The following is a 57671-nucleotide window of genomic DNA, read 5'->3' on the forward strand; positions in this document are numbered from 1 at the left end:
GGCATGAGCGCTGATGAGTACAAAGGACGAATCGAAGAAATCATGGGAGGAGCCGGATTCGAGCGGAAAGGAGACGGGTTTGTCGCGCTCGAAAAAGGAAAAGTTGGTCCGGCAAACGCGGGAGGACTTGAAGGAAGCGGGAGATCTGTGGAAAAAGACAGCGGAGGTTTACGACCAGATAGCGGAAATCGAAAAGAAGGACATCGAATATCTGGACAGCGCGATAGCGCGGCTGGACGCCCAGGACAAGAGGTTAGCCCAGATGTCGAAAGAGCTGCAAGAATCCGGAAGACAAGCCGACTTGAGAGCCAAGCAAGCCGACTCCTTGATAGCAAGATTCAAAGCGTTGGAGACACGAACGGCGTGCTTAGACAAGAGCTCGCCGAGCTACGAGCAGGAAAAGCAGATGTTATCAGCGGAGCACAAGAAGCTGGTCGCGGAGCTCGAAGCGCTCGAACAAAGCTCAGCTGGCGGGAGCGAGAGTTAGCGTATGTGGAAACCCGCACGCGGGTTGTGGCGAATCTTGAAGCCGCGGGGGCGGTGCGTGTGGAGGTGTCGGTGGATTTCGGGAAAGAAGGGATCGCGTTAGGGGAAGTTTTGCCTGCATTACGGCAAGAAGTCAAGGCCGCGGGGGTTTCGTATGGGAATAAGGCGAGCCTTGATCCCTTCATGGCGCACAGCGGCGTATTAAAGCCGGCGAAAGGGGCGGTTAAATCTTCAACCGCGGAACTGGGGGAAGAGGCGGGGGAGATCCTTATTTACAGCGCGCGCAGGTCGTTGGACGACGCCAACAACTACCGCGCGGTTAACCGCGCGAAACTTTGGAAGAATGCGGAAAACAATCGATTCTACGCTGGGCTCTATGGAGCGGAAGATCCTGTGACAGGGATTTTAGAGGTCGGGAAGGGGAGCACGCACTTTAACGTCTATCGTTTGAATATCAAAGAAGCGCGGGTATTGGATTTGACCAACCCTGATGTTGCGCAAACATTTAAATACGACGTCATCGCGAGTGCCGGCGATAAGGCAAAGGCGTATCCGGTGAGTCAAAGCATTGTGCAAAAGGCGCGAGCGATGGGCTATGACACGGTGAAGGTGCCGAGCGTAAAAGACGGCAAGACGAATTGGGTTGTGATCGACAATTTCGAGAACTTGGTAAAAGAAGTAACAACCCGGCCCGGCGTTATGGCTGTGACAGCGGCGCAGCAGGCCGAGGCGGTGGTCCGGACAGCCCGGCTGGGGCCGACTAATGCGGGGACGGCCAAATCGATTGTGATGGCGATGGGGGGCGGATTGCTGGTGGGCGGGATGGCGGGTGGTGCGCACGCGGCGACGGGAGAAAACAACAACGGGACGACCGCCGCGGAGCGCACGGCGCGAACGATGGGAACGTTGGGCATCGGTCCTATGATCGACCGGCTAAAAGGAGTGGATTGGGAAACCGCGACGGAAAAAACCTTGAACTTTGGCCGCGAAGTTGGGGCCATGGGCCAAAACGCGGCGATTGGCGTATGGCACTGGGGTGGGGACATGGTGGGTGACGTGGGGAAAATATCGCAGGCGCTATGGGAGGCCATCCGCCCCCAACCTGAACGGAGGTCAGCGGTTTCCCGTCTGGACGGGGCCAATGAACAAGTTAAAGCCGATCTAACCCCCTTGCCCATTTTGAATGTGGCGTCGAAGGTGGAACGAAAAGCGATTACGGCGGCGTCGGCCAATGTCCAACCCGCTGAGACTCTGGTGGGGACACCAGCCGTGAACCCGACGGCAAGCGTCGCACCCGCAAGCGTAGTGGAGAGTGATGTGGCGGCCACAGTCAAATCCGCCGCACCCATTGAAACCAAACCGTTAGACACCACACTAACGGCCGAAACACCGGAAAAGAAAGGATTCTTGGCGCGGATCAAGGAAACGGTTAGCTCGTATAAAGAAGATCTGAAAACGGTGATAGGTTTCGTAAAAGATGAAACCGTAGCGTTTTGCCAAGACACCGTCGGCGCGATGGTGGACACAAAAGAAAAAGTCGTCGACGTGGCGCAAAAGGTTGGGGACAAAGCCGAGGATGTTAAATTGAAAGTTTGGAACTTTGAATATGGTTTGACACAAGGGCTAACTGGCGACAGTCCGGTTAGCTTGATGTATGACGGTCAAAAGGGTGATTGGTTCCGAAATGACACAGCGGATTCACTCTATAAGGGTAATGAAGGGTTGAGGAATACAGGGAAAGCTGTAAGTGATTTAAGTGGAGCCAGCGCCAGCATTCTAAATGCCGGGTGGCAGTGGACGAAAAATATTAGTCTGAATACCACGGCCAACATCTACACGTCTGTTATGCATTACGGGGAAGATGTCTCCACGATAGCGGGTGCCACTGTTGGAGTGGTGAAAGATATCGGGGTTTATTCGGCTGATAAGGTTCGGGGCGGGGGAAACTGGTCGAAGGAGAAGGCGAGCATAGTTGCGGAGCCTTTCGCCAGGAACGTTTCGGCTTCCTTTAACGAAATGACCCGCGCTGATCCTGTGACGGCAAACAAGGTTGCTATTGGTATAGTGGCCAGCGTATTCAGTGGAGATATTTGGGATAAGCCACTTTCCTTCACTTTTGATGCAAGGGGGCCTGCCGTCGTAACAATCAATGGGATCCTTAATAGTTTCGATGATGCATCAAACCTGAACGGTGCTGTTAACGAAATGTTTGGGGTCAGATCATCTGCCATGATTTTCAATCAGTCACATACCAAGGGTCTCCAGGATGCACATCAAGTTGCATTCCATGAATTTTTCGGTGCGATTGATGCTCCTGCTGTTCAGGCCGCTATAGCAATCCGCCAAGGGATCAAAGAGAAGGGGGAAGTTTTTGTGGTGGCCCATAGCCAAGGCAGTGCCATTTTCGACGCTGCACTAGACCTGTTGGGGTCATCGGAGAAGGCTAGAATTCACTATTTGGGTTTAGGTTCAGAAAAGTATATCAGCGCCAAACAAGAAGGATTAGCCGATGCTAAGAACGTACGCAATGCGGGGGATATTGTCCCACTTCTTGGAAACACTGCGAGAGCATCGAATTGGTTGATTCCGACAGAATGGTCCCGGAAAATATTTACAGATTGGACAAACATTGATCGGAACGTTCCAGGGAATCGGCACGGGTTTGATCAGTTCTATAAGCAGGAAGTTAAACGATGGGCAAAGGAAATCTATCCGTGAAATACACATCCTTAAAGGTAGCCGCTTTAGCGTTAGGGATTCTCTCTGCGTGTTCGTCACATAAGTTTACAGATGTGAGTGGAGACCCCGCTTACGTATTAATGATGAATCGAGCTTTTGAAGTAAAGGTGGAGTTGGCAGTTTTTAAGACTGCCAAAGGTGACGATCAATTGCGTGTCAATATCCCTGGTTCGCCTGGGATACCGGCAACTCTCCCGAATGTATTTCCCTATGATGAAGGAGGGGTTTTTGTCGTCGGAAGTTTGCCCCAAGGGTCGGTTTTTAAGATCACCCGTGCTGTTCGGGTTCAATCTTTTGAAAATGATTATGTGGGTTATAAGGCAGTTGTGGTGAGCACGGGGCCTTTGCAGGGGAAGGAAGTAGATCCGACCGGGTTAACGGACCGAGGCGATATCCCCCACTTTAATCCGGCATATGTCAGCCCGGTAAATGGGGAATAAGGGGCCAACGATGAAATAGATTTTAATCATCCTATCCGGAATTCTGATCCTGCTATTTGCCTTGATGTGGGTAAATCGTAAATGGATAGCGAACTATTTTAGTCCAGAGAGCCGAGCAGAGGTCAATTTGGTAATGGCAGTTCGGTATCTTCAGGCAGGTAAAACCGACGATGCTCTGCGAAAGATCGGAGGCGCATTAAGCCTTAATCCAAATTCCGCTAAGGCCCATTACTATTTGGCAAAGGCCTACATGCAACAGGGCCAGCCCTTGGAAGCGGAAATCGGTGAATATAAGAAAACGATCGAATTGGATCCCACCTTTATGCGAGCACGTCATGATTTGACGGCGGCATATTTTGAACAAGGGAATTACGACGGGGCATTTCGTGAGGTTCAGAAGGTCTTGGAAATCGACCCAAACAATGCCGTAGGCCATAACAACATGGGTCGGGTCTATATGGCCAAAATGGATCGGAGTAAGGCGGAGGTCCACCTGAAGAAGGCTTTGGAGATTGAACCCGATTACGAATTCGCTCTTAATAATCTGGGGAACCTCTATTTCCTTGAAGGAAAATGGGAGCAAGCTAAAAATCATTTAACCAAGTCTTTATCGATTGACCCAAAGAATCCTGGGACCCACTTCTTCCTTGCACAGATCGCAGAGGAACAAATGGACACAGCAAAGGCAGTCGAGCACTGGCAAAGGGCAATCGAATACGGTCTAAAGGGTGTTGAATTGTCAAAGGCTAGGGAAAGAATAGAGGCTTTAAAGAAATAACCTAAATCTTTCGCGGTTGATTGCGCTAAAGGGGGCGTTCTGCCGGACGGAAACGATGAAAAGATTTTAAGCAAAACCGCCTACGAGCATTTGGTGGCGTTGGAATCCGTCGAGTTTGGGGGCTTAAGTCTACCCCACAATAAAGCAGTCAAAAAAGAGGAGAGGTGTATAAAATGAAACGATGGAAATTGTTGTCCGGTGCAGTTGTAGCAAGTTGTATTGCAATGGGTGTTCGTGCGGAAGACAAAATGGTCACGTAATTCGGCCAAGTAGAATTCTTCACATATTCGGATGCGTTTAAGAAGGCTGAGGAACATTGGGATAAAGTTATTGCCGCGGACACTGAGGATATTGATTCGTTTTTTGGTGGGTCAATTGCGAGCGATCAAAAGACCCAAGGTGGAGTTGCGGTGCGTGTTGGCGCGTTACTTGCGACACCAGTCAAGGGGGTCAGGGTGGGGGGAAGCCTGTAAACCGGGACGTCTTTAACTAATTAACTATTGACTGTCGGATTCGCGATTAGTATCTTAGGGGCATGCCCCGACAATCCCGTGTTAATATCCCAGGCCTTCTGTATCACATCATGGCGCGAGGCATCGAACGCAGGCCAATTTTCTCAGATAAAATCGACTACGATGATTTTTTAGAACGGTTGGAGAAGGGGCTGGAACAATGCCCTGGGCAATTATTGGGCTGGGCTCTGATGCCAAATCACTTTCACTTGCTTTTTCGGGCTGGGACTCGGGGGATTAGTGCGCTCATGCAACGGGTGATGACGGGGTATGCGGTTGCATTTAACCACAGACATGGGCGCGCTGGGCACCTTTTTCAGAATCGTTACAAGTCCATTGTCTGTGAAGAGGAAACATACCTCCTTGAGTTGGTCCGATACATCCACCTAAACCCCATCCGGGCAAAAATCGTTCGAAACATGGAAGAGTTAAAATCCTACCCTTACAGTGGCCATTCGGGACTTATGGGAACGCACAAGAGAAAATGGCAGGAAATAAATGAGGTCCTTCACCGTTTTTCAATGAAAGATTCCCCAGCTAAAAAACTTTATGAACGTTTTGTTGAGGATGGGATCAAGGCCGGGAGGCGCCCGGAATTAATGGGGGGAGGGTTACTAAGAAGTGCGGGGGGATTGGCGGGTCTACTGGGACGGTCTCGATCTGAGAGGGAAGCCTACGATGAGCGCGTTTTGGGAAGCGGTGGGTTTGTGGAAACCGTTCTTAAGGGGGTTGAGGGAGACGACAGGCGCCGGGCGGAATACCGGCGACAGGACCTTACTATAGAAACGTTGGCGGAAAGGGTGGCAAGCGAAGAAGGCATTAATGCCACAAGCCTGTTTGAGCGAGGGCGTCAGGACGCCGTCTCACGGGGAAAGGCTTTGTTAATTTATCTGGGAGTTGAATATTTAGGAATGGCCTCACGCGAAATGGCCAAACTGACCCAAATGTCAGACCCCGCTGCTAGCAAAGCCCGGGCGCGTGGGGCTTTGCTTTGGGAAACAAGTGGCCTTAAAGAACAACCTAAAGTTAATTAGTTAAAGACGTCCCGTTATGAGGTTTATGCTCCCTTCAGGGCCGGTCCCTTTGGGGTACAGCACCCTCGCTTTCCCTTGTGACCCCATCCTCTCCCGCGAGCGAGAGAGGGAACTCTTCTTTGTTCCCCATCAGGGTCCCGCTAAAAATCCCACAAAATCCTGGATGCAAGATTTCCTTCATGGGGGAAAATAGCTTGCGTGAAAACCGCGGCTAATTTCATCAAACAAAAGATTGAGCCATTAAGTAAAATAGTGCCACTTCGTTTTAAAATGGAGGAAAGACAATGATTCAGATGGAATTCACGGAAGAAGAGTATCGGAAACTCTGCGAGGTGGTGTATGTGGCGGATTGGGTGGCCACGTCGTTAAAAGCGGATGCCCATGAAACGAGCCCGTATCATTCGCTCGACCAAAAGATTCTTGGGCGGGCGGCCGCGGCGAGGTGTGGGGATTTGGTGGATTACGATTCTGAATTGAAAACCTTTTTCCCTTCGCCTGAACTGGATGAAAAGTGTGAGCCCGTTATTCGGGAGTTCGAAAGTGACCTGTTTTGGGAAGAGCTAACGAATCGAATGGCCGAAAGGGACATAAAACAGGGGGGAGAGTGTTTGAGTGAGGGAGACGCCAATTTAGAAAAACGGTTTGATGCTCTTGATAAAAAAGAAGAATATTATAATCAAGAGTTTTCTCAACACGGAATTGAACGGTTAACAATCGCTAAACCTTAGGGCTTTTTATACGGATCGAAAAGGAGATCATTCTTCATGAAGATAGTGCGTTCGAGCGGAAAGGCTCCAAATGAGAAATTGTTTCATCACCTCGCTCAGAAAGATTTTTCTTCTGAAACGGAAATGAAGAAATATCTTAACACCCTCATTGGAAAAAACTTAGACGACTTGGGTGGGAATGAAGGGAAAACCCCTTTAGACGAAGCTCAATTTCTTATTTACGACGCCTGGGAAGAAGCGGAATCAAAAAAACGCCTGGCGTTGGCGAATAAAGCTCTCGAAATATCTCCTGATTGTTCGGACGCCTATAATCTTTTGGCGGAAGAATCAGCCTCCTCCCCGAAAGAAGCTCTTGACCTCTATCAAGAAGGGGTCGCGGCTGGGAAACGTGTTTTGGGAGAAAAGAATTTTCGAGAAAACAAAGGACGTTTTTGGGGAATGCACGAAACCCGGCCCTACATGCGGTCACTGGCCGGAAAAGCTAAAACGTATTTTGAAATTGGGGATCCCGACCAAGGCTTCGCAATTTATTACGAAATGTTGGACTTAAATCCGGGCGATAACCAAGGGATCCGTTATGAATTATTGGCCCGTCATGGGGACCGATTGGAATTTGATGCCATGGTGGCCCTATTAAATAGATACCCCAATGATTGTGAGGCAAATTGGGTTTTTACCATCCCTCTTTTGTCATTCCAAAAAGAAGGGGATTCCTTAAGATCCAAAGAACAGCTTCATTTCGCTATCAATCACAATCCTCGGGTGGCGGACTACTTGTTGGGACGAAAAGATCTTCCGGCCGATATTCCAGATCAAATCCAATTGGGTGGGGATTCCGAAGCCCAGGCCTATGGGGTAAAATTTCTTTCGCTATGGAACAAAGTCAATGGTGCGCTCGAGTGGCTGGAAGGCCAAGAAGAGATATTTCGCCAAAAAAAAGGTGCTGGCCGATTAAATCGGAACGATCCTTGTTTGTGCGGGTCCGGACGCAAACAAAAGAAATGTTGCGGGGTGTGAAATTCCTAATCAAAAATGAAACGGGGACAGGATTAGGCCCAATAATCCGTAAACGGCTCCTTGCATCACATTGATGACGGGGTTTAAAAGGCCCGTGAAGATGAGGAGAATCAAGACAAAAAAACCGTAACGTTCGAACTGAAAGAATTTCACCCGGGCTTCAATGGGGAGAAATTCAGCCAAGACCTTAGATCCATCCAGGGGGGGAATGGGGATCAAATTGAAGGCGGCCAAAATAACGTTGATTTTAACGGCCACGGTAAGGGCCAGGGCGATGGGGGGGATCCCTCGAATCATTGAGAACTCGAGCAGGAGGGCGGCGGCAAAGGCGATGATGAAATTGGCCGTGACCCCCGCCAAGGACACGGCAATCAGGCCGAACCGGGTTCGGCGCAGGTAACCGTAGTTGATCGGCACGGGGCGTGCCCAACCAAACCCCGCCACAAAAAGCATGAGGAGCCCAATCGGATCAATGTGAGGCATGGGGTTCGCCGTTAAACGACCCTCCTCCTCCGCCAGAGTGTCGCCGAAGAGTTTCGCCACCCATCCGTGGGCCACTTCGTGGGCAATAATGGAATAGAGAAGTAAAACCGCCAACACCACAAACGCCAAAGGGTCTCTGGTCAATAACGAGATCAATCCCATATGAGAATCCTCCCCGGTCTAAACCGGAATAATAACTATACCGCTTCCTGGTTCTGAGCGATCAGCCCTGAAATAAAAAATTCACGGGATCAAAGATTCAAGGTGTTCATTTCTTGGGCGCATTTTTCAACAAAAAGAATGCCATGGGGACTATCATTCCATGGAATTATCGTCGCGCTTCAACGGGGATCATAGGACATTGTTGCGTGAAGGGAAATAGAATCTCACCAGGGAAAAACGGCAATACTCCTTTTATGAAGAATGTTTAGGTGATCTCACTTTGGCAAGAGTCAGGTGTCATAAACGAGAGGGTTGTGAATTGCATAGTATTTATATGATATAAAAAATAAGATTGACTTATTTCGCAACTCTGATAGAATAACAGCGATTTCGTGGTGGCATTGCTTGTAACCCTTGCCTTTCATCGCCGTCTCGAATTCCAGCTCACACGAAATTCTTTCTCGTTTGATTCATCTCTGCGGTGATGAATCAGTATCCTTTGTGGGGCATAACCGTAAATATTAATTGTCAAATGAGAGGATTAACATGAAAAAGGTATTGTATTTCAATCGAAATTCAAAAGCATTTGTTTTGTGTGCCGCTTTATTTTTGACCCTCTTTTTTGTCTCTGCGGGTAGAACGGAGGAAATGCCTGTCGGAAAAAAAGTTAAATTTTACATGAAATCCGGGGCTCAACTTCAGGGTGTCATCAAATCATCTGACCAAAATGCTGCTGTATTTATGAACGGGAAAGAAGAAAAGGTCATCTCTTATTCTGATGTTGAAAGGGTGGTGGTCTTGTCGGACCAACGCCCAGTCCCGGTAGCAACGGAGAAACCTGGTGATAGAAGTCGGCGTTCCATTCATCGAATCACACCTCTTTCCGTTTTTATTGGAGCGGGCGGTGAATCCGGTGGAGTCGAGATCTGTGCCTATGAATTTATTGGTCAGAATGGGTTGGGTGTAAGGGTTACGCCCTTGAGTGTCTACGGGTTTTCAAAAGAAATACAGACTACCCGTATTTACTCCAGTTACTACGGATATTCCAGTTTTACCACCCAAGACACCGCTGAAGGATATTACTGGGCCCCCGTATAGTTCAGGGCCTATGGCCGGAACTTTTCGACTGGCGCTTGGCCGTACATCGGAGGAGCCTTGGCATATCATGGTTTTGACGATGTGTCTACCGGACAGTCCGCTGATGATGTTCAAACATCAGTTCGACCTGCCCTTGATTTTGGTCTGGATTTCGGAGGCCGAGTGGTTCGCGGGAACATTGGAGGAAAGGCCTTTTTCGGTCAGGGGGGAAATGATAAAACTCTTTTTCTATTCAGTTTGGGGTTAAGCATTGGTTGGAGAGGGTAGATCTTTGATGACGCATTACACATGCAGGAAGGGGGCAATATGAGAAAGGTATTCGGTGGAGTTTTGAGTATTATTGTTTTTTTGAATGGCGGAGTTGGGTCGACTGTATTTGGGGCGGAGGGTGGTGGGGCTTCGACCCCTGTTGTTGAATATGAGAATTCCGTGCAAAAAATAGCACCAATGAAAGATACTCAAGGTGAAATTGTTTGGCGAGAACGTCTTGATAATGTCAAGGGCCAAAGAAATGCTCTTTGGTTCTTTGGAGTAGGAACAACTGTTGCGGGTGTTGTCGTTATGGCAAGTGGAATCAAAGATGTCAATGACGCTGAGGAAATCCCCGGTTGCTATAAAAGTGGTACAACGATTATTTGTAATAACTCTGAGAGCACGTCCCAAGCTCAAGATAAGTTAGACAAGGGGGAAACCAAGACGGCTATCGGAGGAGTTGCCACTCTTGCCGGTGCTGGTCTTATCGTTTGGGGCGTCTTCCGCGGGGCCAAAGCCCGACGCTTAACGAGAGAGGGAGTGAACAAAGGGTATTCCGTTGATGTCCGACCAAATCGCGATGGAATGGCACTCGTTTTAAATCGGTCTTTTTAGCAATTGAAGGTTGCTTTCGTTTCCGCTAACAGGGAACATTTGCCCGACCCGGTCGTTCCTCTGGGGGTGCTTTCTATTATATCCGCAACCCCAGATTCTCATGAAAAGATATTTGTAGATCTGTGTTTTGTCGAAGATCCCGTCACTGAAATTCGGGAGAAACTATCCGGGTTTTCTCCCGATGTCGTGGCGGTGGGAATACGGAACCTCCAAAGCAACGAATATTCGGCGGAGGGGGTAAATAGTAACCAACGATATTATGAAAGCATTTTTAATGCAATAAAGAATTGCACCACCTGCCCCCTCGTTGTTGGAGGGGGTGGGTTCAGTGTGGCGCCGGAAAGGTTAATGCAGTTGTTGAAACCTGATTTCGGAATTTTGGGTGAAGGGGAAATCTCTTTTCCCACTTTGCTTAATTCCTTGGAACGCGGAGATCGACCCGAGAAAGATGTTCCGGGACTCTGGCATTTCACGGAACAGGGGCTGGAGTGTACGCATCCTTCGTCGGTCCCGGTAGATATCAACTCTGTCCCTTATCCCCAGCGCAACCAAATAGATCAGCGCTATTTCGCGAGCGGAATTGATTCGATTCAAACGAAGCGGGGATGTTCTCTTTCCTGCGATTATTGCACCTACCCATTAATTGAAGGTCGTTCTTATCGGTTAAAAGATCCTTCGACTGTGGTCAGTGAAATGATTTCTAGCCGAGAATCAAACCCATGGGTCAAACATTTTTTTATTGTGGACTCCGTCTTTAACATTCCAGCAAGTCATGCCAAAGAAATTTGTCGGGAAATGATTCGGCGAAGCCTAAAAACGCCTTGGACATGTTATGCCAACCCGTTGACCTTCGACGAGGAATTGGCTGATCTCATGGTGGCTGCGGGATGCGCTGGGATGGAAGTGGGATCCGATTCCGGATCCAATGTTATCCTGAAAAGATTACGAAAAGGATTCACAACCAGCCGTATTGAGAGTATGCAGGCGCTGAGCGAAAAGCGCGGTTTAAAAGATTGCCACACATTTATTCTAGGCACTCCAGGTGAAACACTCGAAGACGTTCGAGAAACACTCCGGTTTGTCGATCGGTTGGATCCCTATGCGGCGGTTTTCATGATTTGGAGTGATGACGGGGCTTTAGTTGCTTCCAATAAGATCAAAGATAAAGTCTTTTTACGCCAAGAAATTTTGAAGGAACTTCGAAATTCCGCAGAAAACCATCCAACCTGGGTGGTCCCGGAATTGGGAATTCATTTTGACCCTGTCCTCTTTACACGTTTAAGAAAAAGGGGTATTTCAGGCCCCCTCTGGCAATACATTCGTTTTTCGAAATAAATTTGGGTGAAATATTTACGAATTTTTATATGATAGGAATCGCTTTTAAATGGAATCATTGTTTAAATATACTCTGGAGGAAATTTCAATGCAAAAGATAACTTTTCCTGTTTTACTCATGGTGGGATTATTTTTGATGGGGTGCGCCTATCAACATCGTCCACTGTTGACCCCTGAAATTGAAATCAGTAATGCTACGTCCATGGATCATGTTAAAACTACGGTGAAGACTGTTTTGCGAAAAATCGGTTGGACTATTGAAAGTGAAACACCAGGAATTACAATCGCTTCTCTTCGAAAAACATCACTGTATGCCAAAATCGAAGTGGATTACAGCGGTTCTCAAATTAAAATTAAGCACTTGGAAAGCGAAAACCTTAATTACTCGAACAGAAAAAAAGGGGGAGAAACGATTCATTCCCGCTATTTGACCTGGGTAAGAAATATTGAAAAAAATCTCAATAGAGCGCTTAACCCTTTGCCAATACAATAAATTGGTCAAATAGAAAGAACATTTAAAATAGATTTATTTTCGTTGAAAGGATAACGTATGGGATCTCGTTTGGGGTATTTATTAAGTGTTACTGGATTGGCTTTTTTTCTTGGAGGATGTGCTGTTGGACGTGGAACATTACATGTTCAGGTTTCACTCCCTGAAAATCCAGCTAAGGGGATTTCTGTTCGCATTGCCGACGTTACAGATAGTCGGGTCTTTGAACATCGTCCGAAAAGGGCCTCAACTCCTTCCCTGATGAATGCATCTGATTATTCCAACGATGAAATTAAATCCCGAGCCATTGCCCGAAAGCGTGGAGGATATGGACAAGCGCTTGGAGACATCCTCCTGCCTGAAGGGGCAACGGTTCGAGCACTGGTTAAAGACATTATGACCCGGGCGCTTAGAGAGTCAGGCTATTCTGTCCTAAAAACTGGCGATCCCGGGGCTTCGGCGGCAATCCCCATTACTGTAGACATCAAAGAGTTTTGGGGTTGGTTTACCCCAGGGTTTGCTGTTGTCAGTGTTGAATTTAAATCCGATCTTAAAGTGACGGGCAATATTCCTGAATTTTCTGAAGGGAAGAATATTCACGGGAATGGTGTCGTAAAAGGGATGTCTGCAACGACACGGACTTGGAATGCGGCCATGAACAAGCACATTGAAGATATCGTTCAAAAGGTTCGGCAGAAATAATCTCATCCATTTTACGGGGATGGCGGGTCCTGGTTCAGGTCCTGTCTTTTATCGTTTTTGGGATTGGATCTTTAGGATTGGGGAGTGTCGTTTTTCCTCTCTTGTGGTTATTCCCAGCCTCATCAGGGGATTGCCAAGCCGATAGGGTTCAAAGGATTATTCATTATGCCTTTCGTTTTTTTCTGGGGTTGATTTCTGCCCTGGGGGGCATGCGTTTTGTGTTCTACAATCATGGGGCTCTTGATCAAACCAAGGGTTGTTTGTTGGTGGCGAATCACCCCACTTTGTTGGATGTCGTCCTGTTGATATCACGGCTTCCTCAGGCGGATTGCATCATTAAGAAGGAATTGATGTTTAATCCGTTTTTAAAAGCAGTGGTGCGGTGGGCGGGTTATATTCCAAACGATGGGGGGACTTCCGTTGTTCAGGAAGCAATTGATAAAGTCCGGCGGGGTCGAAAAGTTATTATTTTCCCGGAGGGAACACGCTCCACCCGGAGGGGTCTTAATTCTTTCACGGCTGGTTTTGCCCATATTGCTGTTCGAGCACATTGCCTCATCGTTCCGTTATTCATCCATTGCTTTCCATCTGCGTTGACCAAGGAAGATGGATGGTTTACCGTCCCGCGGCAGCGACCGGTTCTTGGGATTACAGTCGGAACAGTTGTGGATCCTGCTGTTTTATATAAAACGTCCGACCCGGTCCCGGTTGCTGTTCGGAAAACGACTGCAGCGGTGGAAAAATATTTTCAGGAGAAAGTAGATTATGAAACCCGAAATAGCTTTGGAATCTGAACTTAAACAGCTCATCGTGAAAACGTTGAACTTAGAGGATGTTAAGCCGGAAAGCATCGAAAGTGACCAACCACTCTTTGTTGAAGGTTTGGGATTAGACTCCATTGATGCTTTGGAACTATCGGTAGCGATCGGTAAAAAATTTGGGGTAAAAATTGAAGGAAAATCCATGGACTACCGGAAACATTTTTCTTCAGTAAACACTTTAGCAAAATTTATTGTTTCTCAAGATTCCGAAAAATATCGGAGTCTTCCATGACAATAAATGAAGATGTGGGGGATAAAATCCGCCAGGTTTTTGTTACCGAGTTCGGCATCAAACCGGACGTTCTCAAACCCGAATCGCGCCTTTACGCCGATTTAGGATTGGACAGCATTGACGCAATCGATTTGGTTGTTCGTCTCGAAATGGAAACCGGTTTGAAGCTCAATATTATGGAATTAAAATCTATTCGAACGTTACAAGACGTGATTGATATCGTTACTCGACGTCTCAGGGATAAAAAGTAGTCTTTGTTTGTTGATTTGATATGGGTCGCCCAGGTGCAACCAGTAATTTTCTTCCGTTAGATCAACTATTGTCTTTGGGTAGACCAGACGACTTTGTTGTCGCTTTAGATGGCTCGACCTCGCTTCAATGGAAAGGAATTTCGGGTCACATCTCTGGCCTGGCTCTAGAACTTCAAAACCAGGAGTCTGGACGCTGGCTTGTGAGTTGTGAATCCCCATTGTCTTTTCTCATTAGCCTCTTGGCCCTCTGGTCAACCGATCGAGTCGCCGTTCTTCCTCCGAGTCACCAACCACGCGTTTTAAGTGAAACCGCGTCTGACGTAAATGGGATGTTGACGGACCGATCTTTGCCCCCGTTTTCATTGCCAACTTTTTCTCCTCTTCAGTTTACGAAAACAGGGTTTTCATGGAAAACGTTGAATTCCAGTGACCCGCTGTTGGAAATATTTACGTCAGGATCGACAGGGAAACCTATCGCTGTTTCGAAAACATTGCACCAATTGGGTAAAGAGATTGATGTTTTGGAAAGTGTCTTTGGGAGCCAGCTGGGTCGGAGTGTTATCTTTTCAACCGTATCTCATCAACACATTTATGGGCTCCTTTTTCGGGTCCTTTGGCCGATCTGTTCCGGAAGAATCTTTGACACCCAGACGCATCTGTTCTGGAAAGACTTAATGAGCATTATTTCTCGCCATCCCGCTTCGGCCCTCATTACGTCTCCATCCCATTTAGAACGGATTGAAACCTGGGTGGGCCAAGATCCATCAGTTAAAAACGTGACAACTGTCTTTTCTTCTGGTGGTCCTTTATCTGAACCTCACGCCATTCGAACCCAATCGATTTTGGGTCAATTGCCCATTGAAGTGTTTGGGTCAACAGAAACGGGGGGCGTCGGGTGGAGGCAACAGTCACAAGGGATTGATCCTCAACTTTGGAATCCATTCCCCCAAGTCGTCGTTTCTCATCAGGACACAAAAGGAGACCTTTTGAACGTGCGCTCTCCTTTTGTAGGGAATAGCGATCTTGGGATAACCTTAGGAGACCGCGGAGTCGTTTTTGCGGATGGTAAATTTCGGGTTGACGGGCGGGCCGATCGAATCGTTAAAATCGCTGAAAAACGTGTGTCCCTTGACGACATTGAAAATCGATTTTCATTGCATCCCTATGTCAAGGATATAAAATCTTTTGTTCTTAAACCACAGCAGGAAAGAAACAGGTGTTTATTGTCCGCGGTCATTATCTTAACAGATGAAGGTAGAACCCATTTGTTCTCGCACGGGAAGTTCCGTCTCATCCAGGTTTTTAAGAAATATATGCTCGATCATTTTGAAGGGACAGTGATTCCTCGTCTTTTTCGATTCGTGGAAAAGTTTCCTCAGAATTTTCAAGGGAAAGTTACACTAGATGAACTAAGCCAGTTGTTCCTCCCCATTTTCGATAAAAATGTAACGGCGCCAATTCTCATTCAAAAAGAATTTAATTCGAGAGGCCTCCTTTTGAAAGCTTCCGTTCCTCCTAACTTAGGTTATTTCGATGGACATTTTCCGGGATACCCCATTGTTCCTGGTATTGTTCAAATCCAATGGGCCATCGATTTAATTAAATCCTGGAATGATAAAAACATTAATCTGGGCCGACTTGAACAAGTTAAATTCAAAACACCCATGAGACCCGGGCAGTATTTTTCACTTCAAGTGACCCTTTGTTCAACACCCGATACGGATGCGATGGATTTCTTGTTCACTCACGAGGAAACTGTATTTAGTTCGGGACGATTTATCCTGTCATGAACGTTCATAAGAGCGTATCAGAAGTCGTTCGATTCTGCGTCGTGATTCCTGTTTTTCGACACGCTGAGCCTCTTCGGAAAATCTTAGTCTCCCTGGATTTATTTGAACTTCCTGTTTTATTGGTTGATGATGGAAACGATCCCCCCTTGTTGGATACACTTTCCAATGACATTTCCAATCGCCCCTGGGTTCGGATTGAAAGGATTTCAACAAATTCCGGGAAAGGGGCGGCCTCGATGGTCGGTTTACGGTGGGCATTCCGTCAAGGATTTTCTAACGCAATCTTTTTGGATGCCGATGGGCAACACGATGTGGGGGAGATTCCACGGCTTATGGAAATAGCGCTTTCTCACCCCAACGCGCTTATCCTAGGCGTTCCCGTATTTGGGACTGATGCCCCCCGTAGCCGGCGTTGGGGCCGGCTCTTGACAACCAGCTGGACTTGGATCGAAACGTTATCCTTCGATATTGGCGATGCGCTTTTTGGATTTCGATGTTATCCGGTTCCGCCTGCTCATCAATTGATAGAATCCGTCAACTTGAACTTTCGCATGGGTTTTGATCCGGAGATTGTTGTCCGGCTTCACTGGGCTGGTGTTCGCGTTGTCAATTTCAAAACGAAGGTCCAATATCCAGAAAAAGGCATTTCTAATTTTCGTCTTGTAAGAGACAACATGGCCCTTTGTAAACTCCATACCAAGCTATTCTTTGGCATGATCATAAGGTGGGTTACAGGAAAAATCAGATGAGAAGACCGTTAGCGGAATCTTCAAATGAATAAAACAACAACAACCCCCGCCTGGCGGGAAAACCGCGAACGTGGCGCTCTGATTGGAATCCTGGTGACCGCATGGGCTTATCGGTTATTGGGTCGGACAGTCGCGGAATCCATCCTTTGGTTTGTGGTGACGTACTTCTTTCTCACCAGCAAATCAAGCCGACAGGCCTCATTTCAATTTCTTAGACAAATGAGAGAATTTCAGAATTTGAATAGGGCGCCTAAATGGACGGATGTTCACCGTCATTTTATTGATTTTGCAAAGACCTCTTTGGATCGAATGGATGTTTGGACAGGAAATACGTCCCGGTATGGTTATACCTTCCAGGGCAAAGAACATTTAGAGCAACTTGTATCCTCTTCTCAGGGAGCTCTTCTTTTTGGTGCCCATTTTGGCAACAGCGACGTTCTGCGCGCCCTGCCTATTCCCCCGGAAACAAAAGTCCATTTTCTCACTGATCAACGTGGGTCCAAAAATTTCTTTTCTGTACTCAAACGATTCTGCCCCCGCATGTTGGACGGAGTTCATGAGTATGACCCACAACGGCCGGAAATGGTTTTGTCTTTAAAAGAAGCCATTGAGCGAGGGGAATTTGTTGGATTAATGGCGGACAGGATTGTGTCTGATCAAAGTCGTCGTTCCCCCAGGATCCTTCGGATTCCCTTTTTGGGGAAATCGGCAATTTTTCCTGAAGCCCCATTCCTTTTTTCAGTTTTATTAGGTTGTCCTATCCTTTTTATTGCCGGCTTACGGCAAACACGGTGGAAATATGAATTGGTTGTCGACCCCATAGGGCATCCTGTGGGATGGGGAGACGCACCCCGGAAAGAAAGAGACGAGGTCATTTATCAATTGGCGTCTTCCTACGCCAAGAAACTTGAAAAATACTGTGTTCGTTATCCATCGCAATGGTTTAACTTTTTTGACTTTTGGAGAACATCCTCATGATCCAAAAACCGATTGTTCGTGTGGGTGGTTCGGCGGTTTCAATTCAAAACATCGTTGATGTCTCCGCTGGAAAGGCCACTGTTCGTTTATCCCTTGCCCCACAAACGTTGCGTCGAATCAAAGCGGGGGTGGCTTTTCTGGACCGAAAATGGAGGAGTGGTTCCCCGGTTTATGGGGTCACCACAGGATATGGAGCATCCGTCGAACGAACCGTACCTGCCCCATTGGTTCATGAACTTTCTCAGCAAATCTCCCGATTTCACCGGTGTGGATTGGGACGGTTTTTTGATGAAGGAACAACACGAGCGATCCTCTTGGTTCGCTTGGTTTCGCTTGCGCGCGGCTACTCCGGGGTAAGGATCGATGTCTTGGCCCAGCTCTCCGCTTTCATCGATCGGGAAATCCTCCCACGGATCCCGGAGGAGGGATCGGTGGGAGCCAGTGGCGATTTGACACCGTTGTCTTATGTTGCGGCGTCATTGATGGGGGAAGGTCAAGTTATGTTTCGTGGAAGAACGTGTGGAGCTTCACGCGCTTTGCGCCTCAGTGGATTAAAACCTTTAAAATTAAATCCCAAAGAGGGATTGGCGTTGATGAATGGGACAAGTGTTATGACGGCACTTGCCTGCTTGGCACTCGACCGTGCAGCCTACTTGGAACTTTTTTCCACTCGAATATCCGCCTGGTGCGTATGGGCATTGCATGGGAACCCCGGTCATTTTGAAAAAGCTTTGTTCCAGCTGAAGGGGCATCCGGGCCCCGTCCGTGTAGCCGCCCGGCTCTGGAAAGAGACCGCTGGAAAAGGTTTTGCTCACAAACAAAATCTTAACACGATTCGTCTTCAGGATACCTATGCCCTTCGTTGTTCACCCCATATTATTGGAGTTCTTTCGGATGCTCTTCCGTGGATGAAACAACATGTTGAATTGGAACTGAATAGCTCCAACGACAACCCTCTTGTGGATGGGGAAATGGAACGAATTTATCACGGTGGACATTTTTACGGTGGGCATATCGCCTTTGCTATGGACTCCCTTAAAACCGCTGTGGCTAATATTGCCGATTTAATGGACCGGCAAATGGCCCTACTGGTGGATGTTAAAAGCAATCGAGGACTCCCGGCAAATTTGTCGGGAGCCAGTGCGAATCGAGTCGCTATTAACCATGGGTTTAAGGCCGTTCAAATTGGGACTTCCGCCTGGACAGCAGAAGCCCTTAAACATACCATGCCTGCCAGTGTGTTTTCCCGTTCCACCGAATGCCACAACCAAGACAAGGTGAGTTTGGGTACTATCGCCGCGCGTGATGCCCTGCGGGTATTGGAATTAACAGAGCAAGTGGCTGCGGCGGTATTGTTGGGTGCGGTACAGGCGGTTGAGATTCGTTTAAAACATCGGGAAATCATTGTTTCTCATCTTCCCCCAGCACTCTCCGATCAGTTACGGGAAATTCGAAAGTCGATTCCCTTCCTTGAAGAGGACAGGCCCTTAGATCAGGACCTCCTTCACGTCATCCAAGCCATCCGATCAAAACAGTGGAAACTATGAAAAAGACATTCACCGCTAAAGCCACCGACAATCCCTTACCCAAACGTCGCCAATCTGAAAAAGTTAAATTAACGGTCCCCTTCCATGATGTGGACAGTCTGGGTGTGGTTTGGCACGGCCATTATTATAAATACTTTGAAATTGCACGAACGGCTTTTTTTAAACGGCGAGGTTTCGATATTTCTGAAATGGAATCTTCGGGTTATGTCTGGCCTATTATTGAATCCCATTGCCGTTATGGAGCACCGTTACGATACGGCATGTCCTTTGAAGTCACGGCGACTCTTTGCGAGGTGGAACATCGCGTGAAGTTTCTTTATTCCATTACAGATCGAATGACCCGTTCCTGCTTAACCACGGGGTACACGATTCAGGCAACTGTTCATCGCCGAACAGGGACCCTGCGCTTAACCACCCCACAGGTTTTGTTGAGACGGTTGCAATAAACTTCGAATGAAACGTCAATCCTGTTTTCTTTATCAGGCCCTTTTGGTTAGCACTCTCTGTTTCGGTCTAGTAAAGCCCGTTTTATCGTTTACCGAGCAAGAATTGTTTTCTTCTCCCGTTCAAGGGGAAACCGTGTCCGCCCATTTCCAATTCGTCATCGAATCGTTGTCAACGGTTCGCTTCGTTCGGGCCGACTATTCTGAAACTAAAAAAATGAAATTATTATCTCACCCTCTCCAATCCAATGGAAAAATTATTTTTTCTCCAACACAGGGTCTGTATCGAAAAATGGAAAAACCTTTCTCAATGGAAATCCTTATTAACCAACAGGAGTTTGTACAACGGGATTCCATTGGAGACATAAATAGAGTCCATATTAAATCGGTGGCTCCTGCCAAGGCTTTTATTAATTTCTTTGTTTCTCTTTTAGGCGGGGACCAAAAGTATTGGAAAACTCATTTCGATGTTTATTTCCTTGGAACTCACGAAAACTGGTGGATAGGTTTTTTAACCAAACGGGAGAGTCCAATCGCTCGCCATTTGAGTCGAGTAATCCTGCAAGGAGAAGGAGCACAATTTAATGTGGTTACCTTAGTTGAACAAAATGGTGATCGAACGGTGACGACCTATTCCCAACAACACATTAAGACTAATGGAGAAGTCGAGTTCCCCGATGCCGAAACCTTCCCGTCCTTTTAAAATCCCTAAGAAATACCTTGTTTGGATATGGGGAATCCTGATGTTGGGTATGGTTTTTTTCGTCTTCTTTCGAATGATGGGGGGACCGATTACAGATACCGGACTCCTCTCATTGTTACCCAAGTCTGAACAAAATCCTGTTCTGGCAGACACCAACGAACTTCTCTCGCGTCGAGCCAGCCAAATAATGGCCTTTGTTATTGTTCATTCGGATTCTGAATCAGCTCAAAGAATTGCCGATCAATTCACGGACGAAATCCAAGCCTCCGGATTAGTCAAATCGATTTTGACGGGTGGATCCTCAGAAATCCGAACCTCTTTTTACGATCTCTATTTCCCAATGCGGTATCAGTTTATTGCCCAAAAAGACCGCGAAACCCTTCTGAGCACAGAGGGAGTGGATCTGTTGATCCATCGTTTAAAAATCAACCTCTTTACTCCAGCGTCCGCTTTCGTTTCCGGCATCATTCCGGAAGATCCGTTTCTGTTTTTTATTGAATACCTTCGGGGTTCATTGGAGTTTATTAATCCATTTGAGAGTAAACCCACCCCCACTTCTGGGGAAATCAAAGAGGGGGAATCTCACGTTTTTATTGCTTTGGAGTGGAATGCCGACACCTTCAACGCGCGAAATCAAGACCAAGTCTTTGAATGGGTTTCCGATTTCAAAAAGGGCCTATCGGATCGGGGCACGGGAGCTAAATTGTATTCAACGGGCGTTTTGTCTTTTGCCCGAGCGCAAAGGGTTCAAGCCCAAAAGGAATTGTTTCTTATCAGCCTGGGATCCTTTGCAATCGTTCTGTCCCTTGTATGGATTGTATTTAAATCGCCTACCACAATGGGAATTCTATTGATCCCCGTTTGTATGGGATTTGTTGCGGGTTTGGCCACGACTTTGGCTTTGTTTGGCCGAATCCATATTGTCACGCTCACCTTTGGCACAACATTGATCGGATGCGCTATCGATTACCCGATCCATTACCTTGCCCACCGATCTTTCGGGCCATTGAAACAAGACCCCATGGATACGCTCCATCGACTGGGGCCGGGCTTATTTATGGGTATGGTAACGAGCGTTATGGGGTATATGGCTCTGGCGGCTGCGCCGTTCCCTGGCTTACAACAAATTGCCGTATTTTCTTCTGTGGGACTTGCGATTGCCCTTTTAACTGTTTACGCTTGGCTCCCACATCTTTCCACCCACATGGGGATCCCTGGAGCCCTCCCTCATTTCCATAAAGGAGTGGGGCTCTATTTTTCTTTGTTTTCTCGTTTTTGGAACAGAAATGCACCCAAGAGAAATGCCGCCATCTTTTTTTGCCTCTTTCTTGGAATTGGAATTGGTTTAAGTCGAACGCACTTTAACGACGATATTCGACGACTCCAAAACAACATTCCTGCACTTCTCCAAGAAGACGCACGCGTCCGACAGTATGGGGATTTTGGTGGAAACCGCTTCATCTTGGTGGAGGCCTCAACAGAGGAAGAGCTACTTAAACGGCAAGAAAGTCTTTTTAATCGTTTGACCGTATTGGGTCGAAAAGGAGATCTCTCTTCTTTTCAATGCTTGGCTCCCTTTATTGCAAGTTTTGAACGACAGGATTCAAACGCCCAATTGATTCGATCAACGTTTCTAAAAAAGGAACTCCATGTTCGTCAGGAATTTAAGAAAATAGGATTGTCGCCTTTCGTTGCGGATCGATTTTTTAATGATCTGCGCCAGCCCCCTCTTATTTTTAAACCTGACCAATGGCTCGGCAATCCTGCGTCAGAAAGGTTTCGTCACTTGTGGATCGGGAGGACCCCCCATGGCTACGCCAGCACCGCCTTGGCTGGTGGCGTTACCAATAGCGCAACCCTCGCAAGGGAGCTCCACGGGATGCCTGGTGTTCGTTTATTTGATCAGGTGGAGGAATATTCGAATCTTCTTTCTCGCTATCGAACGAAAAGCATGGTGTTGGTGGTGGGGGCCGCTTTTGTGGCGGGTTTATTTCTCCTCTTTCGATACGGAATCCGGGGAGGGGGATACGCAATGATCCCGCCATTGTCAGGCGTATTGATTGCATTTTCGGTTTTAGGATGGTTGCATATTCCACTCACTATCTTTCACACGCTGGCTGCCGTTCTTGTCATGGCCATGGGGATGGACTACACGATCTTTTTCCTTGAGGCGTCTCGTTGTCCTGAACTAAAGGAACCGTCTTCATTGTCCGTGTCTTTGAGCGCTTGCACAACAATGGGGTCCTTTGGCCTGCTCAGTTTATGTGGAACTCCCGCTATATCGGCACTCGGACAAACCGCCTTCCTTGGGTTGTTGGTTTCTTTTTTCCTTTCACCTTTACCGCTCATCGCTGGTCAAAGAAAGTCCGAATCATGACGCCTCCTCACTATGTTTTATCCGCCCTGGGAATGGTGAACGCTCTGGGAATTACTACGGACCAAATTTGGCATTCCCTTATTCAGGGTGAGCAGAAAGGCTTTGTTCCCTTGGGCGGCCCCTTATCAAAAAACAATGTTCGGGTTGGTCGTGTCCCTATAAATGAAAAGGATGTGGTTTTCCCAGAGGACCTGACCCTTTATCATTGTAGGAATAACGCGCTGGTATTTACGGCATTCGAGCAAATTAAAGAAAAGGTGACGCAAATTGTTTCATCCTATGGTGCCCATCGCGTGGGGGTTGTTTTGGGTTCCAGCACGTCCGGTGTTGGAGCGACAGAAACAGCGTTCGCGATCCGTCGGGGCCAAGGAGAATTCCCAAAAAAGTTTCATTACGTGCAACACGAATTAGGCGGAGTTTCTGAATTTCTTGGAAAGCTTGCGGGGATTCGTGGCCCCACATACACCCTTTCAACAGCTTGTTCATCCAGCGCCAAGGCTTTCGCTTCGGCTCGCGCTTTATTGCGGGATAATTGGTGCGATGCTGTGATTGTTGGAGGGGCGGATTCCTTGTGTCGGCTGACCGTCGAAGGATTTATGGCCTTGGAGGCCATTTCGCCTAAACCATCAAATTCCATGAGCAAAAATCGGAATGGATTTGTTGTCGGTGAAGGGGCCGCCTTATTCGTTTTAGAGAAGCACGGCCCAGGCATAGAATTATGGGGGGTGGGCGAAAGTTCGGACGCCTATCACATGTCGGCCCCTCGGCCCGATGGGGGGGGGGCCATGAACGCGATGACGCGGGCACTCCAAGATGCGCGTGTATCGAAAGATCAAATTCGATATATTAATCTACATGGGACTGGGACCGTTTTAAATGATCAAATGGAAGCTCGTGCCGTGGCGGAATTGTTCCCGAAAGTTTCGTGCAGTTCAACCAAAGCGATGACAGGTCATACTCTGGGGGCGGCTGGGGCCATGGAGGTTGGATTGTGTTGGCTTACCTTAACCCACGCGTCTGAAATGAACGTTCTTCTCCCGCCCCATTTATGGGACGGCCACCCGGATGAATCGCTCCCTCTTTTAAATTTGGTTAGAGTGGGAGATTCCATTGATTTGACAGAAAAGGTTGCTTTCTTAAGTAATTCTTTCGGCTTTGGTGGAAGCAACTGTTCTGTGATCATTGGCCAAGGTGATCCGCGATGAAAAGGGATACGCCTTCAGTTTTCTTGAGAGCGTGGGCAGGATGGATCCCTGGAACCTTTACTAAAAATGAATGGAATCATTTATTTCATCAGCCTAAGATTTCGATGGAACAAAGCCCGGACCCTGTTATCCATGAAATTCCATCCCTGATGCGTCGGCGAATGGGTAGAGTCAGTCGCATGTCAACCGCGGTGGCATTGGTTTGTTGTCAAGAAGGGGCGGTTTCCCCAAAAAATGTCCCACTCGTTTTCGCCTCCCGCCATGGGGAAATGTCCGTTTTAATGGAATTACTTTCTCAGATGGCGGAAGGAGAACCTGTCTCCCCCACGGGTTTCTCTCATTCGGTTCACCATACTTCCGGGAGTTTCTTCAGTATGGCCACAGGGAATGAAAGGGCACTTCGATCCGTGGCAGGGGGATCTTGTTCTTTTGGTTATGGATTTTTAGACGCGCTGGGCCTTCTTCGCGAGGAGGGGAATGAAGATGTTCTGTTCGTGGTCGCTGATGATAAGGTCCCCACCATTTTTGAACCCTTAGTGGATGAGGAGAGAATCCCCTACGCTATTGCCCTCCTTTTGTCGAGGGCCTCTATTGGGAATGGGGTCCGTCTCTCTTTTGAATTATCATCACCTGAAAATGGAACATACCGGCCCCCACCCGTGGAATGCTTTAGTGGGGTAAACGGTTTAGATTTTCTGCGCTGGCTCGAGGGTAAGGAAAAATCATTTGAATTATTGGTAGGCGGGCATTTGTGGCACTGGTCCAAATAGATTTCCCACTGCCCGCTGAAACTGTTGTCCCACATAAAGGGAGGATTTCTCTCCTTCGAAATGTTTTATCCCACAACGAAAATGAAACAGTCTGCGATGTCCTTATCCATCCGGACTCTCTTTTTCTTGAGAATGGGGTTTTGGGCGCGTGGGTTACTCTCGAATACATGGCCCAGACAGTCGCTGCCCACGCCGGGGTGGTCGCTCGAAAAAATGGGGGCCACCCACAGATCGGGTTCTTGCTTGGGGCAAGACGATTGGAACTCCATACGCCTTTTTTTAGAATGGGGGAAATCCTTCATGTTCACGCCAAACATTTATGGGGGGAGGGTGAACTTTTTTCGTTTTCTTGTACGGTTTACCTAGGGGGGGGGGGGGGACCTGTTGCCTTAGCTGAATTGAATGTCTATCGTCCTGCCCATATGGAGGAGTTACTTCAGGGGGAAAAATGACCAGACGACGTATACTCGTTACCGGTTCGAGTGGTGAGATTGGTTCATCTATTGCGCGATGCGCTGCCAAAGCAGGATTTGATGTGACGCTGCATTCCCATTCTCGGCGCGCTATTGTCGAAAGGATAGCCGACGAAATTAAAGAGATGGGGAGAAACGTCGACCTTCTTTCTTTTGACGTCACCGCGCGTGCTGAGGTGGGGGATGTCCTAAACAAAGACATCGAAAATCACGGAGCCTTTTGGGGAGTTGTTTGCGCGACGGGGGTTATTGCGGATGGTCCTTTCCCTGGGATGAGTGGGGTCGATTGGGACCGCGTTATCAGGACAAACTTGGATGCTTTTTATAATGTTCTTTTTCCCCTGGTCATGCCCATGATCCATTTAAAAGAGGGCGGAAGGATTATCACATTGTCCTCCGTATCGGGGATGATCGGGAATCGGGGTCAAGTGAACTATTCCGCCGCAGAAGCGGGAATTATCGGGGCAACGAAAGCCCTTTCAAAGGAATTAGCCAAGAGACAAATTACTGTAAACAGCGTTGCCCCTGGGCTGATAGATACCTCCATGGTGTCGGATGAAACGCGTGAAGAAATTGTTCCCCATATTCCCATGCGACGACTCGGTCGTCCGGAGGAAGTCGCGGCCACAGTGAATTTCCTATTGTCAGAGGGAGCGGCATACATCACGGGTCAGGTCATTTCTGTAAATGGAGGGTTGGTGTGAAAAAACGAGTTGTTGTCACTGGAATGGGAGGGGTCTCCCCGATTGGAAACGATTGGCCCAGTGTGAGGGAATCTTTGAAAGGTGGAATCTCTGGTGTGCAACTGAACAACGATTGGGCCCATTGCGAAGGGCTCCAAAGCCGCCTTGCTGCGCCGTGTCAATTTTCAACTCCACCCGAATGGGAAAGAAAAAAAACACGGACCATGGGGCGAGTCTCCTTGTTGGCCGCTAAAGCCACTGAAGATGCCCTTCGCGTAGGGGAGTTATTGGATCATCCGGCATTGACCGATGGATCTTGTGGTGTGGCCTTTGGATCAACTTCAGGCTCCCCGCCTGCCATTGAAGATTATTTCCGCGCCTTAGCCATGAATAAAAGTTTAAAAGGGTTATCCCCCTACACCTACATCCAGTTAATGAGTCACACCTGCGCCGCAAACCTTGCCCAGTTTTTTAAAATCAAAGGACGTGTTATTCCAACCTGTTCAGCGTGTACTTCGGGCAGCCAGGCCATTGGATTTGCGTTTGAATCGATTCGAGATGGTTATCAGCAGCTAATGATCGCTGGGGGGGCAGAAGAATTACATTTAGCGGCTGTTGCTGTTTTTGATGTGATGTTTGCAACTTCCACTCAAGACCAACCCCCTCTTCGATCCCCAAGACCTTTTGATGCAGCCCGGGATGGACTTGTCATTGGGGAAGGAGCTGGGGCTCTTGTTTTAGAGGAGCTTGAACATGCCCTAAATCGGAAAGCTCCTGTTTTTGCCGAAGTCGTTGGGTTTGGGACCAATAGCGACGGAGCGCACATCACCAACCCCTGTTCGGATGGAATGGAACAAGCGATGAGACTTGCTTTATTAGATGGGAATCTTTCCATAGAAGACATTGGATACATCAATGCCCATGGCACCGCTACCGAATTGGGAGATATCGCCGAATCGTTAGCCACCAGTCGCTTATTTGGAAATCAAAAACCAATCAGTTCTCTAAAAAGTTACATGGGGCACACATTAGGCGCCTGCGGCGCTTTGGAAGCTTGGATGGGTATTCAGATGTTGAGGGAAGGTTGGTTTTCTCCTACACTTCATTTAGAGACCGTTGATGATCGGTGTGGGAGGTTGGATTACATTCAAAACAAACCTCGACAAATAGTGACAAATTACTTCATGTCGAATAACTTCGCTTTTGGTGGAGTTAATACTTCATTGGTTTTTAAGCGATGGAACAAATAGTTAAGCGGGGATTTTGTTAATCAATTTTTCAAGGGGGAAAGAACCATGTTAACAATACGAGTTCTGGGTGTTTTGGTAGGTGGAGTTCTCTCTATCCTTTTTTTGGGGGGGAGATATTGTTGGGGAGATTCATCGGTTAATACGGTAGGACAAACGTGGGTGGGAGGGACGGGAAACGGGGAATGGTCTGCGGATGAGAATTGGAACTTGGGCGCTCCGGCGGACGGGGATACAATCCATTTTTCGGGAAACGCCACCGGGAATGTCAACGATTTTTCTAATCTGAGCCTCGAGAAGATCTTTTTTTCTTCCGGGGCAGCTTCCTTTTCTTTGGCAGGGAACACGGTCACGTTTTCGGGGGACGACAGAACCATTGAGAACAACGCTTTGGAGACCCAGAGGGTGGGGTTCACCGGGCCCTTGGTCGGGTTGGAACATATTGCGGCCAAGAGTGGGACCCTTGTCATCAACTCGACCATCACCAGTCCCGGGGCCCGCTTTACCGTTTACGGCGGGGCTAACGTTATTTTTAACCGACCGTTGCTGGGCCTCGAATATCTTGCTGTCACGCTGGCTGACGAGGTGTGGTTTAATGCGGCGGTTTCTACTTCGGTTTCTATTGATAATGCCACGGTTGTGATCAACTCCAACACCCAGTTGCCCGCGGCCGAAATGACGTACGGGGCTATTCTGAAAATCGTATCGGATGTGACCATCGGAGGGGCTTTGACTCTGGTGGAGGAGGGATTTCCACAACCCACCGGCCCCGTGATTGATACCAACGGGTTTAATTTAACAGCCGCTGGGGGGATCAAGGACGGGGGGCAGGAATTGCGTCCTGCGGGGTTAACGAAAACCGGGAACGGTGTTTTGATCGTTTCTGGCGACAACACCTCTGACGGATGGAGTGGCGGAACGGTGATCGAACAGGGAACCGTAAGGGCGGGTACGGCCACTGCTTTCCGGGCGGACACTGCTTTTTCATTGGCGGATACCGCGGGGGCTACCCTGGATTTAAACGGTTTTGATTTCACCCTTTCGGAATTAAACGGGGGGGGAACCCAGGGAGGCACCGTTGATATTTCTGGTGCGGGCCTGACGATTCGTTCGGTTGTGGCCAGTTCGTTTGCCGGGGCCATCACGGGGGTTGGTGGGACCCTTACGAAAACGGGTGGGGAAACCTTTACTTTGACAGGAACCAATACCTATTCGGGGGGGACCACCGTCTCCTCGGGAACTCTTCGGGGGAACACCTTGGGATTGCAAGGGAACATCCTTCTTAACAACAATGCCGCAGTGGTTTTTGATCAGTCTTTTGGGGGAGTCTACGCGGGGAACCTTTCCGGATCCGGCACCCTGGAAAAGCGAGGTTCGGGGACGGTGACGTTGACCGGCACCAATTCGTTCACGGGGGGAACCTCGCTTACGGAAGGCGGTTTAGCGATAGGTTCAAACGTTGCCCTGGGGACGGGGGCCTTTACGTTAAATGGGGGGACTTTAAAAACCGATGGGGTTAACCGGACCATTGAGGTTTTAGGGGACTACACTCAAACGGGGGGGAATCTTCAATTGACTCTCTTTGGTCCCGGGATGAATCACGATCGGTTGAACGTAACCGGTGTAGCGAACCGGGGGGGCTTACTTACCATTGGGGTGGATCCAGGTTACCTTCCTGTTGGGACATCGACTTACACCCTGATCAATGCGGGATCTTTCGGCGGTGATATTTATGATTTCACGTCCGGCGGCACCGCGCTCACGTTTCAATTGGATTACACTTCGACCGCGACGGTTCTCACCGCCATCAAGACCCCGTTTGCCTCTTTCACACCTACCTCAAACCAACACGCCGTGGGGAATTATTTGGATGACCTTTATCCCAGCGCGGAGGGCGATTTGAAACTTGTGATGGGCCAATTGAATGTTTTACCTGAAGGGGAACTTATCAGCAGCTTGAAAACATTTTCTCCTCAACCCTATGAAGCGATCTCGAACGTGGGGGCCGCCCAGCGAGGTGGGTTCTCCCAAACCTTATTCAGCCAACTTCATTTTGCCCGGACCACACGGGGCGGGATCCGAGCTTTTGGGTATGATCAAGGACAGTCTTTTTCCCGCTGGGGTCCCTTAACCGCTGCGGCGGGGGCGTCGGATTATGATTATGGATACAAAGATCCCTCCTTGGTTATCGAAACCAAATGGGGTGCCTTTTTGACCGGAGAGGCTTCCTACGCCAGCTTGAAAAATGATGGGGATCTCCCCAATGGGGATCAGATCGCGGGAGGATTCACCACAGGGTTGGATTACCGCTTTTCACCCCATTGGACCCTGGGCCTGGGTGTGGGTTACGCTCTCCTAACCACAAAACGTGGGTCCGACGATTTTAATTTGGATGGACAAAGTTTCACCCCCGGTCTCTACGGGAGCTTCAACCAGGAAACGTATTACGTGGATGGTGTGATGGCCGTTCAGTCCGCGGATTTCACCTCCACCCGAAAAGTAAAAGTGGGCTCGGAGGTCCGCCAGGCAGAAGGGACCACAGGAAGTCTTGCCTTCGCCGCGGGGGTAGAAGCCGGTCGCCCCATAAAAAAAGGGGATTGGGACTTGGTTCCGGTGGCGGGGATCCATATGGCCCGCCAAACCGTTGACGCCTTTAACGAGACAGGCGCCGGAGCCCTTTCTCTCGATGTAAGGGAAAATGTTCAAAACTCATTTGCCACTCATTTCGGGGCACGAATTCAACACCAACTCACGGAGGACACACGTGACCGGATGGAAATCCGTACCGCCTGGCGGCATGAATTCGTTGATCCGTCGTCTCTCGAAGCCTCTTTTGCCGGGTCACCGGGTTCCTTTGCGGTTGCCCCGTCAGGGTCGTCAAAAGAAACGATCCTTTTAGGGGCTGATTTCTCCGCGAGTTTATCGGATTATTTTTCTTTCATCATTTCTTACGACGGGGATTTTGGCGAGACCATTGTGAATCGCCTACACGGTGGATTACAGGTCCGTTTTTGATATGATGATGAGGAACCCAATAATTTCACAAGAGGAAGGCTTATGACTGAACATAAAGAAACCAGTGAGTCCCAGGGAAAATGTTGTTCGGATAAACCAACGTCCCGTTGTTCCAATGGCGTGGGATGCCGCTGTTTTAAAGCATTTTTCTTGGTTCTTTTAGGCTTTTTGGCCGGCTTTTTTCTCAGCCGAAAGTGCCCTTGGAACCCCATGAAATGCAACGTTTCGAACCCGGTGGTTTCCAGATCGGTGACCACAGACGTTCTGCCGGTTGAAACTGAACCCGCTCAATAAGTAAATGACCCCAGTGGAACCAAACGCAAGTCTTTCTTATCTGGGAAAGTTGGCCAGCATGGGCCTTCTTGGGACAGCGGTGGTGGGATTTTTTTCAGCGATTGTGGCCTACATCCTCATTCCCAAAAGGAACCCTGGTGGGTTCTTGTTCGTTTTGTTTTTGGGCATCGCTGGGGCTTTATTGAGCCGCTTTATCTCACCCCGTGTCACGACCTTTTATCTGGCCGGGTTTCAGATTTTTATTACCCCTGTCATCGGGTCTTTTTTAGTTCTTATCGCCTACCGAATCGTTTTCTTGCGGGGGCGATAACGGAAAGAAGAATTACTCTTCGGCAGGCGGAGAGTAGGTGGTGTTTCCGAATGCCAGGAGGGGATAAAAGATAACAGGCATCAAAAAGAGCCCTACCGCATACCCGATTCCCTTCCCAAACCGCTCCGCGACCCCGAGCATTGTCAAAAAACCAAAAACAAGTTGAACCAGGGGGATCAAAAGCAGGAGAATCCACCACCCGGGTTTTCCACCGATCTTCAGCAATACATACAAGTTATAAAAGGGGATCAAACAAGCCCAGCCGGGTCTCCCTGCCTTCGTAAAAACCTTCCACATGGCGACGAACATAAAGACCGCCAGACCAAATAAAAGAAGAGATAAAAACAAATCGCCGGTTGTGTTCATAGTTACCCCTTTGAATGGTGTTCTCTTTCCCCATTAACTTACATCGAAAACGGAATAAATACAACCGCTCATTTAGAGGGCGTTATGAGGCGTTTTAATCGGTTCAAATTTTCTTGAACGCCTGGGTAGTCCGGATTAATTAGGATAATTTTGTTCATTTCTGTTTGAGCCCCGACCAGGTCTCCCGATTGGGCCAATAGGCCCGCCAAATTGTTCCGGGCATCACAACGGACCGGGTTCAGGAGGATCGTGGCCCGATAGGCATCGATGGCTTCCGGCCAACGATCCAAGGCCCGTAGACTTTCAGCCTTACCAAATAGAGCCTCCACAAAACTGGGATCCAAATGAAGTGCTTTTTCGTTAAATTCCAGAGCTTTCGCAAAATGTCCAATCCTCAAATACACAACCGCAAGGTTGGCTAAGGGAGTGGGATCGAATGGTTTTAATCGTTTGGCTTCCTCCAACGCTCCAACCGCCCGTGTAGGGTCGCCCATGGCCAGATAAGCCAAGCCCAAACTGTTCCGGACTTGAATATCTTCTGGATGACGTTGAATCACTTCTTGAAAGAGAGCCGCCGCTTTATCGGGGTATCCCCGGAGGAGTAAATCCCGCCCCCAATTATGCCTCAGCCATGGGGAGGCTGAAAATTGTGCCGAATAGGAATAGTTGAGGGCGTCACTCCCACGAACGTGAATGTTGAATTGAGTCATTCCCATCCAAAAAAGGAGGGGAACCCCCGCCAGCCAGGGGAACCTGGTTTTTGAAATCCAGATAATGAAGGGTCCATATACGGCGATGCCCGCTAAATAGACCCAATGCTCCAACATTAATGAATTGGTTGCCAACAAAGGAATTTTGGGAAGGAGCATTAAAAAAAACCACCCCAGACATAGGAGCGTCTTTCCCCGCCGGCGGGGGGAGGCAAACCCCCAGACCAATCCCACCACCCCCAAACACAACAGAACAATGGCCTCCCCACCGGGCACGGGCTGGTAGCGATGGGAATGAAGGTTCCAGGGGACGAAAAGAAGTCGAATATAGACAAAAACAATTTTTGGCGCTTGAAACAGGCAAAACCGAAGCCCTTCCAAAAAACCTGTGGTCGGTGCTACTTCTCCCGAAAAATGGTGCCGAAGAAAAAGATACAACGCAAGCAAACCGAAATGGGGAAGAAGGAGTTTCCACTTCGATTTCAAAGAAAAATTTGTGGCCGCCACGAACGCGAGAACAAAGGGGAGGGCGGCGCCGCTTTCTTTAGAGAGAATTGCCAATGGCAAACAAAGGAAGGACAAAACCCAACCGGACCGGGTTCCCTTTACCCACCCCCACACCCCAAGGAGAACGAAAAAACTGGATAACAATTCGGCCCTCCCAGCCACGACCATCAATTCCTGAACAATGATGGGATGGACAGCAAAAGCGCCCGCCACCCAAAACGCCGAATCACGTGAAAAACGAAGTTCGCCCAACACCAGGAAGAGTACCGCCACATTGAGAATATGGATCAGGAGATTGGTGAGATGGTATCCCCATGGACGGATCCCGTAGAGAAAAAAATCCACCATATTGAGCAGGGTTTGAAGAGGTCGGTAATAGGGAATTCCCTGATTAAAAACATCATGGGTAAACGTGTGTTTGAGGTTATCCCACGTCCATCCCATAATGTGAGGGTTGGACAGGATCATTTGGGGGTCGTCCCACATAAACGGAACCCTCAAGACGGGCCAATAGGCCAGGAGACCTAAAAGAGCAAGAAAACCCAAAAGAACGGATCGCGAGCTCGTTTCCAATGGATTATGCGATCCCGTCCCTGACACCGACATGCTGTCCCCCAGTCGTATTTGCAATTCATGTTACTCTATTTTTTAATTGGTTTGATGGTATAGGAATCACACGGGTTTAGACCGCGGACAGCGTCAGCTGGGGAACCAGCCAATCGATCCTACTCCACTCGCTTCGCTTCAAGTGGATCCATTGGTGTTCGCCCCTGAGAATGGTTTGATCTCTTTTCGGTGGGGAATATCCATAGAGAGCTCGACACCCATTTCATCGTGAACACGCTGGATGACGCAAAGAGGAACAGGAACCCCATAAAAAGGAAATGATAATATTCGAGCCTAGCCGCATCAGGGAAATATGCGGTTTCTTGGTGCCGTGGGTAGTTTCCTTCATGAAGCGGATTTGAAAGAACAAATGGAGGGCACGTTTGAGAGAAATGAAACGGGGATTTGCTTTGACAGATCTTGTTCCCCAGCTCAGTTAATTGATTTGTTGAGAACGTCCCCTCAGCGGCTCAAAAAAGCTTATTCTTGAACGTAGGTAATCTTTGACTTCCATTCCAAACGAAAATCGCAGGCGCTGACGGTGCTGATGTTCATGGTTTCCTGGCACACCATACGTCCTTCGGCTCGTTCCCGGCCCAATTCGAAAGCCGTGGTCATTTCTCCCGTCAGATCAAAACTTCCGCGTTCCCCACCGCACCGCCCCGGACATGGGGCCATAAAGTTGCAGGGATCTTCTGATTCGATTTTTCGTGAGCCTTCTTCATAGAGTTCCTGTTGGGGGTTAAAAACCTTGAATTGGAGGGACACACTCTCCACCGCGGGGAAGCGATCTTTCAATGATCCGCCAGCGCGGGGACCGCGCTCCGATTCGGCACGACGCAAGACCTTTTGTTCGTTTTTGTTGGGGCCGGCGGGGCCACGACGACGTCTGGGTTTGAAGAAAGCGGGCATGGTTTATCCTTTGAGTTTATTTTCCACGAAATTTATCACGAAATGAACCGGGACCTTTCGGTTTGTAATTGAACGACCGACCATCGTTGGGACGTTTGTTCTTATCCCCGAAAGAAGGGCGGCCGTCACGGCGAGGAAACTTATTGCCAAAAGAGGGAGACCCGCCACCGGGTCGGGGTTCCCGATTGCCGAAAGATTCGTCTCGTGGTGGGCGGTTAAACTTGCTGCCAGAGGACGGTCCTCCACCCGTGCGCGGGAATTTGTTGAACGGTTTTCCACCGCCATCCCGGGGCTTGAATTTGTTTCGGAACGGCTGGTTCCCACCGCTGGGCCGGGGTTCCCGATTGCCGAAAGAATCGTCTCGTGGGGGTCGGTTAAACTTGTTGCCAGAGGACGATCCGCCAACCGTGCGCGGGAATTTGTTGAACGGTTTTCCACCGCCGTCACGGGGCTTAAATTTGTTTCGGAACGGTTGGTCCCCGCCAACGGGCCGGGGTTCCCGATTGCCGAAAGATTCGTCTCGTGGTGGTCGGTTAAACTTGTTGCCAGACGACGGTCCGCCGCCCGTGCGCGGGAATTTGTTGAACGGTTTTCCACTGCCGTCACGGAACTTGAATTTGTTTCGGAACGGTTGGTCCCCACCGCTGGGCCGGGGGGGACGACTGTCACGAGAAGGTCCACCCGATTTAAACTTGTTTCGAAAGGCGTATCCCACGTTCGGACGTTTGGCGGGATGATCAACCGATGCGTTCGGGGGGGTAGGGCGCGATTTATTCCCAAAAGATTGCCCCTCTCTGGGTCGGTGGGCCGGGGCAGGGCGTGGACCATGCTTCGGAGGCTTATTGTATTGAAACCCAGGGATCGTCGCCCGGGGGAACGTCACCTGGATAAAACGTTCAATAGCCTTCACAAAAGACCCTTCCATGGGGTCCACCAATAGAATGGCGTCTCCCACACCGTAGGCGCGGGCCGTACGACCCACGCGGTGGACGTAATCTTCCGGAAAGCGAGGCACATCGAAATTGACCACGTGGCTGATGTTTTTTACGTCAATGCCTCGGGCGGCAATATCTGTGGCCACGAGAATCTGGGTACGCATTTGGCGAAAATCGTCCATGGCCTTTTGCCGTTGGTTTTGGGACCGGTTGGAGTGGAGGGTCCCGACCTTATACCCTTCTTCATGGAGCCGATCCGCGATTTTGTCGGCCCCATGCTTCGTCCGACTAAAAACCAACACCGACCGCATTTCCGTTGATTTCAGAAGCGTTAGCAGGAGACCCGTCTTTTGGGACTGGATGACGGGGTAGAGAATTTGGCTAATGCCTTCCGCCACGGTGGAGGGGCGTGCGATTTCAACCCGCAGGGGGTCGTTGGTGGCGAAAGCGGCGATACGTTCCACGTCCGCATGCAACGTGGCCGAAAACATTTGGGTCTGCCGTTTAACGGGAGCGTGCTTCAGAACCTCTTTAATGTCCGGCAGGAACCCCATGTCCAACATGCGATCGGCTTCGTCCAAAACCAGTTGTTCCACATATTTCAAAGTAAAGTTGCCCTGGCGCAAATGGTCCAACAAGCGACCGGGGGTGGCGACCACGATGTTCGCCCCTTTTTGGACCGCCTTCATTTGCATGGACTGGCTGACCCCACCAATGATCACAGCGGTCTTGAACTTGGTATACCGCCCGCATTCCCGAAACGTCCGTTCAACCTGGGTGGCCAATTCGCGGGTGGGGACCAAAATCAAGGCGCGCAGGCCGTCCCCTTCGTGGGTGAGCAAATGGTGAAGAACGGGCAAGGCAAAGGCCACGGTTTTTCCGCTACCCGTTTGGGCGCATCCCAAGATGTCCTTGCCTTCCAAGGCGGGGGGAATGGCCTGGGCCTGGATGGGTGTGGCCGACTTAAACCCTAAAGTGGTAATGGCCCGCACCAGATCCGGATGAAGATTGAATTGTGAAAAAGGCATTAAGCGTCTCCGATTTTATTGAAATAATTAGACCGCAACGACCTTTGTGTCAATTGCGGTTCTGCTTTTGAGGGGGCCACCGAATTGGACCTTGCTCGGGGGAACTTTTGGGGAATGAATACGTAGGTCTAGTGTAATCCTGTTCCCTAAGCGTAGGATAATGACATATTCCATGTGGATCCGATAGCTTGAAATTTTATTTGTTCCTAAATAGAATATACTTCCGTAACCGGATTTGACCTTTGGGAGGAGAACCATGACCAGCGATATTCGCGCCATCAATGAGAAAGTGAAACAAGAGAGTATTTTCGTGGAAGAGGTGTTGGCGGAGTTAAACCGCGTGATTGTGGGACAACGGTACCTCTTGGAACGCATGCTGGTGGGGCTCTTGGGCCATGGGCATCTTCTTCTGGAAGGGGTGCCGGGGCTCGCGAAAACCCTTTCGGTGCGCACCCTGGCTTCCGCCATCGAGGCCCAATTTCAACGCATTCAATTCACCCCAGACCTGTTGCCCGCGGACGTCGTCGGAACATTGATCTACCTTCCGAAGGATGGACAGTTCACGGTCAGAAAAGGGCCTGTATTTTCAAACCTGCTTTTGGCCGATGAAATCAACCGGGCCCCGGCGAAAGTCCAAAGCGCCTTGCTGGAAGCCATGCAAGAACGTCAGGTCACCATTGGGGACACCACCTACCCGCTCCCTGACCCCTTCCTTGTTTTAGCCACCCAAAACCCCATTGAGCAAGAGGGCACCTACCCTTTGCCGGAAGCCCAGGTGGACCGGTTCATGCTGAAGCTGAAGGTGACGTACCCCACCCGGGACGAGGAAAGAACAGTCATGGAACGGATGAGCTTGCCTGAGCCACCCACCGCGCGAAAAGTGATTACATTGGCGCGCATTGGACAAGCCCGGCGTGTGGTGGACGAAATTTATGTGGATGAAAAGGTCAAAAACTACATTTTGGACATTGTGACGGCCACCCGGAACCCGGAAGGACGGTTGGAACGGTTAAAGAACCTGATCCGGTTTGGGGCTTCCCCGCGGGCCACTTTGGCGCTCCATAAAGCGGCCCAGGCCTACGCCTTTTTGCGTGGGCGGGGCTATGTGACCCCGGAAGACATTAAAAATATTGGGCCGGACGTTTTGCGGCATCGAATTATTCTGACTTACGAAGCGGAGGCGGAAGAAAAAACCACCGATGACGTGATTCAGGAGATCTTTAACGAGGTGGATGTTCCGTAAAGCCCCGTCTCCCGGCTTAAAATCCACCGCAGGGCGCTGGACAACGGGGAGGGCGCCAGCTTAAAAATCTCCTGTAGAGGTGCTTGAGCGTTTTCAACCCCCTCTCCCGGCCGGTGAATCTGGCCACCCTCTCCCGCCTGGCGGGAGAGGTAAAATTGAAAGTCCTCTTAAGTAAGGAACGATAATGACATCCTTAACTGACGAAAAACCTCAAGCCACGACGGCGGACGTGCTTAAGCGTGTCCGGACGTTGGAGATTACGGCCCGCCGCTTGGTGAACGACACCTTTGCGGGGCAGTATTCCAGCACGTTTAAGGGGCGGGGGATGGAGTTCTCTGAGGTGCGGGAGTATATGGCGGGGGACGATGTGCGGTCCATTGATTGGAACGTCACGGCCCGAACAGGACACCCCCACATCAAAAAGTTTGTGGAAGAACGGGAGTTGACCATCCTCTTTTTAGTGGACGCCAGCCGCTCGCTCCATTTCGGAACGCGGGACCAATTCAAGTCGGAATTGGCGGCGGAGATCACGGCGGTTTTGGCATTTTCGGCCCTGGCCAATAACGACAAGACGGGGCTGGTGCTCTTTTCCGATCGGGTGGAAAAGTTTATTCCGCCCCGCAAAACCCGGGGGCATGCCCTTCGGTTGATTCGCGAGGTTTTAAGTTTTTCACCCCAACATCCGGGAACTTCCTTAAAGTCTGCCTTGGAGTATTTGAGCCACGTTCAACGCAAACGGGCCGTGGTGTTTGTGATCAGCGATTTTTTGGACCAGGGATATTTGAAAACCTTGTCCATTGCCCAACGGCGGCATGATGTGATCACGGTTCCGGTGGAAGACGGATGGGAAAAACGTCTTCCGGCGAGGGGGCGATGGTTGTTGGAAGACGCGGAAACCGGGAGTGCCCGGGTGGTGGATCCCACACGGGTGGGGGAACGGTTTGACCGGGCCCAACGGGAACGGCGGGAAAACCTGGAACGGGATTTCCGACGGGCTGGCGTGGATTCCATTTTTGTCGAGACCGGGAAACCGTATTCCCCGTCCTTCCTTCGCTTTTTCCGCGAACGGGCCAAACGGATGCACTAGATGAAATATCTCTCCCTCCTATTGCCTTTCTTCTTCGTTGCCTCAACCGCGTTGGCGAAGGTTCGTTTGGAGACAACCCTTGAACCCCGGGAAGCCACCGTGGGCGATTTATTGGTTTTGCAGATTAAAACGGTGGCGGACACCCCTGGCGCTTGTCGGTTGGATTTGGAGAAGACCGCGGGACCTTTCGAAGTGGTTTCCATTTCGTCCGGGCCGGACCGTCTAAGCGGCGATCAGGTGGAACGGGACTTCCAGGTCACCCTGACCTTGTTCGATGTGGGGGTTTCCACTCTTCCGGCACTCACCGTAACTTGCACGGAACAGAAGAAAACATCCGAAGTCAAAACACCTGAAATTCCCGTGACCGTCAAAAGCGTTCTGACCGCAGAATCAAAAGATATCCACGGGCTAAAAGGACGTCTCCGAAAAGTCTGGAACCGCCCGGTGGTTATTGGGCTCCTCATCCTCCTTGTGGTTCTAGCGGTGTTGGTTTGGTGGGTTCGGTTTCGACCGGGCCGGCCGGGTGCAAAACCGCCGGGCCCGCCACCGGTGCCGCCCCATGTTCGTGCGTTAGAAGACCTGCGGCGATTGGAAGAAGAACTTACCGCACCGGCCAAGGTTTTTTACAGCCGGTTAACGGATATTTTGCGGGCGTATCTGGAAGGGGCGTTTCAAGCGCCCGCCATGGATCGGACCACCGCGGAGATCGCCGCGGAACTCAAACTCATCTCCATTTCAACGGACCAACGGATGGGGCTTCGCACGGTTTTAGAAGATGGGGATTTGGCTAAGTTCGCTAAATTGGAACCAACGGAAGAAGAACGATTGGCGGATTTTGAACGGGTTCGAGATTTTGTGGTGGCCACGAAGCCCGCCCCAACCACGGGAGGGAGTAAATGATTTTCGCTCACCCCAAAATTCTTTGGTTTCTGGCCCTCCTTCCCGTGCTCGCTTATTACGATTACCGGTGGGGGTTTTTGGCTCGGGCCAAGGTGACCTTTTCGTCTCTCGCTTTGTTGGGCGGGGGCCTCGCCCAACGGCCCGTGGACCAGATCCTTCGAACCGGGTTACGGCTCCTGGGCCTGGGGCTTTTGATCGTGGCCCTCGCTCGGCCCCAGGAGGGTCAAGAACGACGGGAAGTGACTTCCCCGGCGACCGACATCGTGCTTTGTTTGGACCTGTCCGACAGCATGCGCAGTTTGGATTTTAAGCCCCGTAACCGGTTTGAAGCCGCGGTGGAAGTCATGCGCCAATTCATTTCGTCTCGGCCGGACGACCGCATCGGGTTGGTGTTGTTCGCCAAGTATGCGTTCACCCAATGCCCACTGACCTTAGACCACGGATCTCTTTTGGGATTTTTGGATCAGCTCAAAATCGGTCTCATTGAACAGGACAGGACCGCCATTGGGTCGGCTATTGCCGCCTCGGTGGCGCGATTGAAAGACAGCGAAGCCAAAACCAAACTTATTGTGTTGCTGACAGACGGGCGAAGTAATTTTGGCGATGTGGACCCGGTGACGGCGGCAAAAGCGGCCACCGCTTTCGGCATCAAGATATACGCTGTGGGCGCCGGGGCCCCCGGTGGGGGAACCATTGAAATTAACGATCCCCTCTTCGGGAAACGACTGGTTAAAACCGCTGAAAACGAATTGGACGAACCCACCCTGCGTGAGGTGGCTCAACGAACCGGGGGGACCTATTTCCGAGCGACCGATTTCGATTCGCTGAAACAGATTTATAAGGAAATTGATCAAATGGAAAAAACCGAAGTGCGCGTGGAGACTTACGCGGAATACAAAGACCGCTACTTTTTCTTTTTGATGTTGGGGTTCGTGTTGATCGGGTTGGAAACCCTTTTGGCGACCACCGTTTGGAGGCGCATTCCATGACCTGGGTTTATCTCCCGGGGTTCCTGTGGTCGGTTGTGCCGCTCCTGGCGTTGATCTTAATGGTAGCGACTTTTCGATGGAAATCGCGGGTATTGGCCCAAGCCGGGGACCCTCACCTGTTGGCTCGGTTGATGGACGCTCGAACAGGGCGGCAACAGTGGGTGAAGGGGTTGTTCCTGTTGTTAGGGTTGTCTCTCTTGGTGGTGGCTGTGGCGGGCCCCCAATGGGGTCAGCAATTCCAAGAGGTCCATCGGCGGGGGGTGGATGTGATGATCGCCATGGACGTTTCCACCAGTATGTTGGCGGAAGACGTTAAACCCAACCGGTTGACCCAAGCGAAACGGGAATTAAGTTTATTGATCAACCGGTTAGAAGGGGACCGGGTGGGGTTAGTGGCCTTTGCTGGGACCGCTTTTTTGCAATGCCCGCTCACGCTGGACTATGGAGCGGCACGGTCTCTGTTGGATTTGTTAGCGCCGGATTTGATTCCCCGGCCAGGCACATCTCTGACCGCGGCCATTGATACGGCCTTGGCAGGGTTTCCTTCAAATTCCGCGCGGCACCAGGCCCTTGTCCTTTTGACGGATGGGGAAGACCATTCCAAACAGCTGGACGCCGCCGTGGACCGGGCCGCCAAGGCCGGATTGCGCATTTTCACCATCGGGTTTGGGAACAAAGAAGGTGAGATTATTCCGATCCGTGACCCAAACGGAGACGTGACCGGTTACAAAAAAGACAAAGAGGGCAAAACCGTTCTTTCTAAAATGGACGAGCCCGCACTCCGAAAAATTTCCGCCAAGACCGGAGGCGCCTATTTCCCGGCCACCCAGGGCGAAGTGGAAATCACCAAAATCCTTGAGGAGATCGGGCGCATGGAAAAAAAGGATTTGGACAGCCGCGTGTTTGGCCAGGGGGAAAACCATTTCCGGTTGCCTTTGGCGTTGGCGATTCTCCTTCTTCTGTTGGAATTTCTTTGGCCGGAAGTTCAGCGCCATTGGACCCGGGTGTTCCGGGATATTCGGGCCGGGAGGTTTTTCGTTGGCGTGATTCTTGGCGTTCTCCTCTTTCCCGCACGATCCGAAGCCCTGGGACGGTATCCCCGGTCTGAAGAGTTAGCGCCTTTGGTACAAAAAGAACCGGGCAACCCGGAAACTCAGTTCAACTTGGGGCTGGCCCTTTACATTGAACAAAGCTACGCGGCCGCGGCTGAGGCTTTTGAAAAATCAGCCTCGGCAAACACCCACACCCCAACGAAGGCCGCCGCTCTCTACAACGCTGGCAACGCCCATTACCGCCAAGGGCGGTTGGAGGACGCCATTGAAAAATACAAACAGGCCCTTCGGTTGGTTCCTTCCGACATTCACGCCAAACACAATCTGGAATTGGCCAAAAAACTAGACGAAAAACAAAAAGAAAAAAAGAAAGGCGATGGGAAACCCAAGGACGACAAGGGAGAAGAACCTCAACCCAAACCAGGCCAAATGTCACCCGAGGACGCGGAACGTCTTTTGGAAGCCCTGGCTCAGCAAGAAAAAGAAGCCAAAGAAAAATCTGACAAACAAAAACCTGAAGCGGTGGCGGGAGAGGATTGGTAAGATGTCGTCCATGAAACGAGCTTTATTTCTTTTTGTTTTAATGGCCTCCATGGCTTGGGGGAGTACTTTCACCTTTACGGCAAAAGTAGACAGGACCACCATCAGCATGAACGACACCTTAACCTTTCAGCTTTCGTTGGAAGGGGGGCGGGTGAACCTCTCCCAACCTCAGTTACCCGATATTCCGGGATTCCGGGCCACTTTTGCTGGACAAAACCAAAAATTCAGTTTCGTTAATGGGCAGGTATCCGGTTCGATTGTTTTTACGTATGCCCTGGCCCCCCAATCGCCGGGGGACCACGTGATCCCGCCCCTCTCAATCGATGTGGCTGGGCAAACGTTGACCACGGAACCCATCGCTATAAAAGTGGTTTCGGGAGCGGCGCCGCCGGGGTCCGCACCTCTTTCGGGAAATGTGCGTCACGAAAGCGCGGCCAACGAGGGACGTGACCTCTTTGTGACCACCACCGTGGACAAGCGGGTGGCCACCGTGGGTGAACAAATCACCTTGCTGTTTCGATTCTACAGCCGTCTGCAACTGATGACCCAACCTCGCTACCAGGCCCCGGAAACCACGGGTTTTTTAATTGAAGACCTCCCCCCGCAACGGCAATATGTGGCCACGGTGGGGGGAAATCAGTATCAAGTGGTGGAACTGGCATCCGCCCTTTTTCCCACCAGTTCGGGAAAGTTTACGGTGGGGCCGGCCTCCTTGGAATGCAATGTTCAAGATTTTCAAGATCCTTTCGGGGGAGGTTTTTTTCAGAACTTTTTTCAACAAGGAAAGGGCGTGGTGTTACGAAGCGATCCGATCGTCCTCACGGTTCTGCCGGTGCCGACGGAAGGGCGGCCGTCTTCTTACCGAGGCGATGTGGGACGATTCGAAATCAACGCCTCCTTTGACAAGAAATCCGCCAAGGTCCACGAACCGGTGACGCTGACCGTCACTGTTTCGGGTGAGGGGAACGTGAAATCCTTGGCCCAACCGAAATTCCCCGCCGCCCATGAGTTTAAAACCTACGAAACCCTGTCCAGCTTGAATATTGAAAAAAAGAACGGGCGTATGCAAGGGTCCAAAGTGTTTACCACTGTCATGAAACCCGAGGTGTCTGGCGATTTGACCTTTCCGTCCCTGACGCTTTCTTTTTTTGATCCCCAGGTGAAAGCGTTTAAAACTGTTCGCTCATCGCCCTTGTCCCTCCGGGTGTCCCCCGCAGATCCTGATCCTCAAGCCGGGGGCGGGATCTCGTTCACGTCCAACGCGGAAGGCGTTCGCGAAATGGGTCGCGACATACGGTTTATTAAAACCCAGGGACCCGTGGCGCCCCAACAACCTCCGCTTTGGGACCGATCGTGGTTCCCGGCACTCCAAACCCTGCCGGGAATCTTCTTTGTTGGTTTGTGGGGCGCCCGGTTGGTGGTCCGGCACGGGAAAACACGCCTGACTCCGTCCGCCGCACGACGGGCATTCAGGTCAATTAATAAGGCTTCTTCCTTGGAATCCCTTCATCGGACCTTTTTGGTTTATTTGGGAGCTAAAGTTCGGACCTCTCCTCAAAGCCTGACGTCCGAATTCCTCCGGCGGGAACTGACCACCAGGGGGTATCGGGACGAATTGATTCGATCGGTGGAAGAACTGTGGACAGCGTTTGATCAAGCGCGTTACACCCCGACTTCGGGTGAAATGGAATCCGTTTGGGCAAACCGCTTGGTCAAACTGATCCAGTCCCTGGAGAAAAACCCATGAGACGGTTTCTGCTCATCATCCCCCTCTTGGCGTTGGGGGGATTCCTCAGGGCGGAGGGAACCTTTGAGCAAGGGAACACGGCTTACCAGGAAGGGAATTACGATGCCGCCCGTGAGGTTTATGAGAATCTCGTGGCCGCAGGCAATGGGGGGTTAGCGCTTTCGTACAACCTGGGGAACACCTATTTTCGATTGGGTCAAATGGGGCTCGCTCGGTTATGGTATGAACGCGCGTTGGAAGCCGCTCCGCGAGATGAGGACACGCGCCACAACCGAAACCTGGTGCGGGAACGGGTGGGGGAAACTGAAACGGAATCCTTTGGTTTGCAAGATCTGACCGGGATTTTGTGGGGCGTGGCCACGGGAATCAATGTGATCTTTTTTACGCTTCTCTGTCTTGGTCTTTTTCGGGATTGGGAATGGGTGTGGTGGGGCCGTTGGGTGGCGGGAATCCTGTTGGCGATTCTCCTCACGGCGGCTGTGTCCGCACAACGGCAGACTTCCATCCCCTACGGCGTGATCCTCACGGCCCGAGCCGAGGCGCGTACGGGGCCCAGTGACCAAGAAAAAGTGGGGTTCATCGCCCCGGAAGGACATCGGGTGGTTCTGCTCGGGTCGTTAAATGATTGGGTTCAGATCGGTGTACCCGCCAAAGGTTTAAAAGGGTGGGTTCCTAAAAATACCGTGGAACCGGTGAACCCCTAAAGGGAAAAGGAATAATCCTTCTTATTCTTCAGCGTCCACTTTGGTGAGGATTTCGCGAACGGAGGGTAGATTTTGGGCGTTAAGCAACACAAGCAAGACGTCGCCCTCTTCTAACGTGGTGTCCCCTGTGGGAATAAAAAATCGTTCGTCGCGATTGATGAGAACAACCAGACTGTCTTTAGGCATCTTCAGCCCCACTAAAGTTTTTCCGGCAACGCCTTTCCCGTAAGGAACGAAAAAATCCACCAGGTCCGTGTCGGACCCGGCCATGGGATCGAACTCCAGGGGGTATCGACGCTTGGCCGCCAGGGGTTCATCCACTTTTAATTTTCGCGCCATCCAGGGGATTGATGTTCCTTGGAGGAGAACCGACGCCAGGACAATGAAGAAAACCAAATGAAAGAGGGTTTGGGCGTTAGGAACCCCGCCCAGGAGGGGAAAAAGGGCCAAAACAATGGGCGCTGCGCCGCGCAGGCCCACCCAGGACACCATCAGCCTTTCCCTTACACTAAATCGAAAGGGCGCCAGTGATAGAAAAACAGCCAGGGGGCGTGCCAGAAAGATTAGGATCGCCGCCAGGAACAGGCCCGGGCCCGCCACCGGGATCAACTGTTTGGGATAGACCAACAATCCGAGCGTTAAGAACATGGCGATCTGCATCAGCCACGCCACCCCGTCTTGGAAGCGTTGAATGGTCCGACGATGGCTGAAGGGGTAACGGGCCATGGTCAACCCCATGGCGTAGGCCGCGAGGAATCCATTTCCCCCAATCGAGGAACAGAGGCCGTAACACAGAAGAACCAGGGCCAGGGTCAGAACAGGGTAGAGACCTTCGAAATCCAGCTTGAGCCGGTTGATCAGAAATAACGCGGCATGGGCAAACCCGAACCCGCAAAGCATTCCCAGAGACATCTGTTTCCCAAAATCCACGATCCATTGGGCCCAGCTGCCCCCATGTCCCTGGAGAAACGACACCATCAAGACAGTCAAAAATACCGCCATGGGATCGTTCGACCCGGATTCCAATTCAAGGAGAGGGCGTAGACGCCCCTTTAAACCGGTTCGCCGAGAACGAAGGATGGCAAAAACACCCGCCGCGTCCGTGGATGAAACCACCGCCCCCAACAAAAACCCTTCCCCCCAAGAAAAGTTCAAAAGATAAACCGCGCCCACGGCCATGAGCCCCGCGGTCAAAAGAACGCCAACGGTGGCGAGGGAAAAACCTTCCCACAAAACCGACCGGGTGGTGGTCCAATCCGTATCCAACCCCCCAGCGAACAGAATGCACACCAGGGCTGCGACACCGACCGTTTTAGCGATTAATGCGTTATCGAAATCAAATCCGCCGGGACCCTCCACCCCAGCCAACATCCCAATGGCAATAAAAACAACGAGGACTGGGATTCCTAACCGATCCACGGTTTTACTTAACACCACGCTCAAGGCAACCAAGAGGGCGCCCCCGGCCAAGAGAGTGTCGAATGTCATTGTCATTTGGACCATTCTACAAATTTGACAAAAAGGATCTGGATTAAAAGTAATTTACCTTTACAATTCTTTGCCTCGTTTCCCTTGCGGGAAAGACGTTCTTGCATTATGCTCTGTGGAGGTAGGCTGAATATAGAACATGTTGAGGAGACTTTATGGCTTCCTTAGAATGGTCCGAAACGTATCGAACGGGTCTCCCGCACGTGGACCTGCAACATCAGGAGATTTTCCGGCTTGTTAATCTTGTCCTTGACCCCTCTAAAGATTCTCCTTCTAAAGAAACAGTGGCCGACGTTTTAAGGTTCCTGATCAATTACGTGGCGGAACATTTTGATGATGAAGAACGTTCGATGCGGGCGTCCCGTTATCCGGGGTATGCGGCCCATCGTGCTCAACACGATGCGTTAACCCACAAAACGAATGAACTGTACAAAGCGTGCCTGGAGAGCGACCAAACCATGGGTGAAGAGTTGGCCCTGTTTATGGGAACCTGGTTGGCCGCCCACATCATTCAAACGGACGGGCCATATGTTCAATGGGTGAAAGCCCACTTAGAGATACAAACCAATCCCGCTTAACCCTCCCCTGCACTCAGAAATTCTCAAACGGGGATATGAATCATTTGAAAGCCTAACCGAAATGTTTCTCAACTCTTTTGAGGACCTCATCGATAGCGATAGTCAACGGATTTAAAAAAAGTTTGTGGAAATTTCCGCCTAGTCCTTTCCTTCGAACCTGGTATAATCAGGAACACAAAAGTCCTATGGCCATCACAGACAAACCCATTTTAGAAATCGCAGAAGGTTTGCGCTCCACCGTTTCGACGCCCTACTATTTAATTGATGAAGGAAGGTTGCTTCGTAATTTAGAGAAGGTTCAGCGGGTGAGGGAACTCTCAGGGGCCAAGTCGGTGTTGGCTTTGAAATGTTTTTCAACCTGGGCTGTGTTTGATCTGATGCGAAACCACATGGACGGGACAACCTCCAGCTCTCTCTATGAGGCCCGTTTGGGTGCTGAAAAGTTCGGAAAAGAAGTTCACGCCTACAGCGTGGCGTGGTCCCCCGAAGAAATTCGGGCCGTTCGGCCCCTTTCCACAAAGATCATCTTTAATTCGCTCTCGCAATTGGAACGATTCCTGCCAGATGTTCAAGGGGTTCCTTTGGGACTGCGCGTGAACCCTGGGGTGAGCCATTCCCATTTTGATTTGGCGGACCCCGCACGGAAATTTTCTCGGTTGGGGGTGGGGGACCTAAACCAGATTCTGCCGGTGGCTTCCGTGCTCTCCGGCCTTATGTTCCATTGCAACTGTGAAAACGATGATTTGGAGAGTTTCTCCCGCCTCCTTGATTCTATCGCGGCCCGTTTCGCACCCCTGTTAGAGAAAATGGAATGGGTGAGTTTAGGGGGAGGAATTTACTTTACGAAAGAAGGCTATCCCCTGGAGGCCTTTGCCGCCAAACTAAAAGCCTTTTCCCAGCGGTTCAATGTTCAGGTTTACCTTGAACCGGGGGAAGCCTCCATCACCCAAACCGGATTTTTGATAACTTCTGTATTAGACGTTATACATAACGGGATGGACGTGGCCATTGTGGACGCCGCGGTGGAAACCCATATGTTGGATTTGTTGATCTACCACACGGATGCTAAAATGGACCCCGCGCCCACCGGGCCTCACCCTTTTATGGTGGCGGGGCGGACCTGTTTGGCGGGGGATGTGTTTGGAACCTACTCTTTCCCCGAAAAGCTGAAAGTGGGAAGTTTGGTGGCGTTTGCGGACGCGTCCGGTTACACGATGGTGAAAAAAAACTGGTTTAACGGGGTGGCCATGCCGAGCATCGTGGTGCGGCGGTTGGATGGCCGTGTGGACGTGGTGAAACGATTTACCTACGACGATTACGTCGGAAACTTGTCTTAGGAGAAAATACTGTGAAAAAAAACGTTTTGATCATTGGGGCGGGTGCGGTCGGCCATGTGGCGGCTCACAAATGCGCGCAACACAACGATGTTTTGGGAGACATCTGCATTGCTTCACGACGCCAGGAAAAGTGTGACCAAATCATCGAGAGCATCCATCGCAAAAAGAACGTGAAAGATTCGTCCAAGCGCATCTATTCACGCCAGATCGATGCCATGGACATCACCGCTACCACCCATCTCATCGAAGAAACTAAATCTGAAATCGTGCTTAACCTGGGTCAGGCTTATGTAAACATGTCGGTTCTCGAAGCCTGCCTGAACGCCCGCGTGACGTATTTAGACACCGCCATTCATGAAGACCCCGCGAAGGTCTGCGAAGACCCGCCCTGGTATGCCAACTATGAATGGAAACGTCGGGACCGGTGCAAAAGGAAGGGCGTGAACGCCATTTTGGGTGTGGGGTTTGATCCCGGCGTGGTCAACGCCTACTGCGCTCTAGCCGTTAAACATCATTTCGATAGTATCGACACCATCGATATCTTGGATGTGAACGCGGGAAGTCATGGGAAATATTTTGCGACCAACTTTGATCCGGAGATTAATTTCCGGGAATTCAAAAAAGTCTGGTCATGGATTAACCGGAAATGGGTCTTGTCCAATGTTCACTCCGACAAATGGATGTTCAACTTTCCAGTGGTGGGGGAACGACCCATTTATTTGACTGGGCACGATGAACTGCATTCCTTATCTAAAAATGTCGACGCCAACTCCATTCGGTTTTGGATGGGGTTTGGGGATCACTACCTGAACGTGTTCAACGTGTTGAAAAATATTGGGATGCTCTCTGAGATCCCTGTCAAAACGGCCGAGGGCGTGGAGGTGGTTCCTTTGAAAGTCTTGAAAGCTGTTTTGCCGGACCCGGCTTCCCTCGCTCCAGGATACACGGGGCATACCTGCATTGGTAATTTGGTGAAGGGGAAGAAAGGGGGGCACTACAAGGAAATGTTTATCTACAACACCTGTGACCATGCCGCCTGCTATAAAGAAGTGGAATCCCAAGCCATTTCCTACACGGCCGGGGTACCGCCCGCGGCCGCGGCAATTCTTGTTGCCAAGGGAATTTGGAACCCCAAAACCATGGTCAACGTGGAGGAACTCAACCCCGATCCGTTCCTGGCCTTATTAGACAAAATGGGGTTGCCTACTGAAATCGAAGACCGAACACCCAAAGTGAAAATAGAGAAAAATGTTTCGGTAAAGAAAAAGGTTATAAAGAAATAGGAGCCCCAAGTGAAAAAGAGATTCTTGTGGGCCATTGTCCTCACGGGAGGGTGCCTGATGAATATTACCTCAGCCAACACGACTAAAAATGAAGTCGCCACTTTTGCCGGCGGCTGTTTTTGGTGTATGGAACCACCGTTTGAGGGAATAAAGGGTGTGCTAAGCGTGACAGCCGGTTACATGGGGGGAACCACCGTTAACCCCACTTACGAACAGGTGTGCACCGGAGAAACGGGGCACGCGGAAGCGGTTCAAGTGACTTTTGACCCCACGGTGGTGACCTATTCCAAACTTTTAGAAATCTTTTGGCGCAATATCGACCCCACCACAGAAAATGCCCAGTTTGCCGATCAAGGAACTCAATATCGAACGGCCGTGTTTTTTCATTCGGAAGAACAGAAACGACTTGCGGAAGTTTCCAAACGTGCGCTGGCCGCCTCGGGAAAATTCACAGGGGAGATCGTGACGGAAATTGTTCCCGCTTCAACCTATTACATGGCGGAAGACGATCATCAAGACTATTTTAAGAAACAACCCTTTCGCTACAAGAACTACAGCGTGGGGTCCGGTCGCGCGGGATTCATTGAAAAGACATGGGGGAAATCCAAATAAATTCCGTGGGATCGTTGCAAATTATTGCTCTGCTGCCCCTGATTTTTTTCGTTGGGATCGCGGTTCGACACTATCGCGCGGGGCGGTGGGGGGACGCGTTGTGGATGTGTCACCTCTCGAATCTTTTGTTAGCGGCCGGGCTCTTTTTCGAAAAACCGTTTCTGGTGTTTATGGCCCTTCCCTGGCTCCTGTTTGGGATCCCCCTCTGGCTGGCGGAAGCGGTTCGTTCCAAACGGCTCGTCTTGTTCTCCATTTTGACCCATTTTGGCGGAGTGGCCATTGGTTTTTACGCCGCGGCAAAAATGGGGGCCGCCCCCGGAAGCTGGTGGGCCTCCTGGTTGTTCGCCCTGGCCGCCCAGGGGGTTTCTCGGGCGTTCACGCGGCCGGAATGGAACGTCAACGTGACTCACCGGGTTTACGACGCTTGGAAGTCTCGGTTTAAAACGTTTCGGTCTTTTTGGCTGTTTTGTATCGGAACAGCGGCACTTATTCTTTGGATTATGGACCACGCGTTCTCGGCGTTATTCGCCCCTCATTGATTATCGTCTAAGTCCGTGCTAGAATCCGCAGGCCGGATCGGAGCCCCTCGTTTAAGGGACTCCGCAGAACCATAAGGAATAGCTTTGCGGGTGCCCCTCATGAAACGGGACTCCGCCTAACCGTAAGGAAATAGCTTTGCGGGTGCCCCTCATGAAACGGGACTCCGCCTAACCGTAAGGAAATAGCTTTGCGGGTGTAGTTCAATGGTAGAACGGCAGCCTTCCAAGCTGCACACGAGGGTTCGATTCCCTTCACCCGCTCCAATTTTGTTTATTCCACTCTGATGAGGGTGATCGGAATCGAAGCCGACCCGAGCGCTGCCCTTGGGCAGATGAAGCGAGGGCGGCCGGCCCCCGGAGGAACCGCCGATAGGCGGTGGGGGAGTGGGGGATTCCCTTCACCCGCTCCAATTTTGTTTATTCCACTCTGATAAGGGTGATCGGAATCGAAGCCGACCCGAGCGCTGCCCTTGGGCAGATGAAGCGAGGGCGGCCGGCCATCAAAGAGCCGACAATCTTTTGATTTGTTTTTATGTGCTGGGGATTTTTCGAAGTTCTTTCTGGACTTCTTTTAACCTTAACGAGACGGCTTCATCGTCTAAATCTTCAGATTCCAGATCCACGAGAGTTTGATTCAATTTACTTCCTGCGCTGAGAAGAATGCATCGCAGGAGTTCAGAATTGATCTTCTGTGGGCTCATTTCTCTTCCCCCTCTTCGCTTCCGAATTGAGTTTTGACGTGACAAAACGAAGCCAGACAGACGTGTCAAATACCCATTCGGTTTTTGATCATCGTGGGTCAGTCTTGGTGTGTTTTATTTAGAAGTTTGACCGATATTATCTATCCCCTGATTTTTTGGGGCCACCTCATTATCGGCATTAATGGATGGAACTTTAATCGGAATGGTTTAGTTATTTCATATAATTGATTATCAACCATTTTAAATATGCCCCGCACTAAGAACAATCCGACTTGTAACCCTCCTCCCCTGTCCGCTTCTTCGCTGTTCTTGGCAGGGGGTCTTTTAGAAAAATCATTTAAAGGGTTTGAGCCCCGAACTCAACAATTCGAAATGGCGGTAGGTGTTGAGCGGGCCCTGGAAGAGGGAAAATCTTTTTTGGTGGAAGCGGGGACCGGTGTTGGGAAATCCTTGGCGTATCTTCTCCCAGCCGCGCTTTGGGCGGTGCGGGAAAACAAACAGGTCTGGGTATCGACCCACACGAAGGCCCTCCAAGAACAACTGCTTAACAAGGATCTCCCAACAGCCCAGTCTCTCCTCAAGCAAGGGGGATTGGATTTACGGTTCGGGCTCATGATGGGCGCAGGAAATTATCTTTGTCTTGATCGTCTTCAGCGCGCGGGCTCATTGTTCGGTGGCGGTCAAGAACAGATTCTTAAATCTCTTTCCGATTGGGCCCAAACGGCGGATACCGCTTTGCGGGCTCGATTGCCCTGCGCCGTTCCAGAACAACTGTGGGAGACCCTTTGTCGAGACCCCGACCTCTGTTTGGCCAAAGGCACACCGTTGGCGGACAAGTGTCTCTATCAGAAAGATCTGGCCCTGGCGAGGAAGTCTCATATGGTTGTGATTAACCACGCGTTGTTTTTTGCCGGGCTTCCATTAAAACCAGCGGATGCCCTCATTTTGGATGAAGCGCACACGCTTGAAGACGCGGCGTCACGCTTTCTGGGATATGAACTCTCCAACTTTTCACTCAAACGCCTTTGGGATGACCTTTTTTCTCCAGAAACTGGCCGTGGATTGGCGCAAAGAATCCTGGCCGGGAATGGCCGCCGTTCCCTTGAGCGGGCCGTCCAAAGAGCTCGGGACAGTTCGGATGAGTTTTTCGTTTTACTTGAACCCTGCATTGGATATTTGCCTGGGGAAGTGCAGAAACGGATTCGGGCCCCGTTAACGATTTCGGGTTCATTGGAGAGTTCCATTACTTCCATTGAAAAAATACTCATTGAAGAACTCTCGGGGGCGGACACGAGTGAGGAAGAAGCGGACCTCCGTTCCCACCTCCAACGTGTTCGAGATGTATTAACTCATTTGCGATCGTTTTCCCAAACGCTTCGAGACGATCACGCCTACTGGGCCGAACAGGGCCTTTCACGCCGAGGACACCGTCTTTCTTTACACGGCGCGCCAGTTCATCTCGCCCCTTTTTTAAAAGATCGCGTTGTCTCCCCTTTTCCCAGGGTGGTGATGACCTCCGCCACGTTATCGGTGGGGGGAACGTTTGATTCGGCTCGGTCCCGTTTCGGATTAGAGAAAGGCGCGGAATCCCTTCTGGATTCCCCGTTTGACTTCAAAAATCACGCCGCTCTTTTTGTTGATCCCGAAACCCCTGATCCCAAAACGGATCCACGGGGACATGAGGCGTTTGTTCTTGAGCGGTGCCGGTCTTTGATTCATGTCGTCCCTGGCGGACTTTTTATTCTGTTTACGAACTGGGCTTTTCTAGGGAAAGCCCACAAGGTCTTAGAACGCCAAGTCGGGACTCGGCCCCTTTTTAAACAAGGGGAAGAACCTCCGTCCCGTCTGTTGGAAAAGTTCAAGAAAGCGGGGAATGGGATTTTGCTGGGAACAGACACGTTTTGGCAAGGGGTGGATGTCCCAGGCTCGGCTCTTTCGTGTGTGGTGATCACAAAACTGCCGTTCTCGCCCCCCACCGCCCCGCTGGAAGAAGCTCGCCAAGAATGGTTAGAAAAACAGGGGCACAACGTCTTCCACGAACACACCATTCCCCGGGCGGTCATCAAGTTTCGTCAGGGTTTCGGACGCTTGATTCGTTCCCATCAGGATACCGGCGCCGTGGTTATTCTTGATCCTCGGGTCAAGACCAAATTTTACGGGCAGGTCTTCTTAAAATCGATCCCGGCCTGTCGCGTTATTAATTCTCTCCAAGAACTGGAGAAGTTTTTTCTAGGAAAACATCCGTAAAATCCGAAAGGGGGATTGTGGGTTGTTCATGGGTTTGTCACGCTTTAATCCTTGAAAGGCAGTAAACCCTCCTGGCGTCTGCTTTTGTGTCGCAAGGGGAACATCTTTTTTGAAGGTTGGATTTCTTCATTGAACGATATCCCGAACTCGATTCCCCCGCGGTCCGCCCAGAATGGAAAACCGTCTGTACGATCGGCGGCCTCCACCCGATCCGCTGTGGACACACGGGCGGATCCATTCCTGAAGGAATGCGCTCAACTCACGGAAGAAGAGGTCCTTTCCCGGCTCTCCACCTCTCTGGGCGGACTGTCTGAAGACGACGCGGCCCTCCGCCTGAAACAAGACGGCCCCAACGCTGTCGCCCCTGAAACACATTTCCAAAAACTGCAACTGGTTCGGCACGCTGTTCTTAATCCCTTGGTGATCCTTCTCGCGGTTTTGGCGGGGATTGAAATGGCCACGGGCGAATATCGGTCGGCCTGGGTGATGTTGGCCATGATTGTGGTCAGTGTTGTTCTTCGGCTCGTTCAGGAAATCCGCGCCGATCACGCGGCGACCAAATTGAAGGAGATGGTTCACATCACGGCCACGGTGTTCCGGGACGGGGTCTCCCTGGAAATTCCTATGGGTGGACTGGTGCGGGGGGACATCGTGCTCCTCTCCGCGGGGGATATGGTGCCCGCGGATGTTCGAATCCTTCGGGCCAAGGATCTCTTTGTTTCACAGGCCCGCCTCACGGGGGAATCCATCCCCCTTGAAAAAATGAGCGCTCCCGAATTGAGAACATTCTCACTCCTTGACGCTCAAAACGTCGGTTTTTGGGGCACCAGTGTCCAGACCGGAACAGGGACCGCCGTGGTTGTGGCCACCGGACCGAATACCACCCTGGGTCGAATGGCCGAACTTCTGGCCGAACCTCACCCCCGAACCAGTTTTGACGCGGGAATCAGCCGGGTCACCTGGCTCATGATTCGCTTTATGTTCTTGATGATTCCTCTGGTTTTTTTTGTTAATGGTTTAACCAAACACGATTGGACCCAGGCCTTCTTTTTTTCCATGGCTGTTGCCGTGGGATTGACCCCTGAAATGTTTCCAATGATTGTAACAGTGTGCTTATCAAAAGGGGCCCTTTCCCTTTCAAAGAAAAAAGTCGTGGTAAAACGACTGAACGCCATTCAGAATTTCGGGGCCATGGACATCCTGTGCTCCGACAAAACGGGAACCCTTACCCTGGATCAGGTCGTCTTGGAACGCCATTGTGACGTGTCGGGTGAAGAGAACCCTCACGTTTTGGAGATGGCCTATTTGAACAGTTATTTCCAAACGGGTCTGAAAAACGTTTTGGACCGAGCCATCCTGAATCACCAGGAAATCCAGGTTAAGGTCAATTTTTCCATTTACAAAAAAATGGACGAAATCCCCTTTACGTTTACACGCAAAGCCATGTCGGTTGTTCTTCTTTTCCCGGACGGCGATCGCCGCATTGTGTGCAAAGGGGCCCCGGAAGAGGTTTTCAAGCGATGCACGCAATTCGAACTGGATGGGGAAGTGTTCCCCATTGAAACCGCCCTTCTTCAAGATTTGAAAGAAGAATACGAACGGTTGAGCTCCGACGGGTTTCGGGTGCTGGCCCTGGCCACAAAAACTGTAGAAGAACGGGAAACCTATTCGATTGCTGACGAAGCGGAAATGACGTTGATCGGGTATGTGGCTTTTTTGGACCCACCCAAGGAATCCGCCACAGCGGCCATTAAGGCGTTGGGGGACCTCGGGGTCACCGTTAAAGTTTTGACGGGTGACAATGAATTGGTGGGGGGAAAGATTTGCCGCGAGGTGGGTATCCCGCCAGGTCAAGTTCTCCTGGGGTCTGACGTCGAAGTTTTAGACGACCCCGCCCTGGCGTTACGGGTGGAAAAAACCACCCTTTTTGCCCGGCTGTCGCCTCAAGACAAACGACGGGTGGTCCTGGCCCTGCGGTCCAATGGGCATGTGGTGGGCCATTTGGGAGATGGCATCAACGACGCCCTGGCCTTAAGGGCCTCGGACATCGGGATCTCCGTGGACATGGCTGTCGATGTGGCGAAAGAGTCCGCGGATTTGATCCTGATGGAAAAAGATTTGATGGTCTTGGCGGAGGGAGTCAAAGAAGGTCGGCGGGTGTTCTCGAACATCGTGAAATACGTTCGCATGGGAGCCAGTTCGAATTTCGGAAATATGTTCAGTGTCATTGGGGCCAGCGCTTTTCTCCCGTTTCTTCCTATGGCCCCGATTCAGATTCTCGTGAATAACCTTCTTTATGACATGTCCCAAATTGCCATTCCAACGGACACCGTGGATGAGGAACAAATCGCGCGCCCCCGGGCCTGGTCCATGGGAGAACTGACGCGCTTTATTTTATTTTTTGGGCCGATCAGCTCCCTGTTCGACTACGCCCTGTTTTTTATCCTGCTCTTTGTTTTCAAGTGTTGGGACCCCTCCCGCGCTTCTCTCTTCCAAACGGGTTGGTTCGTTGAATCCCTCCTGACCCAAACACTGGTGATTCACATTATTCGCACTCGACGGATCCCCTTTATTCAGAGCCGGGCCAGTTGGCCCCTCCTCCTCACCACCTGCCTGGTCATTGCTTTTGGTGTTTGGTTACCCTACTCGTCCATTGCGTCTTCATTGGGTATGACAGAATTACCCCCTCTGTATTGGGTCTTTCTGGGTGTCCTCTTGTTGGGGTATCTCACCCTCACCCAATGGGTCAAAAAATATCTTTTCAAACGGACTTGGTCGTGAAACGATTCGTCGGATTGATCGCGGGGGTCATCCTTTTTTTATTCGCGTTGCTAACCTTACACCGGGAATTGACGGGGCACTCTTTTTTTACGGTTGTGAGATATTTGGAATCGATGCCCACAAGGGTCGTGCTTCTCTCCTTCGGTTTGGTCCTCTTTAGTTACGCGACCCTAACGCTTTATGACCTATTGGCCCTGCGATTCATTGGAAAAACCCTCCCCTATCGAAAGACGGTTTTTACTTCTTTCGTTTCCTACGCGGTCAGTAACACGGTAGGATTCTCGTTTCTCAGCGGAGCGGCCCTTCGTTTACGGTTATACGGTTCCTGGGGACTTTCCGCCTTAGACATTGCCCAGGTCACTCTGTTCAACGCCACCACGCTAGGGGTGGGGCTCGCCCTTGGAGCGGGGGTGGCCCTCCTGGCTGTTCCTCCCATGGCGTTCCTTTCCCCTGGGGGATGGCGCGGGCTGGGGGGGATTCTTCTTTTGGGCGTCTCCGGGTACATCAGCTGGTGTACTCTCTACCGACGAACATGGCGGTGGCGCGAATGGGAGATTTCTCCACCCTCAGGTTTGATGGCCGGAGCCCAAGTGGGGGTCTCCCTCTTGGATTGGACCTTCTCCGGTTTAGCCCTCTATGTTCTCTTGCCCCAAGACACGGTTTCCCCTGTGTCTTTCTTGGGGATCTTTATGGTCGCCCAAGTGGCCGGGCTCGTCAGTCATGTCCCCGGCGGGGTGGGTGTGTTTGAAACGGTGTTTCTTATTTCTTTACGGGGGTCACTCTCCGGAGGGCGTCTGGCCGCCGCTCTTTTAGCCTACCGTGGACTTTATTATGTCATCCCTTTTCTGACGGCCATCGGACTCTTATCTCTTCATGAGATCCGGGAGCGCCGGGAAACCTTTCGGAAAGTGGCCGGGGCAACGGGGAAATGGGTGGGCTCCCTGACGCCCTCCGTTCTTTCCCTTTTGGTGTTCACGGCAGGCCTTGTTTTGCTCCTGTCGGGTGCCACGCCACCCCAAGGCACCCGCCTGGCGTGGCTCGGGCACCTGGTTCCGTTGCCTTTCATTGAGGTGTCCCATTTCATGGGGAGTCTGGTGGGGACAGGCCTCCTTCTTTTGGCGTGGGGGCTCCAACGACGTTTGGATTCGGCCCGGCTTGTTACAGGAGTTTTCGTTGCGGTGGGTGCAGCGACGGCGCTCTTGAAAGGCGGCGATTATGAAGAAGCGATCTTTCTTGTTTTTATATTTATTCTTTTAATTCCCTTAAAATCCGCCTTTTATCGACGATCACGATTCACCAGTGAACCCCTCTCCCCCGGATGGATGGCCGCGGTGGCTCTGGCCTTGATCGGCACCGTGTGGCTTGGATTTTTCGCTCACCGACACCAGGAGTATTCAAACGATTTGTGGTGGAAGTTTGAACTGGCCCGGGACGCCCCACGGTTTCTGCGAGGGCTGGTCGCCATGGGGGGAGGACTGGCCCTCTTTGGATTCGCTCGTCTTCTCCGCACGGTGCCACCGGACCCCGCGCTGCCCTCCCTCACAGAGCTCGATCGCGCGGCAGCCCTCGCGGCCGCGTCGCCCCACACCCTGGCGTGGCTGGCGTTAATGGGGGACAAGGAACTTCTCTTCAGCGAATCAGGGAAATCGTTTCTCATGTTTGCGGTGGAAGGGAACACCTGGGTATCCATGGGTGACCCGATTGGGGATGAAGGCGAATGGGCCGATTTGGCTTGGGCGTTTAAAGACCTGGCGGACCGCCATGGCGGGCGGGCGGTGTTTTATGAAGTCAAACCCGACATGTTGCCTTTATACCTTGATTTGGGTCTTCAATTATTGAAAATGGGAGAAGAAGCTCGGGTGCCCCTTGACACTTTTTCACTGGAAGGGCCTGAAAACAAAGAATTCCGCTACACCGTGCGTAAAATGGAAAAAGAAGGGTTGTCCTTTCGGGTCTGTCCCGCCCAGGATGTTCCAAAATACCTCCACGACCTGAAATCAATCTCCAATCAATGGTT

At 50.6% G+C, this 57671-nt stretch carries 52 protein-coding genes and 1 tRNA gene (1 of these 53 running past the window's edge); 46 read left to right on the forward strand and 7 right to left on the reverse strand.

What is annotated here, in order from left to right:
- Nucleotides 1-13 precede the first annotated feature (13 nt).
- The 7 genes from JNK54_07830 to JNK54_07860 all read left to right on the forward strand — a co-directional run bounded on the left by JNK54_07830 (nucleotide 14) and on the right by JNK54_07860 (nucleotide 7734).
- A complete protein-coding gene (locus JNK54_07830; protein ID MBL8024169.1) occupies nucleotides 14-487 on the forward strand; it encodes a hypothetical protein in 474 nt (157 codons plus the stop codon).
- Between the two features lie 5 nt (nucleotides 488-492).
- Nucleotides 493-3204, forward strand: a complete 2712-nt coding sequence (locus tag JNK54_07835; GenBank protein ID MBL8024170.1) for an RES family NAD+ phosphorylase — start codon at nucleotides 493-495, stop codon at nucleotides 3202-3204.
- The gene (locus tag JNK54_07840; GenBank protein MBL8024171.1) at nucleotides 3201-3665 is read left to right on the forward strand and encodes a hypothetical protein; all 465 of its coding nucleotides are present in this window, start codon (nucleotides 3201-3203) and stop codon (nucleotides 3663-3665) included. Before JNK54_07835 ends, JNK54_07840 begins: the two co-directional genes overlap by 4 nt.
- A 64-nt stretch (nucleotides 3666-3729) precedes the next feature.
- The gene (locus JNK54_07845) at nucleotides 3730-4443 is read left to right on the forward strand and encodes a tetratricopeptide repeat protein (GenBank protein MBL8024172.1); all 714 of its coding nucleotides are present in this window, start codon (nucleotides 3730-3732) and stop codon (nucleotides 4441-4443) included.
- A 535-nt stretch (nucleotides 4444-4978) separates the two neighbouring features.
- Nucleotides 4979-5989, forward strand: coding sequence for a transposase (locus JNK54_07850; protein ID MBL8024173.1), 1011 nt, complete (start codon nucleotides 4979-4981; stop codon nucleotides 5987-5989).
- Nucleotides 5990-6273: 284 nt separating this feature from the next.
- Nucleotides 6274-6717 (forward strand): hypothetical protein, encoded by a 444-nt coding sequence (locus JNK54_07855; GenBank protein MBL8024174.1) that lies wholly within the window; start codon nucleotides 6274-6276, stop codon nucleotides 6715-6717.
- 36 nt (nucleotides 6718-6753) lie between these two features.
- Nucleotides 6754-7734, forward strand: coding sequence for an SEC-C domain-containing protein (locus JNK54_07860; GenBank protein ID MBL8024175.1), 981 nt, complete (start codon nucleotides 6754-6756; stop codon nucleotides 7732-7734).
- A 9-nt stretch (nucleotides 7735-7743) separates the two neighbouring features.
- Here JNK54_07860 and JNK54_07865 read toward each other — a convergent pair whose 3' ends face one another.
- Nucleotides 7744-8379, reverse strand: a complete 636-nt coding sequence (locus JNK54_07865; GenBank protein MBL8024176.1) for a site-2 protease family protein — start codon at nucleotides 8377-8379, stop codon at nucleotides 7744-7746.
- A gap of 546 nt (nucleotides 8380-8925) precedes the next feature.
- On the opposite strand from JNK54_07865, the gene JNK54_07870 reads away from it, so the two are divergent.
- From JNK54_07870 to JNK54_07980, 23 genes are all read left to right on the forward strand, one after another.
- Entirely contained in the window at nucleotides 8926-9477 is a 552-nt protein-coding gene (locus JNK54_07870) for a hypothetical protein (GenBank protein MBL8024177.1), read from the forward strand.
- Between the two features lie 306 nt (nucleotides 9478-9783).
- Nucleotides 9784-10344 carry a hypothetical protein gene (locus JNK54_07875; protein MBL8024178.1) on the forward strand — a complete coding sequence of 187 codons (561 nt, stop codon included), beginning with the start codon at nucleotides 9784-9786 and terminating at the stop codon, nucleotides 10342-10344.
- Between the two features lie 39 nt (nucleotides 10345-10383).
- Nucleotides 10384-11679, forward strand: coding sequence for a radical SAM protein (locus JNK54_07880; protein ID MBL8024179.1), 1296 nt, complete (start codon nucleotides 10384-10386; stop codon nucleotides 11677-11679).
- 49 nt (nucleotides 11680-11728) lie between these two features.
- Nucleotides 11729-12172 (forward strand): hypothetical protein, encoded by a 444-nt coding sequence (locus JNK54_07885; protein ID MBL8024180.1) that lies wholly within the window; start codon nucleotides 11729-11731, stop codon nucleotides 12170-12172.
- 57 nt (nucleotides 12173-12229) lie between these two features.
- Nucleotides 12230-12871, forward strand: coding sequence for a flagellar biosynthesis protein (locus tag JNK54_07890; GenBank protein MBL8024181.1), 642 nt, complete (start codon nucleotides 12230-12232; stop codon nucleotides 12869-12871).
- Between the two features lie 209 nt (nucleotides 12872-13080).
- The gene (locus JNK54_07895) at nucleotides 13081-13665 is read left to right on the forward strand and encodes a 1-acyl-sn-glycerol-3-phosphate acyltransferase (GenBank protein ID MBL8024182.1); all 585 of its coding nucleotides are present in this window, start codon (nucleotides 13081-13083) and stop codon (nucleotides 13663-13665) included.
- On the forward strand, nucleotides 13637-13924 hold the full coding sequence (locus JNK54_07900; GenBank protein ID MBL8024183.1) for an acyl carrier protein: 288 nt from the start codon (nucleotides 13637-13639) through the stop codon (nucleotides 13922-13924). Before JNK54_07895 ends, JNK54_07900 begins: the two co-directional genes overlap by 29 nt.
- 14 nt (nucleotides 13925-13938) lie before the next feature.
- Nucleotides 13939-14175 carry an acyl carrier protein gene (locus JNK54_07905; protein MBL8024184.1) on the forward strand — a complete coding sequence of 79 codons (237 nt, stop codon included), beginning with the start codon at nucleotides 13939-13941 and terminating at the stop codon, nucleotides 14173-14175.
- A 74-nt stretch (nucleotides 14176-14249) separates the two neighbouring features.
- Nucleotides 14250-15965, forward strand: a complete 1716-nt coding sequence (locus tag JNK54_07910; protein ID MBL8024185.1) for an acyl-CoA synthetase — start codon at nucleotides 14250-14252, stop codon at nucleotides 15963-15965.
- Nucleotides 15962-16714, forward strand: a complete 753-nt coding sequence (locus JNK54_07915) for a glycosyltransferase family 2 protein (GenBank protein ID MBL8024186.1) — start codon at nucleotides 15962-15964, stop codon at nucleotides 16712-16714. The genes JNK54_07910 and JNK54_07915 overlap by 4 nt, the downstream gene beginning before the upstream one ends.
- A 24-nt stretch (nucleotides 16715-16738) precedes the next feature.
- Nucleotides 16739-17692, forward strand: a complete 954-nt coding sequence (locus tag JNK54_07920) for a hypothetical protein (GenBank protein MBL8024187.1) — start codon at nucleotides 16739-16741, stop codon at nucleotides 17690-17692.
- On the forward strand, nucleotides 17689-19239 hold the full coding sequence (locus JNK54_07925) for an aromatic amino acid lyase (GenBank protein MBL8024188.1): 1551 nt from the start codon (nucleotides 17689-17691) through the stop codon (nucleotides 19237-19239). Before JNK54_07920 ends, JNK54_07925 begins: the two co-directional genes overlap by 4 nt.
- Complete coding sequence (locus JNK54_07930) at nucleotides 19236-19685, forward strand: acyl-CoA thioesterase (GenBank protein MBL8024189.1); 450 nt, start codon at nucleotides 19236-19238, stop codon at nucleotides 19683-19685. Before JNK54_07925 ends, JNK54_07930 begins: the two co-directional genes overlap by 4 nt.
- 7 nt (nucleotides 19686-19692) lie before the next feature.
- A complete protein-coding gene (locus JNK54_07935; GenBank protein MBL8024190.1) occupies nucleotides 19693-20385 on the forward strand; it encodes an outer membrane lipoprotein carrier protein LolA in 693 nt (230 codons plus the stop codon).
- Entirely contained in the window at nucleotides 20360-22762 is a 2403-nt protein-coding gene (locus JNK54_07940; protein ID MBL8024191.1) for an MMPL family transporter, read from the forward strand. The genes JNK54_07935 and JNK54_07940 overlap by 26 nt, the downstream gene beginning before the upstream one ends.
- Entirely contained in the window at nucleotides 22759-23967 is a 1209-nt protein-coding gene (locus JNK54_07945) for a beta-ketoacyl-ACP synthase (GenBank protein ID MBL8024192.1), read from the forward strand. Before JNK54_07940 ends, JNK54_07945 begins: the two co-directional genes overlap by 4 nt.
- Entirely contained in the window at nucleotides 23964-24737 is a 774-nt protein-coding gene (locus JNK54_07950; protein ID MBL8024193.1) for a beta-ketoacyl synthase chain length factor, read from the forward strand. Before JNK54_07945 ends, JNK54_07950 begins: the two co-directional genes overlap by 4 nt.
- A complete protein-coding gene (locus JNK54_07955; protein MBL8024194.1) occupies nucleotides 24719-25189 on the forward strand; it encodes a 3-hydroxylacyl-ACP dehydratase in 471 nt (156 codons plus the stop codon). Before JNK54_07950 ends, JNK54_07955 begins: the two co-directional genes overlap by 19 nt.
- Nucleotides 25186-25914: a 3-oxoacyl-ACP reductase FabG gene (gene fabG, locus JNK54_07960; GenBank protein MBL8024195.1), complete on the forward strand. Its 729-nt coding sequence runs from the start codon at nucleotides 25186-25188 to the stop codon at nucleotides 25912-25914. Before JNK54_07955 ends, fabG begins: the two co-directional genes overlap by 4 nt.
- Nucleotides 25911-27143 carry a beta-ketoacyl-ACP synthase gene (locus JNK54_07965; protein ID MBL8024196.1) on the forward strand — a complete coding sequence of 411 codons (1233 nt, stop codon included), beginning with the start codon at nucleotides 25911-25913 and terminating at the stop codon, nucleotides 27141-27143. Before fabG ends, JNK54_07965 begins: the two co-directional genes overlap by 4 nt.
- Nucleotides 27144-27188: 45 nt before the next feature.
- Nucleotides 27189-30155, forward strand: coding sequence for an autotransporter domain-containing protein (locus JNK54_07970; GenBank protein MBL8024197.1), 2967 nt, complete (start codon nucleotides 27189-27191; stop codon nucleotides 30153-30155).
- A 42-nt stretch (nucleotides 30156-30197) separates the two neighbouring features.
- Entirely contained in the window at nucleotides 30198-30449 is a 252-nt protein-coding gene (locus tag JNK54_07975) for a hypothetical protein (GenBank protein ID MBL8024198.1), read from the forward strand.
- A gap of 4 nt (nucleotides 30450-30453) precedes the next feature.
- The gene (locus JNK54_07980; GenBank protein MBL8024199.1) at nucleotides 30454-30759 is read left to right on the forward strand and encodes a GlsB/YeaQ/YmgE family stress response membrane protein; all 306 of its coding nucleotides are present in this window, start codon (nucleotides 30454-30456) and stop codon (nucleotides 30757-30759) included.
- A 12-nt stretch (nucleotides 30760-30771) separates the two neighbouring features.
- Here the strand turns inward: JNK54_07980 and JNK54_07985 are convergent, their stop codons facing one another.
- From JNK54_07985 to JNK54_08000, 4 genes are all read right to left on the reverse strand, one after another.
- Nucleotides 30772-31068 (reverse strand): signal peptidase I, encoded by a 297-nt coding sequence (locus JNK54_07985; GenBank protein ID MBL8024200.1) that lies wholly within the window; start codon nucleotides 31066-31068, stop codon nucleotides 30772-30774.
- A gap of 125 nt (nucleotides 31069-31193) precedes the next feature.
- The gene (locus tag JNK54_07990) at nucleotides 31194-32972 is read right to left on the reverse strand and encodes a tetratricopeptide repeat protein (GenBank protein ID MBL8024201.1); all 1779 of its coding nucleotides are present in this window, start codon (nucleotides 32970-32972) and stop codon (nucleotides 31194-31196) included.
- A 456-nt stretch (nucleotides 32973-33428) separates the two neighbouring features.
- Entirely contained in the window at nucleotides 33429-33860 is a 432-nt protein-coding gene (locus tag JNK54_07995) for a hypothetical protein (protein MBL8024202.1), read from the reverse strand.
- Nucleotides 33861-33876: 16 nt separating this feature from the next.
- Nucleotides 33877-35823: a DEAD/DEAH box helicase gene (locus JNK54_08000; protein ID MBL8024203.1), complete on the reverse strand. Its 1947-nt coding sequence runs from the start codon at nucleotides 35821-35823 to the stop codon at nucleotides 33877-33879.
- 256 nt (nucleotides 35824-36079) lie between these two features.
- Between JNK54_08000 and JNK54_08005 the strand changes: the two genes are divergently transcribed.
- From JNK54_08005 to JNK54_08035, 7 genes are all read left to right on the forward strand, one after another.
- On the forward strand, nucleotides 36080-37066 hold the full coding sequence (locus JNK54_08005; GenBank protein MBL8024204.1) for an AAA family ATPase: 987 nt from the start codon (nucleotides 36080-36082) through the stop codon (nucleotides 37064-37066).
- A gap of 184 nt (nucleotides 37067-37250) precedes the next feature.
- A complete protein-coding gene (locus tag JNK54_08010; protein ID MBL8024205.1) occupies nucleotides 37251-38153 on the forward strand; it encodes a DUF58 domain-containing protein in 903 nt (300 codons plus the stop codon).
- Nucleotides 38154-39053: a hypothetical protein gene (locus JNK54_08015; GenBank protein ID MBL8024206.1), complete on the forward strand. Its 900-nt coding sequence runs from the start codon at nucleotides 38154-38156 to the stop codon at nucleotides 39051-39053.
- Nucleotides 39050-40042 (forward strand): VWA domain-containing protein, encoded by a 993-nt coding sequence (locus JNK54_08020; GenBank protein MBL8024207.1) that lies wholly within the window; start codon nucleotides 39050-39052, stop codon nucleotides 40040-40042. The genes JNK54_08015 and JNK54_08020 overlap by 4 nt, the downstream gene beginning before the upstream one ends.
- Nucleotides 40039-41637, forward strand: a complete 1599-nt coding sequence (locus JNK54_08025) for a VWA domain-containing protein (protein ID MBL8024208.1) — start codon at nucleotides 40039-40041, stop codon at nucleotides 41635-41637. The genes JNK54_08020 and JNK54_08025 overlap by 4 nt, the downstream gene beginning before the upstream one ends.
- 10 nt (nucleotides 41638-41647) lie before the next feature.
- Nucleotides 41648-43384 carry a protein BatD gene (locus JNK54_08030; GenBank protein ID MBL8024209.1) on the forward strand — a complete coding sequence of 579 codons (1737 nt, stop codon included), beginning with the start codon at nucleotides 41648-41650 and terminating at the stop codon, nucleotides 43382-43384.
- Nucleotides 43381-44088 carry a tetratricopeptide repeat protein gene (locus tag JNK54_08035; protein MBL8024210.1) on the forward strand — a complete coding sequence of 236 codons (708 nt, stop codon included), beginning with the start codon at nucleotides 43381-43383 and terminating at the stop codon, nucleotides 44086-44088. Before JNK54_08030 ends, JNK54_08035 begins: the two co-directional genes overlap by 4 nt.
- Nucleotides 44089-44109: 21 nt before the next feature.
- On the opposite strand, the gene JNK54_08040 is transcribed toward JNK54_08035, so the two are convergent.
- The gene (locus JNK54_08040; protein MBL8024211.1) at nucleotides 44110-45576 is read right to left on the reverse strand and encodes a potassium/proton antiporter; all 1467 of its coding nucleotides are present in this window, start codon (nucleotides 45574-45576) and stop codon (nucleotides 44110-44112) included.
- Nucleotides 45577-45731: 155 nt separating this feature from the next.
- Here JNK54_08040 and JNK54_08045 point away from each other — a divergent pair, with 155 nt between their 5' ends.
- From JNK54_08045 to JNK54_08070, 6 genes are all read left to right on the forward strand, one after another.
- Nucleotides 45732-46154, forward strand: a complete 423-nt coding sequence (locus JNK54_08045) for a hemerythrin family protein (GenBank protein MBL8024212.1) — start codon at nucleotides 45732-45734, stop codon at nucleotides 46152-46154.
- 185 nt (nucleotides 46155-46339) lie between these two features.
- A complete protein-coding gene (nspC, locus tag JNK54_08050) occupies nucleotides 46340-47491 on the forward strand; it encodes a carboxynorspermidine decarboxylase (protein ID MBL8024213.1) in 1152 nt (383 codons plus the stop codon).
- 11 nt (nucleotides 47492-47502) lie between these two features.
- Nucleotides 47503-48774 carry a saccharopine dehydrogenase family protein gene (locus tag JNK54_08055; protein ID MBL8024214.1) on the forward strand — a complete coding sequence of 424 codons (1272 nt, stop codon included), beginning with the start codon at nucleotides 47503-47505 and terminating at the stop codon, nucleotides 48772-48774.
- 57 nt (nucleotides 48775-48831) lie between these two features.
- Nucleotides 48832-49386: a peptide-methionine (S)-S-oxide reductase MsrA gene (gene msrA / locus JNK54_08060; protein MBL8024215.1), complete on the forward strand. Its 555-nt coding sequence runs from the start codon at nucleotides 48832-48834 to the stop codon at nucleotides 49384-49386.
- A 5-nt stretch (nucleotides 49387-49391) separates the two neighbouring features.
- Nucleotides 49392-49925: a hypothetical protein gene (locus JNK54_08065; GenBank protein ID MBL8024216.1), complete on the forward strand. Its 534-nt coding sequence runs from the start codon at nucleotides 49392-49394 to the stop codon at nucleotides 49923-49925.
- Between the two features lie 190 nt (nucleotides 49926-50115).
- A tRNA-Gly gene (locus JNK54_08070) sits at nucleotides 50116-50189 on the forward strand.
- A gap of 266 nt (nucleotides 50190-50455) precedes the next feature.
- Here JNK54_08070 and JNK54_08075 read toward each other — a convergent pair.
- Nucleotides 50456-50626: a hypothetical protein gene (locus JNK54_08075; GenBank protein MBL8024217.1), complete on the reverse strand. Its 171-nt coding sequence runs from the start codon at nucleotides 50624-50626 to the stop codon at nucleotides 50456-50458.
- Nucleotides 50627-50872: 246 nt separating this feature from the next.
- On the opposite strand from JNK54_08075, the gene JNK54_08080 reads away from it, so the two are divergent.
- The 3 genes from JNK54_08080 to mprF all read left to right on the forward strand — a co-directional run.
- Nucleotides 50873-52873: an ATP-dependent DNA helicase gene (locus tag JNK54_08080; GenBank protein MBL8024218.1), complete on the forward strand. Its 2001-nt coding sequence runs from the start codon at nucleotides 50873-50875 to the stop codon at nucleotides 52871-52873.
- A gap of 138 nt (nucleotides 52874-53011) precedes the next feature.
- The gene (gene mgtA, locus JNK54_08085) at nucleotides 53012-55654 is read left to right on the forward strand and encodes a magnesium-translocating P-type ATPase (protein MBL8024219.1); all 2643 of its coding nucleotides are present in this window, start codon (nucleotides 53012-53014) and stop codon (nucleotides 55652-55654) included.
- Nucleotides 55651-57671: the 5' portion of a bifunctional lysylphosphatidylglycerol flippase/synthetase MprF gene (mprF, locus tag JNK54_08090; GenBank protein ID MBL8024220.1), read on the forward strand. The gene runs 508 nt beyond the window's last position; the window shows 2021 of its 2529 coding nt (coding positions 1-2021); its start codon is at nucleotides 55651-55653; its stop codon lies beyond the right edge, outside the window. The genes mgtA and mprF overlap by 4 nt, the downstream gene beginning before the upstream one ends.

The sequence above is a fragment of the Elusimicrobiota bacterium genome (assembly GCA_016788905.1).
Taxonomy (GTDB): domain Bacteria; phylum Elusimicrobiota; class Elusimicrobia; order FEN-1173; family FEN-1173; genus JADKHR01.

Coding starts and splice junctions, on each gene's coding strand:
- JNK54_07950 (MBL8024193.1), top strand. CDS start 23,964: ATGAAAAGGGATACGCCTTCAGTTTTCTTGAGAGCGTGGGCAGGATGG.
- JNK54_07935 (MBL8024190.1), top strand. CDS start 19,693: ATGAAACGTCAATCCTGTTTTCTTTATCAGGCCCTTTTGGTTAGCACT.
- JNK54_07995 (MBL8024202.1), bottom strand. CDS start 33,860: ATGCCCGCTTTCTTCAAACCCAGACGTCGTCGTGGCCCCGCCGGCCCC.
- JNK54_07885 (MBL8024180.1), top strand. CDS start 11,729: ATGGAATCATTGTTTAAATATACTCTGGAGGAAATTTCAATGCAAAAG.
- JNK54_07845 (MBL8024172.1), top strand. CDS start 3,730: ATGTGGGTAAATCGTAAATGGATAGCGAACTATTTTAGTCCAGAGAGC.
- JNK54_07875 (MBL8024178.1), top strand. CDS start 9,784: ATGAGAAAGGTATTCGGTGGAGTTTTGAGTATTATTGTTTTTTTGAAT.
- fabG (MBL8024195.1), top strand. CDS start 25,186: ATGACCAGACGACGTATACTCGTTACCGGTTCGAGTGGTGAGATTGGT.
- JNK54_08020 (MBL8024207.1), top strand. CDS start 39,050: ATGATTTTCGCTCACCCCAAAATTCTTTGGTTTCTGGCCCTCCTTCCC.
- msrA (MBL8024215.1), top strand. CDS start 48,832: ATGAATATTACCTCAGCCAACACGACTAAAAATGAAGTCGCCACTTTT.
- JNK54_08025 (MBL8024208.1), top strand. CDS start 40,039: ATGACCTGGGTTTATCTCCCGGGGTTCCTGTGGTCGGTTGTGCCGCTC.
- JNK54_08015 (MBL8024206.1), top strand. CDS start 38,154: ATGAAATATCTCTCCCTCCTATTGCCTTTCTTCTTCGTTGCCTCAACC.
- JNK54_08075 (MBL8024217.1), bottom strand. CDS start 50,626: ATGAGCCCACAGAAGATCAATTCTGAACTCCTGCGATGCATTCTTCTC.
- JNK54_07870 (MBL8024177.1), top strand. CDS start 8,926: ATGAAAAAGGTATTGTATTTCAATCGAAATTCAAAAGCATTTGTTTTG.
- JNK54_07850 (MBL8024173.1), top strand. CDS start 4,979: ATGCCCCGACAATCCCGTGTTAATATCCCAGGCCTTCTGTATCACATC.
- JNK54_07865 (MBL8024176.1), bottom strand. CDS start 8,379: ATGGGATTGATCTCGTTATTGACCAGAGACCCTTTGGCGTTTGTGGTG.
- JNK54_07975 (MBL8024198.1), top strand. CDS start 30,198: ATGACTGAACATAAAGAAACCAGTGAGTCCCAGGGAAAATGTTGTTCG.
- JNK54_08080 (MBL8024218.1), top strand. CDS start 50,873: ATGCCCCGCACTAAGAACAATCCGACTTGTAACCCTCCTCCCCTGTCC.
- JNK54_08005 (MBL8024204.1), top strand. CDS start 36,080: ATGACCAGCGATATTCGCGCCATCAATGAGAAAGTGAAACAAGAGAGT.
- JNK54_07940 (MBL8024191.1), top strand. CDS start 20,360: ATGCCGAAACCTTCCCGTCCTTTTAAAATCCCTAAGAAATACCTTGTT.
- JNK54_08000 (MBL8024203.1), bottom strand. CDS start 35,823: ATGCCTTTTTCACAATTCAATCTTCATCCGGATCTGGTGCGGGCCATT.
- JNK54_07860 (MBL8024175.1), top strand. CDS start 6,754: ATGAAGATAGTGCGTTCGAGCGGAAAGGCTCCAAATGAGAAATTGTTT.
- JNK54_07915 (MBL8024186.1), top strand. CDS start 15,962: ATGAACGTTCATAAGAGCGTATCAGAAGTCGTTCGATTCTGCGTCGTG.
- JNK54_07925 (MBL8024188.1), top strand. CDS start 17,689: ATGATCCAAAAACCGATTGTTCGTGTGGGTGGTTCGGCGGTTTCAATT.
- JNK54_07930 (MBL8024189.1), top strand. CDS start 19,236: ATGAAAAAGACATTCACCGCTAAAGCCACCGACAATCCCTTACCCAAA.
- JNK54_07830 (MBL8024169.1), top strand. CDS start 14: ATGAGTACAAAGGACGAATCGAAGAAATCATGGGAGGAGCCGGATTCG.
- JNK54_08045 (MBL8024212.1), top strand. CDS start 45,732: ATGGCTTCCTTAGAATGGTCCGAAACGTATCGAACGGGTCTCCCGCAC.
- nspC (MBL8024213.1), top strand. CDS start 46,340: ATGGCCATCACAGACAAACCCATTTTAGAAATCGCAGAAGGTTTGCGC.
- JNK54_07920 (MBL8024187.1), top strand. CDS start 16,739: ATGAATAAAACAACAACAACCCCCGCCTGGCGGGAAAACCGCGAACGT.
- JNK54_07970 (MBL8024197.1), top strand. CDS start 27,189: ATGTTAACAATACGAGTTCTGGGTGTTTTGGTAGGTGGAGTTCTCTCT.
- JNK54_08040 (MBL8024211.1), bottom strand. CDS start 45,576: ATGACATTCGACACTCTCTTGGCCGGGGGCGCCCTCTTGGTTGCCTTG.
- JNK54_07980 (MBL8024199.1), top strand. CDS start 30,454: ATGACCCCAGTGGAACCAAACGCAAGTCTTTCTTATCTGGGAAAGTTG.
- JNK54_07985 (MBL8024200.1), bottom strand. CDS start 31,068: ATGTTCGTCGCCATGTGGAAGGTTTTTACGAAGGCAGGGAGACCCGGC.
- JNK54_07900 (MBL8024183.1), top strand. CDS start 13,637: ATGAAACCCGAAATAGCTTTGGAATCTGAACTTAAACAGCTCATCGTG.
- JNK54_07945 (MBL8024192.1), top strand. CDS start 22,759: ATGACGCCTCCTCACTATGTTTTATCCGCCCTGGGAATGGTGAACGCT.
- JNK54_08010 (MBL8024205.1), top strand. CDS start 37,251: ATGACATCCTTAACTGACGAAAAACCTCAAGCCACGACGGCGGACGTG.
- JNK54_07895 (MBL8024182.1), top strand. CDS start 13,081: ATGCGTTTTGTGTTCTACAATCATGGGGCTCTTGATCAAACCAAGGGT.
- JNK54_08035 (MBL8024210.1), top strand. CDS start 43,381: ATGAGACGGTTTCTGCTCATCATCCCCCTCTTGGCGTTGGGGGGATTC.
- JNK54_07890 (MBL8024181.1), top strand. CDS start 12,230: ATGGGATCTCGTTTGGGGTATTTATTAAGTGTTACTGGATTGGCTTTT.
- JNK54_07855 (MBL8024174.1), top strand. CDS start 6,274: ATGATTCAGATGGAATTCACGGAAGAAGAGTATCGGAAACTCTGCGAG.
- JNK54_08030 (MBL8024209.1), top strand. CDS start 41,648: ATGAAACGAGCTTTATTTCTTTTTGTTTTAATGGCCTCCATGGCTTGG.